The following is a 57,671-nucleotide window of genomic DNA, read 5'->3' as shown; positions in this document are numbered from 1 at the left end:
CAACGTCAAGCTGAACGCTTGGAATGATAATTGTCAAATTTTGCTGGGCGATCGCGTTGCTATAGATCGAGGTGCTGATATTACTTGTGCGGGAGATAACTGCACGATTGAAATTGGTGATGGCACGTTCGTCGGTCCCTACTCCTGTATCGCTGGTCCAGGGAATGTCAGAATTGGCAAGGACTGCATGATTGCTGCTCACAGTGGCATAGTGGCTAACAATCATATTTTTGCAGACCCCTTACAAAGGATTCGCGATCAAGGAGTGACGAAAAAGGGAATTGAAATTGGCGACGATTGCTGGTTGGGTTATGGCGTGAAAGTTTTAGATGGGGTCACGATCGGTAAGGGTAGCGTTATCGGTGCTGGTGCGGTTGTAACCAAAGATCTCCCCCCTTACTCGGTTGCCGTGGGCGTACCAGCTAAAGCAATTGCCAACCGCCTGCAAGTTCAAGAAAAAGTGACTCACCAACACGAATACAACCCGGTCGCTCAAGGCGATCGCGTTTCAACAAATCCATCCCGCGATCGCGCTGCAAGCAAAAACGAACTTGCCCATAGACCACTAGAAAATTTACTCCAAGCAACCTTGGAATGCATTCGCCACATCCTAGAAGTTGATACTGTCGCAGTCTTATTACAAACAGAAAACGGAGAACAGCTAGCAGTTCATGCAACTTTGGGCTTGGAAGAAGAAATCGAAACTGGAGTCAGAATTCCAGTCGGACAGGGGTTCGCGGGTAAAATTGCAGCTCAACCGGAGTTAACAATTGTTGACGATCTATCGACAATAGAAGTCTACAGTCCCGTACTGCGGCAAAAGGGACTGCATTCTATGCTAGGCGTTCCTTTATTTGCTAGCAATCGAGTCGTTGGTGTATTCCATATTGGCAGCTTGCACCCGCGACACTTCACCAACAAAGAAGCACAAACAGTACGCTACGTTGCCGATCGCATTGGAGAAGCGATCGAACCAGTCTTGCGTTTGTGGCAGATGCCTGATTATGTTAATGGTTAATGGCTAATAGTTAATTGTTAATATTGGCGATCGATCCGATTAACTATTAACAATCGACAACACGCTAATCTTCGCCAGATCCGTAGCGCCAAGCGTCAATCCAGCGGTGGTATTTGTATTGTTGTGGTGTGGGTAGGTTTTTTAGCCAAGGTTGGATAATGGGACTGAATTTAGATAAGACTGAATAGATTCCAAGGTTAGTGTAATGGATCGTCCAATCTATTAAAGCCCCTAAGCCAACGTGAGGGATAATTTGGGCGATTAACAAAGGATGAGCGATCGCAGTTTTGAACAAAGTTTGTGTCAGGGGCAAAAACTGTACTACGTCTTGGAGAAACGGTCTGAGAACGCGATCGCCCAACTGTTGCATGGTGAGAAATACAACTGCTAGCAACCGATTAATGCGATCGGGCGGAATAGTTTCCCTAACATCAGCCCTCATCGCTTTTTGAAACAACCACGTAACGCTGAGATTTGGTTGATAGGGAGCTAGTAACGACAGAGACGATGCCGATAACTGCTCGCTAGAAAGTGCTGCATGAATGCCAAGCGTTAGACGTTCTAAATGGCGTACCATTGCTCCAAACCCCCCAAAGCTTAGCGGTGATTGATTGCCACTACTATCTCCTACCGGTAAAATCCGATTCCAAGGAGTGCGTAAAGGACTTTGGCGATAGGCAGGAAAAAAGCCAAATAAGGCTCGTTGAAAATGCAGCTTATCTAAATTTACAGCCTGATACTGTGGCAGCAATCGCAAATATTCTTCAAATAACGCTTCTAAACCCAAATGGTCTGGACTAGCATCCATGTAGGTAAATAAATACGTCGTTCTACCATCTCTAGCTGGAAAAGCCTCCCAGAAATACTGACAGCGATTTTGAATCGGTGTGAAAGTGGCAATCAAATCGCCAGTTTGGTTCTGAGGAAACCCTTGAGCGCAACTACCAACGACTAAACAAATACTATCGGGTTTTTGTCCCTGACGTGCTTGTTGTGTCATCGGGGACAAATGCCCCATTGCATCGATGAGGAGGCGAGTTGTAATTGGTAATTGGTAATTGGTAATTGGTAATTGGTAATTGGTAATTGGTAATTGCTCCTCAGCTTTCTTCTCTCCTGCTTCCTGCACCGAAGCGCTCCCTGCTCCCGTTTCCACAAGCACGCCATTAGGATGAACGATCGCACTCACAAAGGGAGTATTTTCCAATAACACGCCACCTGCTGCTAGAAATTTTTGCTTTAAGGTTTCTAGCAAATAAATTGGATTTACACCCAGATTGAGTACGTCTTTAACCCAGATTTCGCCGCCCCAATTTTCGCCACTATTATGAAAGCTAACGCGGGCGGGGTTATACTCAGTAGCGATCGCTTGTTCTAATTCCGCTTCAGTTAATAAATTCAGCCGCAAAAAAACTGACAATTCTTGCCGAGAAATATTCCACTCTTGCTGTCTACCTCTTAAAATTCCGCGTTCGAGCAAAGCGACTCGCCATCCCCGCTGTACCAAAGCGCTGCCAATTAAAATTCCTAGCGTACCACCGCAAATCACGACATCCCAGTCAACGGTTTCCAAAAGAGTTTCGCTTTGAGTCACGACTGTCGGTACGGCTGTCGTATCCGTTCTCATCGACGCGAGCAAGCGATCTGCTTGTCGTAAGCCACTCAAAACATCGCCTGGTAATTGAGTCAGAATATCTTCTGTTAAACTCACGATCTCACTACTCTTTATTTAACTAATTGCGATCGAATATACCCAATCTTGATATTTTGGTTCTCTACCTTCGGTAATAGCAATCAGTTTTTCTTGCAGCTTTCGTGTAATTGTATTTTGCGGCGATAATTGATAATTTTCTAATCTTTTTACTGGAACAATTTTAGCTGCTGTACCGCATAAAAAGACTTCATCAGCAATCAAAAGTTCGGTTCGATCCACTGGTCTTTCTATTGTTTCAATTCCTAGATCTTTGGCAATCTTAATGACGCTATCTCTAGTAATGCCTTCTAAAATATCTTGGTCGAAACCTGGAGTAATCAGTCTTTCGTTTCTGACAATGAATATATTCATTCCCGAAGCTTCGCTCACTTTGCCTTGAGAATTCAATAAAATTGCCTCATCAAAACCCGATTCAGCTGCTTCTGTTTTTGCTAAAGCAGAAGTGATGTAAGCAGCACTTATTTTACCCCGTAGTGGCATACTGCGATCTTCTTGTCGATACCAAGAGCTGATACGACAGCTAACACCTTCAGCAGATAAATAGTCTTGTAACTCTAATCCGTAAACAAAAAGATCCTTTTCGATCGAATGCAATCGCGGTGCGATTCCTAAGCCAGAGGTGTAAACAAAAGGACGAATGTAGAAAGATGCTGTGGGCTGATTGCGTTTGACAAATTCAACGATGACGCTTTGAATTTTGTCCGCTGGTAAATCGTAATGCAAAAATCTAGCACTATGACTCAATCTCTGGCAGTGGCGATCGAGCCGAAACAGCAAAATTCTCTGGGAATCCTGCGGGTGGGGAATTCCGCGTAAACCACCTAAGGCTCCCGTTCCGTAGTGTAAGGCATGGGTAGCAATGGAGATCTTAGCCTCGCCAAACGGAACAAACTGATTTTGAAAGTAGGCGATCGGTAGGAAGCTTTGCACGGGCAAACTTAAACAGAGGTGAGATATTTCACTATAGACGATTTTACAGCTCTAATCCCAGTACGATTTGAACTAAATTCAAATAGAACAGATGAATTTGGAAAATTTAATATATTATCATCAAGCATAGTAAAATCAAAAGTACTAAGCTGACAGCCAGTAAGTCGAATTAGGCTTGTTGGAGCTTTAGCTAATTGAGTTGGCGATCGCGATCGCTCTCTACAACTCAAGCTTAAAGCGAGTATAAATAAAAATTAAGATTCAGTTCTGCCTGTGGAAAACTTCGGGTTTTCTGTGGAAAACCCGGGGACAATTTGTGGAAAACTATTGATTTTACGTGGAAAATTTACAGTAAGTATAAATACCCTGTGGAAAACTTAAGGCTTTTTTCCACAAGTTTTCCACAAGTTTTAATCTCTAGGATCGCCACAGAAACAGCAAGAGCCATTTTTTTTCACAGTTTCCACAGCACCTACTACTACTAATAAAAAAAATATATCTTTAAGTCGGATCTATTCGCACAGAAGTTTATTGGTTCATCCTGACAACAACCTTGACAAGAGTGATACTATGTCTATTCTGGAGCAAATCTGTCCTAGCCCAGTGCCATCTGTTAGCCGTCCATGAAACTCGTCTGTACTCAAAACGACCTTAGTACAAACCTTTCTCTTGTCAGTCGCGCCGTCCCCTCGCGTCCGACTCATCCGGTTTTGGCTAACGTATTGCTGCAAGCCGACGCAGATACGCAGCAGGTAAGCTTGACAGCTTTCGATCTCGAACTGGGAATCCGCACCACGTTTGCTGCTACAGTGATATCAAGCGGTGCGATGACTTTGCCTGCTAAGTTGTTAAATGATATTGTGGCAAGGCTTCCAGAAGGAGAAATTACGCTGGAAGAAGAGGAAGGAGAAGTCCCATTTATTGCGGCGATCGCCTCTCAGCATGGACGCTACCAAATACGCGGTATGGGTGTGGAAGAATTTCCAGAATTACCCGTTTTGGAGAAGGGTGAATTCGTGCATTTACCAGCAGACGCTTTGATGGAGGGGTTGAAGGGTTCGTTATTTGCGACGAGTGCTGATGAAAGCAAGCAGATTTTGAAGGGACTGCATTTAACCGTCCAACAAGACACGCTAGAATTTGCGGCAACAGACGGTCATCGCTTGGCAGTCGTGCAAACTGCCAATGACACTTCAGACGGAGAAGAGACAAGACAGCTTGAAGTTACCGTACCTGCTAAAGCGTTTCGAGAACTGGAACGGATGCTGGGTAAGCTACAAGCCAGCGAACCAATTGCCTTAAATTGCGATCGCGGTCAAATCGTGTTTGAATGGTCGGAGCAGCGACTGACGTGTCGCACCTTAGAAGGTCAGTATCCCGCCTATCGTCAGTTAATTCCACGTCAATTCGAGCGCCAAATTGCGATCGATCGCAAACAATTACTGGGTGCATTAGAACGAATTGCGATTATTGCCGACCAGAAAAATAATATTGTCAAGTTTCATATTGATACTGACAAACAAGAATTAGCCTTATCAGTTGATGCGCAAGATGTAGGTAGCGGAAAAGAATTTTTGCCTGCTGAAATTTCTGGTGGGGGCAATCTTGATATTGCTTTTAATATTGCTTATTTGATGGATGGAGTCAAAGCATTACCTTCAGGGGAAATCGAAATGCATCTCAATACGGCAGTCACTCCAGTGGTTTTGACTCCCATTGGTGGGTTGCAGATGACTTATTTGATTATGCCCGTACAGATCAGAAATTAGTAGGGGCGCACAGCTGTGCGCCCCTACGTTAATGAAATGTACTAAACCTTAGCAATATCGGCAAAACGAATTTTGAGATAATCCTCGTCCATCTTTGCTCCAGATGGTTGTAATGCAGCTAAAGCTTGCGGTAAAACCAAATTACGGCGATGGTTGCCGATGGTGATGTTCAATTCATCCCCTGTTTTACTCAACTGAATTTTATCTTTGGGAATCCCCGGCAAATACAGTTCTAAACTGTACTGATTTTGCTCTTGTACGACTTTGAGCGTAGTTTCTTTGTAATAAACTTGAGCAGGATCTTCTTCTTGATATAATGTTTCTTTCAGTCTTTCTAAAGCTGCTAAACCGCACATTTCCTCGGAATATAGTGGCACTTCCTTGACGGGTAAAGGACGAAAGTTTTCGTGAATTTCCTGACGATATTGCTGTTGATTTTCTTTCCACTTTTGGAAGAAAGGATCGGTTACTTGTTCGGGAATGATTCGGTTGGCAACGACTAAATCTGTAGAAACATTATATAAACTGAGATAGGCATGAGCGCGAAGAGATTCTTTAATCACCATTTTTTCAGGATTAGTGACTAGGCGCACGGAAGTTTTCGTGTTGTCAGTTAAAACTTTTTCCAATGCCTCAATTTGCTCGTAAAATTCATAGGGAGCATCCATCACTTCTTTATCTGGAAGCGAAAAACCTGCAATAGGTTTAAATAAAGGCTCTACCAAAGGTCTAAGCGCTACAGACATTTTTTGTAATGGCTTGTAAAAGCGGCGCATATACCATCCACTGACTTCAGGTAAGCTAAGCAACCTTAAAGCCGTACCCGTAGGCGCAGAATCGATAATTAAGACATCGTATTCGCCTTCATCGTAGTGGCGTTTCATCCGCACCAGACCGAAAATTTCATCCATGCCTGGTAGAATAGCTAATTCTTCAGCTTGGACTCCATCTAATCCTCTTGCTTGTAAGACTTGGGTGATATAGCGTTTGACTGCACCCCAGTTTCCTTCTAATTCCAGCAGCGCGTCTAATTCTGCACCCCAGAGATTTTGGCGCACTAGGCGAGGTTCGTGTCCTAATTCTAAGTCAAAGCTATCTGCTAGGGAGTGTGCGGGGTCAGTGCTGAGAACCAGCGTGCGATAGCCGAGTTCGGCGCAGCGCAGTCCAGTAGCCGCCGCCACAGAGGTTTTCCCAACTCCTCCTTTACCAGTCATGAGGATTAGACGCATGAATATTGTCCTATCTGAGAAATGTTTATATTTGTTTATAATCTATCAGCTGTTGAATTATCGGTGGGGAAATAGGTTCAATGGTAGTTGGTAATGGGTAATGGGTAATGGGTAGTTAGTAGTTGGTAGTTGGTTATTATTCTCCCCTGTCCCCCTTGTCTCCCCTGTCCCCCTTGTCTCCCCTGTCCCCCTTGTCTCCCTTGTCCCCCTTGTCCCCCTTGTCCCCCTTGTCTCCCTTGTCTCCCCTGTCCCCCTTGTCCCTAATTCCCAATCCCTACAATGCAGACAAATCTCTGGACTAATGCTGACCACGTTTTATGGTATCTCGCGAAAGCAGACAAAATTCCCCATCGGACTGAGGGAGAAGGCGTTTTGTTAGAACAAGTGCCAAAAACGGTAGAGCGAATTCTCGATTTGGGGACGGGGGATGGTCGTTTGCTGGGTTTGTTAAAAATAGATCGTCCGCAAGTTCAAAGCGTGGCGATCGATTTTTCTCCGACGATGCTAGAAGCGGTTCGTCAGCGTTTTGCTGAAGATGAAACAGTAGAGATAATAGCTCACAATTTAGACGATCCTCTACCATCTTTGGGTCATTTTGATGCTGTTGTTTCTAGCTTTGCGATTCATCATTTAACGCACGATCGCAAGCGTTCTCTCTACGAAGAAATTTTTAATTTTCTAGTACCAGGCGGAGTTTTTTGCAACTTGGAGCATGTTGCTTCGCCGACTCAAAATTTACACGATCGCTTTCGTCAAGCAATAGGAATTGCAGATGAGCCAGACGATCCATCAAATATATTATTAGATGTAGAAACTCAACTTAAATGGTTGCGAGAAATTGGTTTTACAGATGTTGATTGTTATTGGAAATGGCTAGAGTTGGCTTTATTAGTAGGGCGCGTTAAATAATGTACCCTGCTGGCGCGATCGCCGCCAACGTCTGTGCAGAAAGATAGAATGGGCGAGAGGAACACGTCACGGAATCTTAAGTGATGGAAACAAAACAACTAGGGAATACTGGTGTCACCATCAGCGCTATCGGTCTAGGTGGAATGCCAATGTCATTGAGTAGCAGACCACCGGAAGCACAAGCGATTGAGACTATTCATCGCGCTCTCGATTTAGGTGTAACTTTGATTGACACAGCTGATTCTTATTGCAAAGACGAGTCAGATAAACACCACAACGAGCGTTTAATTCATCAAGCGTTGCAACAATATCAGGGTGATGCGAGTAACGTAGTTGTTGCTACCAAAGGCGGTTTAATGCGTCCTGGCGGAAGTTGGACGCGCAATGGTAATCCAGACCACTTGCGGGAGACGATTCGGATTAGTTTTGACGCTTTCGGAGGAGAAAAACCGATCGATCTGTGGCAATATCACGCTCCAGATCCAAACTATACAATCGAGGAATCTCTCACTCCTGCCAAAGAAGCCGTTGCAGCGGGAACGATCCGGTATGTTGGTGTTTCTAATTTCTCTGTAGAACAGATTAAACGCGCCCGCGACGTAGTTGATATCGTCTCCGTTCAAAACCAATATAATCCCTGGCAGCGACAACCAGAGACAGATGGAGTATTAGAATATTGCGAACGTGAAGGTTTGACTTTCTTGCCTTGGAGTCCTTTAGGGGGTAGCCGTCGCGTTGCTAGCTTGCCAGACATTCCCGCGATCGCTCAATTAGCCAAAACGAAGGGTGTCTCTGTCTACGCGATCGTCTTAGCATGGCTGCGGGCAAAATCCCCTTGTGTAGTGCCTATTCCTGGTGCGAGTAAAGCTAGTAGTATCGAAGATTCTGTCAAATCTGCCCAAATTCAACTATCTTCAGATGAAGTAGAGCAAATCGATCGCGCTACAAGTTAACTTACAAAGTATGAAAGACATTCAGCGTCGGCAAGCAACGCAAGCAGATTATGATTTTTTGCATGACTTGCACCAGCAGACTTTTCGGCTGTATGTCGAACAAACCTGGGGCTGGGACGACCAACAGCAAGTAGAGTTGTTTCGTCAGTCCCACCAAAACCTAGACGAGTCGCCTTTTGAAATTTTGTGTCTTGAGGAAAAAGAAATTGGTTGTATTGCGATCGAGGATAAAGGCAATTTTCTCTTGCTTGACTACATTGCCATATTACCTGATTATCAAAATAGAGGGTTGGGTACTCAATTAATTGGCGAACTTTTAGAATTAGGTAAAAGTAGAGGAATTCAGGTGCGCCTTAACGTTATTAAAGTAAATCCCGCCAGAAAGCTTTACGAGCGATTGGGATTTCAGGTTGTCGGTAGCGACGAATATCGCTACTATATGACAGCTTGAGACGTTCCGTAGAACGCCTCTACAACTACACATCGTAAATCAGACATTCAAGCGATTCTGGATACTCTATACAGTAGAGATCGAGACTATTTCTTTGTTGAGCCGCTTCACGATGGCTTCTTTCTGCTTGTAATTCTTCCACAATGTCCCACGCTACCGCGCATTCGCTAGAACTGTCACCTGAAGTTTGGCACGCAGCACGCGCTTCTTCTAAAGCTTGCACGATCGCTTTTTCTAAAGAATTGCTAATTTCGTTTCCCGCGATCGCAGTAGCCATTGTAGTGACTTGGGAGGGACGATCTGTTGCCTGAGTCATAAAAATCTCCTGTTTAGCTTTTCAGCCTTGATTCCGCTGTGCTTGTCTTTCTCGCTCCCTCAAAGTTGGTAACTCTGAAGTATTTCCTTTTCTAATTTAGGCATGAGAAGACCAGCTGCCAGTGAGTAAAACCGTAATTTTAAGCATCGGTTTTTACTGCCTATATCCTAGATCGATTTTTCTAGATGCTGTGGTTATGCTTATAATTTTTTAGTTTATTTTTTCGTACATTAATCTTAGACTTCTAATATTTTAAACATTTAATTAAATATTCTTATAACTTAAAAAAATGTTTACAACTTTTGTTGAATTATAGTATTTGCTTTAGAAAATATCGAAATTAATAGAACTGTCAGCGTACTTATTTTGTAGCTAGCATAACACTAATAGTAAATAAATCGTTTGAAATACATTCGTAGGGGCGCACAGATGTGCGCCCCTAAAGATCTATATCTAATTTATAAAGATAGAATAATCTAAAGTAGATACGCAAACAGTAACTCCAAATAAAAAGTATAATTCATAATATCAAGCCGCTCAGAATACAATCGCATTCTAAGCGGCTGAATGATTAACATATAGTTAGATATAAAAGACAACTCTAAACGTGAACTACCTCAGACCGTTCTGATGGAGGGTTTCGCCTCCCCTTGGTAGTAACGAAGTGGAGGAAGCGATAAAAACTCCACACCGTTTAGAACTGATATTAACACTGTCCATTTGCCTGACATCGCTCTCCTTCAGCTAATGGCTCTGGGTCACAACGGCGTAACCCCCATCCAGTGCGTTCTTTTATTATCTACAGTTATTAGAATAGCGATTCCAGAAACGGTAGCGATCGCACCATAGTAAGAGTTTCTACTCATTAATAAGTTAGAGTCTACTCATTCACTTTTTTCTATCCAGAAGCAGTTGTCAGGGAGCAGGGAGGAAGAGAGCTGCTCTTGAGCTGAGGAAGCGCAAGGTTGCTGAGGGAGCAAAAATACCACTTACTACACCCCACTTACTACACCCTACACCCCTGCTCCTGAGCGCAACGCAACACGCACCACGCACCACCCAACTACCAATCACAACATAATCAACCCTTGTCTTGCTCCTAAAGTCACGGCTTCTGTACGGCTGCTGGCGTTGAGTTTGCTAAAGATAGAGGAAACATGAAACTTAACCGTATGCTCCGAGATTCCTAAACGCTTGGCGATCGCCTTATTGCCCAACCCCTCAGCTAGCATTCCCAAAACTTCAATTTCGCGGGAAGTTAATGCTTGTAGTGGTGTCGTTGCTTCTACAACTCTTTCGCTCATTGGTAAAAGAGTAAGGAGAAGATCGATCGCATCGGCGTGCAATACAACTAATCCACTTGCAACAGCTTCTACAGCTTGTAAAATCTCTTCTGCGGATGCCGATCGCGGTAAGATGGCTTTGACACCAGAACGAAGCAGTTCGGGTAGGCGATCTCGATCCTCAGTGTCGATAAGAATGGCGATTGGTAATTCTCCTACTTCTGATAATGCAACTAATTTTTCACTGACAGGCTCTCCTTCTGGTAAACTCAGCTCGATCAGAACTACATCAGGGTTATGAGTTGCGATCGCCGCAGCTAAGGTAACTGGATCGGCAGAACTACCAATTGTCAATAAATCGGGATTTGTCCGCACGATACTCTCTAAACCCGCACGGACAATCGGATTAGTGGCAGCAACCAGAACCCGCATCACGCCGCTACTGCTCCCGACTTATCTGGAATTTGGATTTGCGCGATCGCCGATTTGCCAGCACGAATCAAATTGAGTTGCAGTAAATCTCCTGGGGAAAACTGCCAAAGAACTTCGGCTAAATCTGAAATGTCAGTGAAACCTCGTCCGGCTACTCCTGTTAATACATCGCCAGTTAATAATCCAGCAGATTCAGCTAAACTATCTGCTTGTACTGCCAAAATTAATAAACCTAACCTGCGCCTGTATCTCCGTCCGATTGCCACAGGCTGGAGAGTCACTCCTAGATAAGGTTTAACTGTACCACGCCGTAAGAAACGCTCTACTATATTGCTAGGTATAGCTAAGCCTAAACCACCTGCGATCGCGGTGTTGATCCCGATAACTTTACCTTGAGTATCGGCAAGAGCGCCACCAGAATTCCCAGAACGCAAGCGAATATCTGCTTGTATCCAGGTTCCAGTTTGATTTTTGCCAGTTTGATTTTTGCCAGTTTGATTTTTGGAACTGACTGTGTGAATAATTCCAGTTGTTAAAGCATTTGTTATACCTAGTGGATTACCAACTGCGAACACCATCTGACCGACTCGCAGCGTGTCAGAATCTCCAATCGGAGCAGCTGGTAGATCGGTAGCATCAACCTTCAATACAGCTAAATCTTGTAGGCGATCGCGGTTAGTACATACAGCGTCGAGTACCCGATTGTCTGCAAGTTTGACTGTAGGGCGATCGCTCCTAATGACGTGAGCATTCGTAATAATGACACCATCAGCTTGCCAAATTACACCAGAGCCGCCGCCAAATCTTCGGTCTTGTATCTGTACCGTAGAACGGCTCAAAGCTGCGGCAACACTTGCTAGTTCGTCATTTAGTGTAGTCATATCAACGTTCTCCAATCGCGATCGGTACTGTTAATAACGCGCCGCCTCGAATCACTTGTGCGTTGAGGGTTTTACCTACAGACTCCGAGCCGAGCATTGCTTGCACGTCTCCGGTGTCGGCGATCGCTCTACCATCAAGGGAAATGAGTACGTCGCCAATGAATACGCCAGCGCGATCGGCGGGACCATCGGATTCGATATTGACGACGATTACGCCCCCGTTACTGGATAAGTTCAACGCATTTTTCAGATTGTCGGGTAGTAACACGGGCTGCATTCCCAAACCCAAATAACCCCTGGCAATTTTGCCTTTTTCCAATAAGGTGTCAATAACGCGGTTAACAGTCGCAACAGGTATAGCTAGCACCATATTACGAGGACCAACAGTATTGATACCGACAACACTACCTTTCGCATCTACTAATGGACTGCCAGAAAAACCAGGATAAAGTGATAAATCTAATTTGAGCAATCCTTCAGTCTGTTTGCCACACCAATCTCGTTGTGTAACACCAATACCTTTGGCGCTAACAACTCCCCAGCTAGCACTTAAACCGCTCTCACCAGGACGTGCTACAGCTAACACTAAGTTTCCAACTTGCAAAGTACCGCTATCGCCAATTTCTGCTGTAGGTAATTGGACATCTGGTATTCTGAGTACAGCTAAATCCGTGCTGGAATCTCGACCGATTAAAGTTGCAGCTACCGTGCGATCGTCTGGTAGCCTGACAGCAATTTCCTCATCCCGCCTTACCGTATGTTCGGCAGTAACGATGATACCATTGCGCCAGTGAACGCCAGTGGAAGGAATACGGTGACGTGCATTTACAGCAACAACGGCACGACCTGCCCGTTCGACTGCATCAGCTAAATTATTGGAAAGTGCTAGCAAAGTATTACTCTCAATTGATGGCGACTCCATATCATTTTTCCTTTTAGCAAGTGGTCATTTGTCATTTGCCATTTGTCGCTGCTCCCTACTCCCTGCTCCCTTTCTTCTCAACAACTGATTACTCATCATCATGCCGAACTGATACTATAGATGACATCAGAAAAATGGGGAGAGGAAGACCTAGAAAAATGGCTAGGAACTATATCTGTAAATAAAAAAGCTGCCGTTAGTACGGACAGCTCTTGGTTACTTATTCAAATTCGGTCAGCGTTTCTCAGTAGGTTAAATAGTTCTATTCTGTAGTTAAGACTTAAAAAATCTAGTGAAATAGCTGGCAAATAGCAATTAATTTTTCAGCTTAAGCTTATTTTGAAATACGTTGTTAGCTGACGTATTTGAAGTAGCTTCCACCAATATTAACTGATTCTGGTGTGGTTCCGTGCAAAATAGCGATAAGTTCTTGCGTGCCAGGATTGTTAGCAAATTCAGCATAAATTCCCGTTCCTTGTAGGAGTAAATCGCTTGGTGCTGCACCTAAGCTGTAGGTGACTTGTGTTTGCATAAATGATGGTCCAGATGTGTCAATACTTCTTAAAACGATCGTATCTTCAAGAGGATTGAAGTCTGTAATGAGAGCGTAATCGTTATTGCCAGCAAATCTGTAAGATGTACCTGCGCCATCACGCCCAGCACCACCTTCAAGCCTGAAGGTATCTGCTCCTGCACCTCCCGTCAAGACATCTATTTCATTAGCACCGCGACTAACTGAACTACCAATGTATGCACCTCCTCCAGCACCATCAATGATGTCGTTTCCTTCTCCTCCATCTAAAACATCGTTGCCAAATCCACCAATTAAGTTATCGTTGTTTCCATCTCCAAACAAAACATCGTTACCGTTGAAACCGTATAGAGTATCGTTACCTGTTCCACCATATACAGTGTCGTCTCCGTAACCGCCATCTAGTAAGTCATTGCCCGATCCGCCTTTCAATCTATCGTTACCGTTGCCTCCCCATAGAGAGTCATCTCCATCTCTACCGTAAAGTTTATCGTTGCCATCGTAGCCGTAAATAAAATCGCTCTCAGCAGTATCGAGACTGCCGGAAAGTTTGTCATCGGAAAATGTTCCTTCAATAGTTGCCATGTTCTTTGCTCCTCTTACCAGGTTTGTTTGATTATTTGTAGATTGGTTGAAAAATTTTCTCTGTCAGACTGACTAGCAGAAGACAGAGAAGTTCAATCCAATAATTACAACCTAACTTTGCAGCTTGCCGCTGTCTTGAGAAGGATTACCGCACAACTTGGTAAAAAAAGTTACTTTGAAGCTCTCGTAGCGATCGCCATCGGCAATGGTGCTTATTGCAACTATTTTCATTAAAAATTTGTCACCCAAACAGCTCGTAGCTTTGCTAGAGCTTAGATTTGGGTAGCGAAACCACTTGAATATAATTTCATTTAAAAAGTTTATTTAGCTGTATTTGCTATCGTTATAATTAATTTTCTTACCTAAATAATATTAAAAATATATTATTAATAATTTTTTAATAATTTTTTTATATTTGAGCAAATCGCCAACGAATGGTATTATCTTACCGTCTCTCTTTGTTTTTGTCTATCTCTTTATAAAGCAGAGAAAAACTTAGCTGCACTTCATTTATTATTATGCCGCAATTGTGCAGATTTAGTGCAGTTTTATTGCAGTTTTATTGCAGCTATTTTTGCGAAAAGTACAATCTTCTAGGTAGAAGCAACCTTTATCAGAAATTCATAGTTTTATCTCAAGAACTATAGCAGAAATACTCAAGACTCGCTCTGAAACAGAAAGAATGAAACGTCGCCTGCGTTACTCAACGCGATAACAACAGTACAGCTATACCACTTAGGGCTACAAAAACCCCTAAAATCGCTCTAAGACTGATTCTTTCTCCCAAGCAAACAGCTATAGGAATGACAAATAAAGGACTGGTATTGCTCAGCGTGAGGGCAACTCCTACAACTGCAAACTTGACTGCTACCTGTTGCAGCCAGATTCCTAAGTAAGTGCCAGCAAAAGCAGCAATGCAAATTGCTACCATAATCTTTGCATTTATGCTTTTGAACTCAAAGCGCCTGTGGTGCTGCCTCTGCCATCCCCAGGGTAACAAAACCAATACGCCGCCACACAATCGCAATAAAGCTGCCCATAAAGGACTAATATTGCTGGTAGTTAGTACGATCCGAGAAATGACAGCACCACTAGCAAGGGCGATCGCGGCTAAAATCCCAAAACCAACACCTCGTTGTATGCGTGTATGCCTTTCTCCTAAATTTGGTACTCGTTCTGTAACTACCCAAGCCACACCTAGAATAGTTAGTAGAATGCCGCACCACGCACTCATGCTGAGCTGTTCTTGCAGAAAAATCAATGCCAAAATTGCTGCAAGAGGAGGTGATAAAGTCTCCATTAACAAGGCGCGTCTAGCACCTAAGTAATTTAAAGCAAAGAAGAACGCTGTATCTCCAATCCCAATTCCTAAAACCCCACTGAGTAGAAGTAAGCCTAAAGTAGTAGGAGTAACATCTGAAAATGTTGATTTTTGTAACAATAGCGTACAAACAAGTAAGGCGATCGCGATCGCGCCTTTGAGAATATTTAATTCTAGTGGTGGAATACGTTGTCCGATGCGTCCGTAGATAACTGAAGATATTGCCCACAAACAAGCAGCTGTTAGCGCCGCCAGCTCACCTAAAAAATCTGTCTGCAAGATTGCAAAAAAGTTATTAAAAATACTGAACAACTCTTTTTAATGTTTTAGATAAAATACTATAACGCCTTTTTCAGGTTAGCACTCAAAGTACTTTAGTGCTAATTTTTGTCCGTTACTTTTTAGCACTCAAGAGCCAACAGTGCTAATTTCTTAACTTAATATTTCTCATGATATAGCTCATTCTCCGCCTTTTTTCGGATGTCAACTCACCTTAATTACAGCTATAACAATTGCTAATAATAAGGACTATTAAGTGGCTAGTGGCTGGTGACTAGAAAAGAGCTTAGCTACCGAGCGCTGACAACTAACAACTGATAACTGATATTAGGAGATCGAGATGGAATATACATTTGAAATTGTAGGGGTGTCGCCGATTCTCTACTTTTTTCAACATCAACAGCAAGTCGTACAAGTTCCTCAGTGTCGAGGAGTAGAGTATTTAGGAGCATACAAATGTACCTTGGATGCTTTTTTAAAATCGATAGAAACTATTCCCTACAAACAAGATTGGAATTTAGAGCAAGTCATCGATACCGTCGTTAGTTTTTGGATGCGTAACTCAGACACGGTTCAGTATTGGAAATCTCGTTTTGACGATGCTGGGGGTAAAGATAATTTATTAGTAGCAAGAGTAGCAGATGTCAATGGTTTAAAGGCAGAGTTTGAAGCGTTATTAAGTGACGGATAATCGATATTACCAACAACCAAAAACTAACTACTTACTACTTACTTTCCCAGCGCAATAGTCTTGGTAGTTGGGATAAATCGAGAGCGTAGTTCAAAGCCCACAACACAATATTGACAAGTAATAAATTCTTTATCCAAAGCAGTTCATCAGTTGGGCTTAGTAGTGTCATGCCTTCATACAGCTGCCAGATACGATAAGGCAAGTAAAGATAAGGAACCATGACCCACACAACAGTATGAAAATATCTCAGGGTGACAATTTCGGAAAGAATTTGCAGACCCAGCATGACTAAGTATGGTATCAGTACAGTTAAAATGCTGGAGTAGCCCTGCCAAATTCCCCACACCAAAGCAGCTATTGGTAGCAATAATCCGATAATCTGTACCGTACCAAACCATATTTTGAACCACTCAGGCAGTGGTTCGGGAAGATAAAAAGGTTTTGAGTGTCTCCACGCCCAGCCAACGAGGGCAAAAAAGGACGTGGCGATCGCAAAAAACAGCAGGTTCTCGAACAGGAGGTAAACTTCTGTAGACATCTGCAAGCTAGAGAATAAACAACGAGCGATCGCGCTTGTTTGTACTTTCTTGTTTGTATTTTAGCGGATAGTATCTCTAGCAAGAATGCGATCGCTCGCGACACAGAACTGCAAACGACGATTTTGTCAGCAATCAGCCGATTGACAGCTCCATGACACAACTGTTACCGACTAAGCTTAACGTGCGATCGCCAACTTGTGCTTGCTCCAAGCAATTCTTGAGTTTAGAAGCTAATACTTGCACGTTTGGTTCGTCCAACAAACCCAAATGCGTACCAGGTATTTCATGGATCTCGACTCCTGGCTCGACAAAGCTATTCCAACCGCGATCGGGTGTAGAGTAACACCATCTCAAAACTTCTTTACTCGTAAACAGAGCCACTCGACCGGAGTAACTTTGCGGAACGTAATCTACCATTGTTGCCTGCTTTAGCGCCTCAATTAGCACCATATCGTAAGGGTTGGCATTTTCAGATAAAGCGTAGTTGTTCCACAGGTCATATTTACTGCTTTGTTTGCCAGTCAACAGCGAGTGTATCCAATCTAACTTTTGCAGAAAATAAGTTTGTTTTTCTGGTAGCGGCAACCGGCAAAGAGTATGCAAGTAAGTATAAATTGTGCGAAATAGCGAGGGATTGTGAATAAATAAACGGGGGCTGTAAGTATCGAACATGGCGAGTAAAGCCACTTCCTCACCCTGCGCTTGTAACTGTCGCGCCATCTCAAAAGCTACCGTACCTCCACTGGAAAAGCCGCATAACAGATAGGGACCATTGGGCTGAACCGTCCGCATTTCTTGAATATAATCGGCTGCCATGTCTTCAACTTTGGTGTGAGGGTTTTGTTTACCATCTAACCCCCGTGCTTGCAATCCATAAACAGGTTGTTCCGAACCTAAATGACGAACTAACTTTTGGTAGCCGAGAACGTTTCCCCCCAGCGCGTGGATGCAGAATAAAGGAGATCGATCTCCGTGAGGCTGAATTGCCACTAATGAAGACCAAGAAACTAACTGTTGCGGTTGACCGAGTATATTGGCTAGTTGCTCGATTGTTGGTGCTTGAAACAAAGTTGCTAAGGGAAGTTTTATGCCAAACTTACTTTCGATTTGGGTAAATAGCTGTACGGCTAACAGCGAATGTCCTCCTAGCTCGAAGAAATTATCGCTGACTCCAATTGATTGAATACCTAGAACTTCCGACCAAATTTGGGTTAACTGGAGTTCCACGGCGTTGCTAGGAGCAGCAAAAGCCTTTTCTAGGTCGGGTCGATCGCGATCGGGAATTGGCAAAGCGCGACGGTCTACTTTACCGTTAGGAGTGAGTGGGATTTCGGCGATCGCCACGAAAGCAGCAGGAACCATGTACTCTGGTAATCTTTCCTGAAGGAAACGCCGCAGTTCGCTTGTAGCAGGTGCAGGCTGATGTCCTACGACATACGCCACTAATCGCTTATTTCCTGGCTCGTCTTCCCGTACCAGGATGACAGTTTCTCTCACTTGTGGATGTTGTGCCAGTACGGTTTCAATTTCTCCCAACTCGATGCGAAAACCGCGAATTTTAACTTGATGGTCGATGCGACCGAGAAATTCAATGTTGCCGTCTGGGAGATAGCGGGCTAAGTCTCCCGTCTTGTAGAGTCGTGCTGTTGGATCGTCGCTAAAGGGGTCGGGAATGAATCTTTGTGCAGTGAGTTCGGGCTGATTTAAATAGCCAGAGGCAAGACATTTGCCACCAATATGTAACTCTCCAGCCACGCCAACCGGACAGGGATTGAGATAAGAGTCGAGAATGTGGTAGCGGGCATTTTGAATTGGTTTGCCGTAGGGAATGCTCACCCAATGCGGCTCGACTGTTTGAATTGGATAAGAATTAGACCAGACTGTGGCTTCGGTTGCTCCGCCGAGACTAATGACTTTAACTCCTGGGAATGTAGCTTTGAGTGTGTCTGGTAACTTTACTGGTATCCAATCACCACTCATAAATACTAACCGCAGTTGGGGATAGCGATCGCCCCATTCAATCTTGGGGAAAAAAGTAGCGAGTTGTTGCAGTGCAGGTGGTGCAGAGTCCCAGAACGTAATTGGTTCGTCACGCAATATGCGCAACAAAGCTTCTGGATCTTGTACGTCACGGTTAGATACGACTCGAATCGATCCACCTGCGGCTAAAAGCCCGAAAATGTCATAAACTGACAGGTCGAAGCACAAAGATGTGACGAATAAAACTCTATCGGAAGAGTTGACGGCAAAAGTTTTGTTTACCCACTGAATCAAGTTGATGACGGGTTGATGGCGAACTACAACTCCTTTCGGCGTTCCGGTGGAACCAGAGGTAAAGATTACGTAGGCGACATCATCTGAGCTAGCGGACAGGGGTAAGTTGTCGGTAGGGAGTCGATCCAGATCTGCACGCAGCCAAATTTGGCGATCGAATATTTTCTTTGTATCTTTTGTAGGGGCGCACGGCTGTGCGCCCCTACCAATGTCACGTTTTTCAGCATCCAAACAAATTAAGTGTTGTAGCGCCGGAAGTTGAGATTGAATCTCGTCAAGATTTGGTAGCAGTGAAGTTTGCGTTACCAGACAATCGATCGCCAGTGAAGAAAGCAGTAGTTGAATGCGTGCTTTGGGAAAGCTGGGTTCAAGCGGTACGTATGCACCCCCCGCTTTCAAAATCCCCATGACTGCTACGACTGTCTCTAGCGATCGCTCTAAATATACCGCAACTAGTACTCCTGGCTTCACGCCTAATTGCTGTAAGTGTCGTGCTAATTGATTGGCTCTCCAGTTCAGTTCTCTGTAAGTGAGCTGTCGATCTTCAAAAACGACAGCAACGGCTTCGGGTGTCAGTTCTACCTGTGCTTCAAATAGCTGATGAATGCAAAGATCTTGGGAAAAGTCTGTCTCGGTGTCGTTCCATTCCCGCACGATGCGATCGCGTTCTGCTGTTGTCAACAGGGGCAATGCTCCAATGCACTGCTCGGGGTTTGTTGCTATGCTCGACAGCAAAGTTTGCAAATGTCCTAGCATTCGCTCAATTGTTGCATCGTCAAATATTTGCCGATCGTACTTAAGTTTGAGTAAAAGTTCTGGTGCGGCGCAGCTAACTAAGGTGAGCGGATAATTTGTTTGTTCTTCTAATCGGAATTCTAGATTTTGCCATCGACTACCTTGAGCGCGTAAAGCCGAATTCAATTCGTAGTTTTCAAATACCAAAAGGCTGTTAAATAGAGGCGTACCACTTGGAACGTCGCTCCAACCTTGAATCTTGACTAAAGGAGTATGTTCGTAGTCGCGCAAAGTCACCCACTGCGATCGCAATTCCTGCAACCACGGTAAAAGCTGTTGCTCTGGCGAGACATTGACCCGCACTGGTAGGGTATTAATCAGCAGTCCTACCATAGACTCAGCTCCGGCTACAGAGGAGTGACGGCAAGCTCTCGTGGCTCCAAAGACAATATCGGTTTCGCGACTGTAGCGACTCAGTAGTATAGCCCAAGCTCCCTGTACCAAAGTGTTAAGCGTGAGCTGGTGTTGTTGTGCCAAAGATTTTATTATCGCTGTCGTTTGCTCTGACAGTCGCAGTTCGCGATCGCCAAAACTGCGATCGACGATCTCTAAGTCTGTATTTAAGGTTTTAGCTAATGTTGAGTTAGCTATTAATGGAGTTGGTGCAGTAAAGCCTTTGAGTCGTTGTTGCCAAAAGTTGGCGGTTTTTGACCAATCTTGCTGTAACCATTGGATGTAATCTTGATAAGGACGAGGTTGTGGTATTTCTAAGTCCTCTCCCAGGCAGAAAGCATTGTAAAAAGTAAAAACTTCTTTGAGAACTATATGCAAAGACCGACCGTCTAATATGGCATGATGAAAAGTCCAAATCAAGCGGTAGTCACGATCGCCGAGCTGCACCAGAGCTAAACGCATTAATGGCAAGCGATCCATCTGAAAGCCAAGGGCGCGATCGCGCTGAAGATATACTTGCAACTGTTGTTCTTGTTCCATCGCTGACAAGCTACGCCAATCTTCTCGTTCTATCTCAATAGCGGGTTGTAGGTGGACGCATTGTAATGGTTGACGATCGCTTTTCCAATCAAAGCTCGTTCTTAAAACTGGGTGGCGTTCCACAACTCGTTGCCATGCTTGAATAAAAGCAGAAATATTGAGGCGATCGCGGATCGAACAAATTACCTGCTCGATATCAACTCCAGATTGTTGAGCGTGGAGGCTATGAAACAGCATTCCCTGCTGCATTGGTGAAAGTGGGTACGCGGTTTCTATAGTTGTTACTTTCATTTGCTTTTAATTCTTAACTCTTAATTCTTAATAGTTAATCGTGAAATTGATTGCTCGTATAGAAACGTTATATGTAACGTCTCTATACGAGAAACTGCTATAGCAGTTCTAAATGATTTGTGCTTCTAGCCAGCCGCAGGCTAGAAGCCTGCTCCACGTTCATGAATCAAATTAGATTGCTATAAAATCAAATAAGTTAAATTAGAAATTTTCTCCTTTTGAAAGCAAGCTAAAAAGATTGAAATACAAAATTTAAGTACGAAACTTATGCAGGATTAAGTATTTGAATCATATGAATATGCAAAATAATATATCTGGCATAAAAAATTGCCAGAAGATTGTAGCGATCGCAATAGTTTCAGATAAAGATTGATACAGGGATTACTGATAATAATACTGAAAAACGGTGAATGTAATATGTAGTTTTCATATTTTTTTGATTAAGACTAGTAGCAGACGGATAGTAGGCATTGAATCGCTCCATATTAGGCAGATTCGGGTAACCTCCTCATCAGAAATAGAAAAACTGAGCGATCGCCTGCAAAAATCTAGCCAGAATGAGAGCGATCTTGAGTCAGTACTAGCGCTAAATTAAGAAAATGTATTTTAGATGACCGATCGTCCATTAAAGGTTGCAGCATGACGACATCAGCGCCCGTATCCCAACCCGTCAGAAATCGCCGCCGCCAGAATGATTGGCGATTGTTCCTAAGATTAATTCCTTACGGTCGCCGTCACGGTAGGTTATTGTTGATTTCCACGGTTTTGCTAGTTCCAGTAGCGATCGCCAATGCCGTTCAACCAATTTTGATCGGTCAAGCAATCTCCCTCATTCGTAAAGAACCAAATACCTACGATTTTCTCAAAAATCTACCTCTGGGGCAGGGTTTACAAATTCTGGAAGGTTTGTTGCTGTTAACAGTGATAGTTCGTCTCATCTTTTCAGGCGTGCAAGGCTACTTAGTGCAAAAAGTCGGACAACAAATGACAGCAGATATTCGCAACGATCTCTTTGCACACGTTACATCTTTAGCAGTTCGCTTTTTTGATCGCACCCCTGTGGGAAAATTAATTACTCGCTTAACAAGCGATGTGGAAGCATTAGGAGATGTCTTCACAACTGGAGCAATAGGTATTATCAGCGATCTATTCTCCATGTTAGTAATTTTAGCTCTCATGTTTCAGCAACAGTGGCAACTCGCTTTAATGCTGTTGTTGATGCTATTTCCAGTCACGGGATTAATTATTTTCTTTCAGCAGCAATATCGGAAAGCCAATTATAAAGCTAGAGAAGAACTATCTTTACTCAATTCCACCTTACAAGAGAATATTTCTGGGATTAACGTCGTACAGATGTTTCGCCGCGAACAATTCAACGCCGAACTATTTCGCGCCACGAATTTAAACTATATTCGTGAGGTAGATAGAACGATCTTTCACGATTCAGCAGTCTCGGCAACTTTAGAATGGGTAGCTTTAGTAGCAGTTGCAGGGGTACTCTGGTTGGGTGGTATTTTTGTCCTGCAAGAAAGATTAGAATTTGGCGTTCTTGCTGCATTTATTCTATTTGCTCAACGATTATTCGATCCTTTACGCCAGTTTGCGGAAAAATTTACTGCAATTCAAGCCGGATTTACAGCTGTTGAGCGCATCAGCGATATTTTAGACGAACCAATTGAGATTCGCGATCCGGTTGAGAATTCGGAATTCGGAATTCGGAATTCGGAATTCAAGATACACCAACAACCAACTACCAACAACCAACAACCAACTACCCATGTCGGAGAAATCCGTTTTGAACATGTCTGGTTTGCTTATAAAAATGACGATTATGTGATTAAAGATTTAGATTTTACGATTCGTCCAGGAGAAAAAATTGCTTTAGTTGGTCCTACGGGGGCGGGAAAAAGTTCGATTATTCGGCTGCTGTGTCGTCTCTACGAACCGACACGAGGACGAATATTAGTGGATGGAGTTGATATTCGAGATATTCCGCAGGCAGAATTGCGCTGTCGGATGGGTGTGATTCTGCAAGAAGGTTTTATTTTCGCGGGAGATGTGAAAAGTAATATCACACTGGGGGATACTTATTCTTTTGAAGAGATCCGCGCCGCCGCAGAGAATACGAATGTGGCACAGTTTATCGAGCAGTTACCCCAAGGATACGATACTCAGTTGCGAGAGCGCGGTACGAATCTTTCTAGCGGACAAAAGCAATTGTTGGCGTTTGCGCGTGCGGCAATTCGTAACCCTCATATCCTCGTACTGGATGAAGCTACGGCTAGTTTGGATGTGGGTACGGAAGCTTCGATTCAAGATGCCTTGGAACGCTTGCTAGAGGGGCGAACGGCAATTATTATTGCTCACCGTCTTTCCACAATTCGCAATGTAGACCGAATTTTTGTCTTGAAGCGGGGTGAATTAGTCGAGTCTGGAACTCATGAGGAGTTGATACAGCTTGGTGGGTTGTACGCAGGTTTGCACCAGTTGCAGATGTTGGGTACATAACCAAATAAAAAGGCAGAGGAATACTGAAAGCGTCCCCTGCTCTGTTTCCTTGTCAATTATTAAGAATTGTAACACGTGCGATCGCACTTGCTGCTCTATCTGAGGGGGAATTTGCGTTTTACTATGGATACAATCGATCGCCAGTAGTTGGTTCAAAGACAAATAAACAATCTAAATCTAGTTGCAGAAATAAGCGATCGCCTACACGTAAATTGACATTAGGACTCACTTGTGCGTTTAATAATACGCTCGTTCCTGGTACGTTGCCTTTAATTAAAATCTCTCTTCCCAATGGTTCTACTACTTTTAAGTGAGTCGTGAGTAGCGAGTCGCGTGTCTTGTTTTGGCTGCTGAGTGGTTCATTGACATAAATACACTCAGGACGAATTCCTAAATCTACAGGTTTTCCTGGTGCTAAATTCAATTTCTGTTGTATTTCTATCGGACAAAAAATGTGTTGTTCCCCTATCTGAAAACCTTGATTTGTATAAATAGCAGGCATAATATTCATTGGAGGGTTGCCCAAAAAAGTTGCTATCATCTGATTAGCTGGATGGGCATAAACTTCCTGTGGTGCGCCGATTTGTTGAATCTTGCCGCGATTTAATACGACAATTTTATCGGCTAATGTCATCGCTTCAACTTGATCGTGAGTGACATACACAGTTGTTACACCTAATTGTGCGTGTAACTGTTTTAATTCTGCCCGCGTATCGTCTCGTAATTGAGCATCTAAATTCGATAGGGGTTCATCTAATAAAAATACTTGTGGCTGACGCGCGATCGCTCTACCTAATGCTACCCGTTGTTGCTGTCCCCCGATAGTTGTTTGGGTTTGCGATCGAGTAGATTTTCTAAAGAAAGCGATCGCGCTACTGTCTCTACTCGTTCTCTGATAATTTTGCGATCGACTTGCCGCATTTGCAATCCGAAGGCGATATTTTCTGCTACCGTCATGTGAGGGTAGAGGGCGTAATTTTGAAATACCATCGCGACATCGCGCTGTCTGGCGGGGATATCATTCATCAGCGTGTCCCCAATATAGAGTTTGCCAGATGTAGCTGTTTCTAATCCCGCGATCGTCCTCAAAATCGTGGACTTACCGCATCCCGAAGGTCCCACCAGTACCCAAAATTCTCCATCAGGAACTTCAAATGTAATATCTTCGATCGCAGTGACATTATTAAATCGGCGCTTAATATCTTCTAGACGGACGTTTGCCATAAGCAGAGGTAATGGGTAATGGGTAATAGGTAATAGGTGATTCGCAACTACCAAATACCAACTACCAATTACCTATTATCATCCTTCACTAGTTGTTCTAATTCTGCAACGACTCGTTCTAATTCTTTAATTAAAGGTGTCTTTTCTCTAGCGATAAAAGCTTCGATAACGGCGCGATAGTACCATAGCGTACCGTCTTTACCACCTTTAAATCGTTCCCATACGGTTTCGCCTAAAGTGCGATAGTCTTTTAAGATCGACCTGGCGTTGTGTAGTTTGTCGGCAGCTGAGACTAAAATTATCGATGGGGATGCTTGAGGAATAGTGGCGATATAAGCTTCCTTGCGCTGTCTCCAAGGTGGTTTGGGGATTGTTTCTGCGTCGGTGCAACCGTCTACAATCGCGGTAACTGTATCGCCAAAACGACGGCGAATTTCTTCTCTTGTCGCCGCACCCCCTTGGTCTTCAATTGCATCATGGAGTAAAGCTGCGATCGCTTCATCTTCGTTTGCTCCATATTCTAAAGCAATACTGGTTACGCCTAGCAGGTGAGAAATATAAGGCACGCCGGAACTTTTACGCACTTGCTTTGCATGGAGTTCTGTAGCGTAAGTCAGTGCTTCGATAAAGCGGCTGGAAAGCATTTTCTTCAAAGCAGGTCTATCAACTCTTCTCTTGTCATCTTGGCATCACGTAAGATTTTACGTAGTAGACCTCTGCCGACATTTTTACCAGCATGAACGGGAATCGTCACTACTCTTCCGTCTTCATGCTGCATTCTGACATAAATGCCCTTTTGTCGAACTACTTGAAAGCCCACTTTCTCAAGAGCATGAATAACTTCACTGCCTGTAACAGCAGGTACTTTTGGTATTATTTTACTACCTTTTGGATACCTACAAACTCCGGTAAGTTTTCGTACTCCTCTTCTTCCAAACAAAGTTCGATGACTTCTTTAATATTTGCTATTAGCTCGTCAATAGTTTCGCTTTGGCTGTAACAGGCTTTAAGCTGAGGAACTTCTCCTACATAATATCCATCTTCATCCCGTTCAATGATAACGTAAAATTCTTTAGTATTATTCATAACAATGTATTTTTGATAGATTCAAATTGTATCCTTTAAATCTATCTGCAAATGTATGTACTGCATATCGAGCAATGTAATTGCGGTAGTTGAGTCATTCACTATAGGTAATTCGATTTTGCAGTCAGTTAAGATTAACGATCGCCTATTCTTTTACGACTTCTAGTAAGTCTTCGATGATCACGTCAAAAGTCTGTGCTAACTTCCGCAATGCGTTAATATCTGCCATTGCCATTCCAGGAGAAGCAGCATAAGTTTTCACTGTACCGTAAGCTACTCCCGATCGGTCGGAAACTTCTTTTAACGTCCACCCTTCTTTTGCAGCAAATTCTCTAATTTTTAATCGTACTAATCCGTTTGTTGACATGCCGTTGACTTGTCAGCTGAAGCGTTCTATAATACTTAAATCTATTAAAAGCGATCGCCCTGGTCTGGCAAACTGTGACGACCGCTTTGTCAAAATACAACCCACAAAGTAGAAAATCGCTACCAGGAGTAGAGATTTTTCACTACAAAGTGAGAATTCATTAATATGATAGCAACAGAAAACACGCAAGCAAAGTATATTCATCCTTTAGCGCGATTTGTTACCACAGAAGCGATCGCTCTTTGCCTTAACTTGCAACCAGAGCAAATCTACAAAATCGACTGCTGGCGCTACGTCATCCACGTTGTCGGTAAAGGCGTGAGTACGTTTGTCAGCTATGCCGATTTACCTCCGATCCTCGGAGTCGAACCGCCAACAAACAAAGATTTTTTTCGCTGGCGCAAGCGGTTTGCCAAGCACAAAAAACAAGCCCCCCAATTTTGGGAAGCATTCTACCAGCAAAAATTGCAGCAAGCAGCTTCCCAGACTGAGTTAGACCAATGGAAGCAAATCTTGCAGGTAATCGAACAAATCCTTCCCTCGGATTCTGTAGCAGCATTACGCACTGTATTTGAGGAAACGCGATCGACAATCCGATCGTACCGACTCCCGACTCCCCTCATAAGCTACAATTATTAAGGCATATTTACAGAATTGCTATTATTGACTCAATTCTGCTAAAGGCTGCTAACACTGTATCAGCTTAATTATCCTATACAAAACTCTGGAACGCCCTTATGACGCTCCCCATTCGCAACGTCGCCATTATCGCCCACGTCGATCACGGCAAAACTACTCTCGTTGATGCCCTCCTGAGACAATCTGGCATCTTCCGCGAAGGGGAAGACGTACCTGATTGCGTGATGGACTCAAATGCCTTGGAACGAGAGCGAGGCATTACCATCTTGTCAAAAAATACAGCGGTGCGCTACAAAGAAACGCTGATCAACATTGTCGATACTCCCGGTCACGCTGACTTTGGCGGCGAAGTCGAACGAGTTTTGGGCATGGTTGACGGTTGTATCTTGATTGTAGATGCCAACGAAGGACCGATGCCGCAAACGCGCTTCGTGCTGAAAAAAGCCCTAGAAAAGGGACTGCGCCCGATTGTTGTGGTTAATAAAATTGACCGACCCCAGGCAGATCCTCACGGTGCAGTTGATAAAGTTTTGGATCTGTTTTTGGAACTGGGTGCAGACGATGACCAGTGCGATTTCCCTTATTTATTTGCTTCTGGTTTAAGCGGCTATGCCAAAGAAGATTTAGAAGCAGAAGGGGTAGACATGCAGCCCCTATTTGATGCGATTTTACGTCACGTTCCACCACCTGTAGGCGATCCGGCAAAGCCATTGCAGTTGCAGGTCACGACTCTAGATTACTCGGAGTATGTAGGACGAATTGCGATTGGTAAAATCCATAATGGTACGATCCGCGTCGGACAGCAAGCCGCTTTGATCCGCGACACGGGGGAAATTGTTAAAGGCAAAGTCACAAAATTGATGGGCTTTGAGGGTTTAAAACGGATCGACCAAGAAGAAGCATCTGCGGGTAACATTATTGCGATCGCCGGATTTGCCGATGCTAATATTGGCGAAACGATTACCTGTCCTAACGAACCCCAGGCATTACCACTGATTAAAGTGGACGAGCCGACCTTACAAATGACATTTTCCGTCAACGACTCGCCCTTTGCCGGACAAGAAGGAAATTTTGTGACTTCCAGACAGGTACGCGATCGCTTGATGCGAGAATTGGAAACTAACGTCGCTCTGCGCGTGGAAGAAACCGACTCCCCCGATAAATTCTTAGTTTCGGGACGCGGCGAACTCCACTTGGGAATCTTAATTGAAACCATGCGACGTGAAGGTTACGAATTCCAAGTTTCTCAGCCACAGGTAATCTATCGCGAAGTCAGTGGACAACCCTGCGAACCGTTTGAATATCTGGTGTTAGACGTACCGGAAGAAGCCGTAGGTAGTTGTATCGAACGCCTGGGACAGCGTCGGGGTGAAATGCAAGATATGCAAGTTGGGGGTAACGGACGCACTCAACTCGATTTCGTCATTCCCGCCCGTGGATTAGTTGGCTTCCGAGGTGAGTTTATGCGGATGACTCGTGGTGAAGGAATTATGAACCACAGCTTCCTCGAATACCGTGCTATTTCTGGGGAAATTGAAGCCCGTCGCAACGGCGTACTGATTTCTTTTGAAGAGGGAGTAGCCACCTTCTACGCCATGAAGAATGCTGAAGACAGAGGCGTATTCTTTATCACTCCAGGTACTAAAGTCTACAAAGGTATGATTGTGGGCGAACATAACCGCCCGCAAGACTTAGAACTGAATGTTTGCAAAACCAAACAGCTAACCAACCACCGTGCTGCTAGCGGTGATGAACTAGTCCAGTTGCAAGCACCCGTAGACATGAGCCTAGAACGCGCTCTAGAGTACATTGGACCCGACGAGTTAGTAGAAGTGACCCCTAAATCGATTCGGCTGCGGAAGCTATCGAAAAAGCTGGCTAAACGATAATCCTTGTAGAGGCGTTGTTGTAGAGACGTTACATGTAACGTCTCTACATTGGGTGAAATATATAACTTGTAGGGGCGCACAGCTGTGCGCCCCTACGTGTATACGAAATCAATTCTGTGCTGGCTTTTCAATAATTCCACCACCCAGGACAACATCACCGTCGTACCAAACAGCAGCTTGTCCGGGGGTAATGCTAAATTGGGGTTCGTCAAATACCAACTTGACGCGAGAATTTGCCAAAGGAACCACTGTTACATCTACCGCAGTCGAACGATATCGCACTTGAACTTGAGCGCGAATCGGTGCATTGGGTTCGGAGATAGAAACCCAGTTTACCCGCCCAACGGTACATTCTAACTGGTTAGCAGTCGTGCGATCGCCCACAATCACTCGATTCATTACCGGATCTAAGCCAATCACGTACAGGGGTTCGGCTGCGGCAATTCCCAAACCCTTGCGCTGCCCAATCGTATAATGATGCACGCCATCGTGTTGTCCGAGTACCTTACCAGTAGCATCGATAATTTCGCCTTTTTTGGGAGCAATGTATCTATCCAAAAACTCCCGCATAGAACCGTGACTTTCAATCAAGCACAAGTCTTGGCTTTCTGGCTTGTCGGCTGTTTTCAAATTGTATTCGGAGGCGATTTGGCGCGTTTCAGCTTTTAGTTTTTCGCCTAATGGAAATACGACACCTGCTAAAACATCTTGGGTCAAATCGTATAAAAAGTACGACTGATCCTTATTACGATCTACAGCTCGTCGCAATTGATAACGTCCCGATGTTGGGTCGTGAGTAATTCGAGCGTAGTGTCCCGTCGCAATTTTGTCTACACCCAATTTTTCCCTAGCATACTGCAACATAGGGCTGAATTTTACCGTTTTGTTGCACTGCGAACAGGGTAGTGGGGTAATACCGTCGCTATATCCAGAGACTAAGTAGTCGATGATGTGGGTTTGAAAAACTTCCCGCATATCGACAATGTGATGTGGAATACCCAATTGTTCGCAGATATACGCAGCATCTACCATTCCCTCCGAACAGCATTGTCCTTTGCCTTTCATCAGCCAAAGGGTCAGACCAACGACATCATATCTTTGGTTATGTAGAATGGCGGCGGCGGTGGAACTGTCAACTCCACCAGAAAGACCGACGACGATTTTATTCATGGTTCTGGGAAAATGGCAAGATACTGATACTAATTTAGATCTTCTTGGCGATCGCCTGCTGGAAGAGTCGCGAGGACAAGGGGGACAAGGAAGCAATTCTGGTTCCACTAGCCACTAGCCACCAGCCACCCACTACTGCGAACCATCCAATTTTAGTACAGCCATAAATGCTTCTTGGGGTACGTCTACCGTACCGACGGCTTTCATTCGCTTTTTACCTTTAGCTTGCTTTTGCAAGAGTTTTTTCTTGCGGCTGATGTCACCACCGTAGCATTTGGCGAGTACGTCTTTACGCAGTGCGGGAATGTGTTCGCTGGCGATAACTTTGCTGCCAATGGCGGCTTGGATGGGGACTTTAAATTGATGGCGGGGGATCAGTTCTTTCAATTTTTCTGCCATCGCGCGTCCGACACCATAGGCTTTGTCACGATGGACGATCATTGCTAAAGAGTCTACCGGATCGCCGTTGATCATCAGATCTAGGCGGACTAAGGGATTTTCGCGGTAGCCAATCAGATGATATTCCATGCTGGCATATCCGCGCGATCGCGACTTCATTTGATCGAAAAAGTCTGTGACTACCTCTGCCAAAGGCAATTCATAAGTTAATGTCGTCCGCCCCTGGGTAAGATATTTCATATCTTTGAAGATTCCCCGCCGATTTTGACACAACTCCATCAACGTGCCAACAAAAGATTCTGGCGTAATCATTTCTACTTGAGCGTAGGGTTCAGCAATGCTTTCCCGTTCGTTGGGTGCTGGTAACTTGCTGGGATTATCAACATAAATTTCTTCGCCGTTGTTGGTAACTACTTTGTAAACTACCGATGGAGCTGTAATTACCAAATCTAAATCGTATTCGCGTTCTAAACGTTCTTGGACGATTTCCATGTGTAACAATCCCAAGAAACCGCAGCGGAAACCAAACCCCATCGCGCTTGAGGTTTCCGGTTCGTATTGCAAGGCTGCATCGTTAAGCCTCAGCTTTTCCAGAGCATCGCGCAGATTTTCAAACTCGTCTGAGTCAGTGGGAAACATCCCGCAAAATACCATCGGCTTTGCTTCGGTGTAACCTGGTAAAGCCTGAGTTGCTGGTTTTGCTGCTAGGGTAATTGTATCGCCCACCCGCGCATCGGCTACAGCTTTAATGGCGGCGGCGAGATAACCGACTTCTCCGGCGTGCAGTTCTTCGACTTGCTTTTGATTTGGAGAGAGGACACCTAATTCGTCAATTTCGTATTCTTTTTTCGATGCCATCAAACGGACGCGATCGCCTTTTTTCACCGTACCATCCATGACGCGAAAATAGACGATTACGCCTCGGTAACTATCGTAGTAGCTATCAAAAATTAACGCCCGTAAGGGATCGTTAATCGTATTACGTGGAGGTGGTACGCGCTGGACGATCGCCTCTAAAATCTCGTCAATGCCGATTCCCTCTTTTGCCGATGCTAAAATTGCATTGCTGCAATCTAAGCCAATAATTTGTTCGATCTCCTCAATCACCCGTTCTGGTTCTGCCCCTGGCAAGTCAATTTTATTCAATACGGGAATGATTTCTAAGTCATGCTCCAAGGCTAAGTAGACATTTGCTAGAGTTTGCGCCTCTACTCCTTGGGAAGCATCGACAACTAATAATGCTCCCTCACACGCTGCTAAAGAGCGAGACACTTCATAAGAAAAGTCAACGTGTCCTGGGGTATCAATTAAATTCAGGACGTAAGCTTCTCCGTCCTTTGCTTGATAGTTCATCCGAGCCGCTTGTAACTTAATCGTAATGCCGCGCTCTCGTTCTAACTCCATATTGTCGAGAAACTGCTGCTTCATCACCCGTTCCGCAACCGTACCAGTTGTCAGCAACAAGCGATCGGCTAGTGTTGATTTCCCATGATCGATGTGAGCGATAATAGAAAAATTACGAATGCGTTCGGCGGAAACATCTGTCATATTTTTTACGATTTAGCAGCAAGCAAATAGCGATCGTACTTAACGCATTTTAATCTTTTATTGAGGGAGTAGGAAGTGGCTAGTGGCTGGCGGCTAGTTGGATTGACACATGACGTTAGCCAAACTCGACCCTCTGCCCAAAAGCATTTGACAAGCATCATCTTGAACTAACCTTGTGTGTCGTTGCAGCTAGTAGTAGGATTCTTCATCTAGTCACTAGTCACCAGCCACTAGTCACTGCTAACTGGTCGCCGATCGCGCTTACAATAGACCTATTCGGACGCGATCGCCATTGAGTAGCGCCGCAAAAGTCCTGTTCTAGTTTAGATAGCTGCGCAGGAAGAGCTGCAAGCCAAGCATGGCAAAAGTTACGTTTGCTAAATCAATTACCGTTTAGCGCTTATGAATGACAACATCGATACATCAGACGCAAACCTCGACAAGGTAAAACTCTCTATTCATTTAGATTCGGAACTCGTCGATCAAATTCAGCATTTAACTAACGATCCGAGTAAAGTGATTGAAGTCGCGATCCGTCAATGGTTACGCGGTGAAACGCAGCGAGATGATGAACTAACCCGTACGATTCCTCGTACACCCGTACCACCGCGCGGTGAGTGGAACGATTAACAGTTTTCATCTAACTTGGTAACGCTCTCTTGACTAGAGTGCTTGGTAGATTGCTGGCGACACCAAGCAAAATTCCCAATCTATCAGCTTTTGTGCCAAACTCGAAGCAAATGTTTGTCGAGTCATTCGACTTGCGCTGTGTCGAACTATCTTTAGTAATGAGTGCTAATACAGATTCCCATCAGCCAGCTTTCACATCTTCATTCGAGTCATTTGGTATGAATTCCAGCGGCTCTCTATCATCTCTAGGAGCTGAATTAGCCTACGTACAGGATAGCTCGGGTTGCTATCTTTATTTCTCATGGCAACAAGCCGATAGTGTAGGTTTGCAGCAAGAGCGGATTGTAGGACAATCTTTAGAACAGACATTTGGACCTTTAGATCCAACTCCCTACTTAAGACGGGTGCAAAGGATTTTGGAAAGTCTTGTTCCCGAACGCTGTCACTGTGTATTTCGCTACGGACAAAAATTGTTTGGATTTGAGTTGGCAATTAGCCCAATTTTACCCGCAACGGGATCGGCTACTTCTGTTTTAGTCATAGGGCGACACTTAGAAGAAATAGACAACGAAGTAGTAGCCGATGTCTATTCGGAATTGGCGACTACGGCAATGGGATCGCTCGGTTCAGTTTCGTCTAAAAAGCTTCTCAGTCAAATTGCGCGTAACATCCGCCGCACGTTAGATCTAAATACAATTTGGCAGCAAACTGTAGAAAGTTTGGGTCAAGCCTTGGGTGTCAGTCATTGTATTATCTGCTCGTATAGACCGGAAGATCTCCATTTACAAGTGGTAGCTGAGTATCGCCAAATGGCAGTGCGATCGATGCTGGGTCAATCAATTGATATCATGCACGAACCAGGTTACTGTCAGGCTTTAGAGACTCTTGCACCTGTGGCGATCGAAAAGACAGAAAATCCCCAGTTTCAACAATCAATCTTACTATTAGCAACGGTCGATCGCGATAAGCCTAACGGCTTAATTTGCTTGCAGCATTGCGAACGCAGCCTTCAACCACAGACTCACAGTAATTCGATGTTGCATCCGATCCCTCGCTTACGCCAGTGGACGACGGAAGAAATCGAGTTAGTCCGAGATTTAGCCGATCAAATTGGTACGGCGATCGCCCATGCTACTCTCTACAAGCAGCTAGAAGAAGCTCGCCAACAAGCAGAAGAAGCCTCTCGCCTTAAAAGCGAATTTCTCGCTAACACTTCCCACGAACTCCGCACGCCGCTCAATGGAATGCTGGGATTTTTAAAGTTAGTGCTGGAGGGGATGGCAGACGATCCTGAAGAACAGGAAGAATTTATCCAAGAAGCCTATCGCTCTGGCTTGCACCTGCTCAATATCATTAACGACATTCTAGATATTGCCAAAATTGAAGCAGGCAAAATGGATTTGGAGTTAGGTCAAGTTAGACTCAACGAGCTATTTAGCGATCTCGAAGACTTTACCAGAACCCAAGCCGAGCAGAAAAATTTAAGTTTGCAGATCCAATTACCACCTACGGCAGATGAAATTATTGTCTTAGGTAATTACCAAAGGCTATTGCAAGTGATGCTAAATTTGGTCGGGAACGCGATCAAATTTACCCATGAAGGCGGAGTCACCATTAGTGCGGATATCACTCGGAAAAAAACCATTTTTCAAAATCAAGTCCTACCGGGAATGGTGAAAGTTCGTGTTGCCGATACGGGCATTGGTGTTTCTTTAGATAAGCAAGATAAACTATTTCAATCCTTTAGCCAAGTAGACGGCTCTCGCACGCGGCAGTATGGTGGTACTGGTTTGGGATTAACAATATCCCAAAAGCTAGTTGAAGCTATGGGGGGAACGGTCAATTTTTACAGTATGGGTGAGGGACTCGGTTCCACAGTTACCTTTACAGTCCCTTTGTATCAAGAGCCGTTGATGGTATTAGGACTGGGAGATGGGGAGTGAGGGGTGAGGAGCGAGGAGTGAGGAGTTAGGGAGAAAGAAATTTACAATCTCCACACCCTACACCCTTTTATCACGCACCACACCACACACCACGCACTACTCTCTTTCCCTCGCTCCTCACTCCTCATTCGGACTACACTGTAAAAGGTGAAGTCACAACAATGCCATGACAGAGCAAACAAGTGCGCGAGACTTATTCAAGACGGCTTATGAAAACCGCTATACCTGGGATGAAAACTTTCCTGGTTACAGCGCAGACGTGCAATTGACGCAAGGTAATGAAGTCTACACGGGTAGAATTCGGATAAATCGCGATTTGAGCGTAGAAGTTACAGGCATAGAAGACGAAAAAGTACAAGAAAGCGTTTATACGCAGCTACGAGATATTGTTACTCACCGCAAGCGATCGCAATTCGAGCAGTCTCACGGCAAAAATGAGTTTAGCCTCGGTAAACTCGATGACAGTGGCGCAGTAGAAATCCTGGTCAAAGGCGATGCTATGGGTTCTAACTATAAAGTGCGCGGTACGGAGATTTGCCAAGTCAGCCGCGTTATGGGTCGCATGGCTTTTGTCATCGATACTCACGATAGCTTAGATACAGGCGGAGGGTACGTAGCTAGTCGCTACGATGCGGTGTTCCGCAATCCCCAAACTAACGAAGTCATCAAGGTATTAAAGTTTCAAGACTTTTACGAAAAATTTGGTGACTATTACGTCATGACCAAGCAAACCGTAGAAGACTATCAGCAACAAGAACGAATTAAAACTGAGTTTAACTTCTCTAATGTCAAACTACTAGAGGCTGTTGCTGTTTAGTTGGTAGTTGGTAGTTGGTAGTTGGTAATTGGTAATTGGTAATTGGTTACTGTTCCCTGTTACCTTTCTTCTGTGACAACTGATAACTGACAACTGACTAGAGCTAGGATCGTTTTAGCAAGTTTGTTAAACAAAGGTCTAATTCTATGGAACTTACAACAGATAATGTAGAAACAGTTTTGGATGAAATGCGCCCCTATCTGATGTCAGATGGTGGCAACGTAGAACTCGTCGAACTCGACGGTCCAATCGTGCGGTTGCGGTTACAAGGAGCTTGTGGTTCTTGCCCTAGTTCTACCATGACTCTGAGAATGGGAATCGAGCGCCGTTTGCGGGAAATGATCCCCGAAATCGCTGAAGTCGAACAAGTAATCTAGCGATGAGGTAATGGGTAATGGGTAATGGGTAATGGGTTAATGGTTGACAGTTCGCGGTTGACGGTTGACTGTCTTCACTCCGTGTAGCGTCTACCACCGATTACCAATTACCAATTACCAACTACCAACTACCAACTACCGATCGATACCTATGCCCCATCCTTTATACGTTGCATTCGTCTGGCATCAGCACCAACCACTGTATAAAAGTCGCGATCGCAGTTCTGCTTCTACATCCAATCAGTATCGCTTGCCGTGGGTCAGGTTGCACGGAACAAAAGACTATCTGGATTTGGTGTTAATTCTAGAGCGTTATCCTAAGTTACATCAAACGGTTAACCTCGTTCCTTCTCTGATTCTGCAACTAGAAGATTACATTGCTGGGACTGCTTTCGATCCATATCTGACAGTTAGCTTGACACCTACAGAGCAACTGCAAAGGGAGCAGCAACAATTTATTATTGCTAACTTTTTTGATGCCAACCATCATACCCTGATCGATCCCCACCCCCGTTATGCAGAGTTGTACCATCAACGGCAGGAACGCGGTGCAGCTTGGTGTTTAGACAATTGGCAGAAGGAAGATTACGGCGATCTACTGGCTTGGCATAATTTAGTTTGGATCGATCCAATTTTTTGGGACGACCCCGAAATTGCTCAATGGTTGCAGCAAGGTCGGGGTTTTACTTTAAGCGATCGCCAGCGGATTTATTCTAAACAAAGGGAAATTATCAGTCGGATTGTCCCCCAACATCGCCACATGCAAAAAACGGGGCAATTAGAAGTTACTACCTCGCCTTATACTCATCCAATTCTGCCTTTACTTGCCGATACTAACTCCGGTCGGGTTGCCGTACCGAATATGAATCTGCCTAACTACCGCTTTCAGTGGGCAGAAGATATTCCGCGTCACTTGCAAAAAGCATGGGAGTTATACGAAGACCGCTTTGGACAAGTACCCAGGGGTTTGTGGCCCTCCGAACAGTCTGTCAGCCCTGAAATTCTCCCCTATATTATCAAGCAAGGATTTAATTGGATCGTCTCTGATGAAGCCGTTTTAGGGTGGACGCTCAAGCACTTTTTCCACCGTGACGGGGCGGGAAATGTCATCGAACCAGAATTGTTATACCGTCCCTATCGCTTGCAGACAGCAGCGGGAGATTTATCTATTGTCTTTCGCGATCATCGACTGTCTGATTTAATTGGTTTTACATATGGGTCGATGCCACCTAAACGCGCCGCAGCAGATTTGGTGGGACATTTAGAGTCGATCGCCCATCAGCTCAAACATCACCAAGAAGGCGAACGGACTAGCTTAGAACAACCTTGGCTGGTCACGATTGCATTAGATGGAGAAAACTGCTGGGAATACTATCCTCAAGATGGCAAACCCTTCTTAGAAAACTTATATCAAACTCTCAGCAACCATCCTCATATCAAACTCGTCACCGTCTCGGAATTTATCGATGCTTTTCCCCCAACTGCAACAATTCCAGGTGAGAAATTACACAGCGGTTCCTGGGTAGATGGCAGCTTTACCACTTGGATTGGCGACCCGGCAAAAAATCGAGCTTGGGACTTGCTAGCAGCAGCGAGAGAGGTATTGGCACAGCATCCAGAGGCGACAGAAGAGAATAACCCCGAAGTTTGGGAAGCTTTGTACGCTGCTGAGGGTTCCGATTGGTTTTGGTGGTTTGGTGAAGGTCATTCCTCCAATCACGATGCTATCTTCGACCAGTTATTTCGAGAGCATTTGTGTGGCATTTATCAAGCCTTAAATCAACCCGTTCCTCCAGTGCTGTTGCGTCCGGTGGAAATTCATGCTGCTCCTGCCGACCATCGCCCTCAAAGCTTTATTCACCCTAATATTGATGGCATGGGCGACGAGCAAGACTGGGACAAAGCCGGACGCTTAGAAGTTGGGGGAGCGCGGGGAACGATGCATCAAAGCAGCACGGTTCAGCGCATTTGGTATGGGGTAGATCACCTAAATTTCTATCTCAGATTAGATTTCAAAACAGGGGCAAAGCCGGGTCAGGACTTGCCACCAGAACTCAATTTACTCTGGTTCTATCCCGATCGCACCATGCATAACAGCCCCGCACCTTTGGTAGACTTGCCAGAGCAATCGCCAATGAACTATATGTTTCACCATCGCTTGGAAGTTAACTTACTGACACAATCGGTTCACTTTCAAGAGGCGGGAGAACACTATCAATGGCATCCCCGCGCCAGTCGCGCTCAAGTAGCGTTGGAGCGTTGTTTAGAAGTCGCAGTTCCTTGGGCAGATCTGCAAATGCCACCTGATTACCCTTTACGCTTAGTTTTAGTATTGGCGGACGAGGGTAGATTCCAGCAGTATTTACCTGAGAATGCTTTGATTCCGATTGAAGTACCCTAGAGAAGAGAGCTGGGGAAGCTGAGGGAGCCCAGGGGGCTGAGGGGGCAATTACCAATCGGCTCCTGACTCTTGTACGGGCGGGTTTAGCAAAAGATTTACGGCTGACGGCAAGAAATCTTCGATCGAAACCCGCCCTTGACGATATCTGATACCCGATCGTACCCTTGCGTTTTTGTATGCCCCAAATAAATTTTTGTAAAGCCATGCGTAACCTCTATACTGCTGGATGAAGTGGTGAGTATAGGTTGCTAATTAAAGCTTAGCAATACAACTTAAAAATTTAGAATTTGGAATTGGCAATTCAGAATAAGTTGAATGCTTTCAAACCCATACAAGGCGTGAAAAATTAGATTTTTCTATTTTCAGCCCCGTAGATTTGTCTGTGGGGTTTGTCATTCATAATTCTACGACTAGAATTCTAAATTCTTTTGATAAGAGTTTGCTGAGTTATTGCTGCAACCTGAATTAACCAATCGGAGGTAAATAAAATCTATGTCTGATATGAACTCACGGAATTTAAATTCACCAATTCCTTTTTTCGCCCACTTTCTAGAAGGACAATTTGGAGCAGAACTTTCAGAAGCAGAAATGGCATCTGTGAGTGGTGGTAGCGAATATGCTGCAACAACGCTAGCGTATCCATCTGACGTTGACGTTGATGGTGGGAATAAAGGTTATGAATTCCCCTCAATCGATGTATTTAAGATGCCATCTATGCCTGAGTTTCCAAAGTTCCCATCAATCTCTGATTATTACAAGAAATAATTTGTAATTCGTAATTCGTAATTCGTAATTTATTAACTCTGGGTACAAGCTCCTAGCTTGGTGATGAAAAATAATTTTATAGCAATAATGTGGAGAATAATGGCTACGAATTACGAGTTGGCGATCGCAAATTGGAGTATAACAATATGACAGTTTTGATCGTGACTCATAGTCGAGATCATGAGGGTATTTCCTTAGTTATGGATGCGATCGCAGCTCAAGGTGGAAAGACATTTCGCTTTGATACCGATCGCTTTCCGACGCAGACGCAGTTAGAGGTTTATTTCGGACTGGGAACGGAACGGTTTGTGCTGATTGATGGCGCAAATCAACTCAATTTACAAGATGTGTCCGCAGTTTGGTATCGGCGCATTCGCATGGGTGCAAGGATTCCGACAACAATGGATGCGCAACTACGCCAAGCCTCAGTTCAAGAGTCGCAAGCTACGATTCTAGGGGCGATCGCTAGCCTCAAGATTTTTCACCTTGACTCCGTGTCCCATATTCGCCGTGCAGAACACAAGCAATTACAATTACAAATTGCGCGATCGCTTGGTTTAGAAACTCCGCGTACTCTGATTACAAACAATCCCCAAGCAGTGTTGGAATTTGCACGAGAGTGCAGTTCGGGTATGGTGACAAAAATGCTCACTACCTTTGCAATCTACGATCGAGGACAAGAGCAAGTTGTTTTCACTAATCCAGTCAAGCCAGAGGATTTAGATAACCTAGAGGGACTGCGTTTCTGTCCGATGTGCTTTCAAGAAAACATTCCTAAAGCATTAGAACTAAGGACAACAATTGTCGGACAGCACGTATTTACAGCTGCTATTGATTCTCAAGTTTCTCCTGAAGCGCGTCATGACTGGCGGCGACAAGGATTGACTTTGATTGATGCTTGGCAACCTTACACTCTTCCTCAAGAACTTGCTGTAAGATTGCGACAGATGATGACATATTTTCAGTTAAACTATGGAGCATTCGATCTCATTTTGACTCCAGACGGGCGTTATATATTTTTAGAAATTAATCCCGTAGGAGAGTTCTATTGGTTGGAAAAACATGCTGGTTTACCAATTTCGCAAGCGATCGCAGATATCCTCATACCATTTTGATCTGACTGCGCCACGGAAGATCCCCCAACCCCCCTTACAAGGGGGGCTATGAGCGACCGATTTAGTGCAAGGATAAATAGAATTGGTATCACAAAAAGCTCCCCTTTTTAAGGCAATTGATGTTTACATAAAAAGCCCCCTTTTGAAGGGGGGTTGGGGGATCTTCTTGCTAGGAATGAAGTGCGATCGCTTCCTCAATCTCATGACAAACTCCCTCTATATTGTTCAATACTTCGTTATTGGTAAATCTAATTACCTTCAGTCCATAGCCTTCTAGTTTGGCACTTCTTTCTAAATCATAAATTTTGCCATCATCTGTAAAATGGCTATCTCCATCAACTTCGATAACTAATTTTAATTCTGCACAGTAGAAATCAACAATGAAATTATCTATAGGTCTTTGTCTTAAAACTCGATATTTGAACTTTCTTAGATAATGATTCCAGAGGAGCTTTTCTGCTGGAGTCATGTTTTTGCGTAATTCTTTTGCTCTTTCTACGAGTTGTGGATTGTAGGGTAGGTGGAAGTCTGTGTTGAGTAGGTTTTCGCGATTCATTCTGAGTCCTCGGAGATCCCCCCAACCCCCTTAAAAAGGGGGGAACTAGAGTGCATTAATAGCTATAGTACTGTTGAATAGCATTAGCAATCGCCAAAGCGGTAGAGCGATTCCAAATAGTTTCCAGTTTTTGATTGTTGTAGTAATAATTAATGATAATGAGATCGTTTTCTGCTTCAACTATTAACGTTTGCAAAGCATCATTTCTAGCATTGACAAGTTTTAATATTTCTGTCTTATTAGATGACTTGACTGAAAAATCATATTCTTCTGGTTCGTTCCATTCTATTTCATCCCATTCATTAGTATCGAAATCGTCTTTTAATGTTTTTGAAATCTTTTGAAATTTCATAAACTCGGGATATTGCATTAAAAACTCTCTATCAATAAAGTCTAAATTTTGTTTAATAACTCCTAATCCTCTTTTGGTTATCTTTACATATCCCCTTTTAGGTGATTCAACAAGTCCTGCTTTTTTTAAGTAAGTTTTAGCCCAACCCACTCGATTATCAAAAATTGGTTGCTGACCGCTTGGTAATAGTTTTGATTTTTCAGAACTAGTTAAATTGTATTCCCATGCTAAAGTTTCAATAATATCACGGATAAAATAATCTTGCTCGTCTTCTAAAATCTTCAACAAGGGTAACATTAAACTTTGAAAATCCGGAATAGACATTTATTTGGAGTTTGCTTGATAAGAAAAGACGATCTGGCTTTAGAACAGCTTTTTTCAATCATAAAATATGAACGGTCGTATTTGTTTCAGAGTAATTACTGAAAAATCTTGAAGATCGTACCCTTACTTTTGTTAAAAATTTGCCTATTATCAAAAAGCCCCCTTTTGAAGGGGGTTGGGGGATCTTCTTCACTTGGTAAGCAGGATCGTGAGAATAAAAAAGCCCCCTTAAAAAGGGGGGTTGGGGGATCTTCTATCGATAATCCGCAGACTGAATTTGCCGCAAACGTGCCGCATCTCTCATACCAAATTCTGGACGACAGAAGCGATTAATTTGCTTTTCAAAAAACTCTCGATTTGCTTGCAAATGTCTTGGATTTGGATCGTCTAACGGATACAACAATGCAGTTCTCAACGCTTGAATAACTGCCGAAGTTACGCAGTACATCGATCGCTGGAACGTAATACCCAATTGCACTAAAATATCATCTTCGCCGCGACAGTGCTGCTGGTAATAATCTCGAAGATATTGAGGCAAGAAATGATACATATCTTGTGCTAACAACGTAGGTGGAATACCAGCCGTACCTACAGGGAATTTATCTGCATATAAAACACCATAGTGAAAATCTTTTTGTTCAGTAGGAATTTGTCCGGCTTGGGCATTATATGATTTCGTTCCACGGAAAGGAGAGGTGCGGTAGAAAACAGCTTCAACATAAGGTAACGCCGCTTCGTAAAGCCAGGTAAACCCTTTTGATTTAGGAATAATTTCGTAGCGTTCGCCGCGAATGTAAACGTGGTGGTAAATTGGACGACCCGCGATCGCAAAAATTCCATTCACCAAGAAATTCATCGCGTCGGGGACTCCCTTAAATCCGCCTTCATCGTAAATATCAGACATCTCGAAGAAGACTGGAGCCATCACCTCCCAGAATAAGCCCAGGTTGGCGTAATAAGAAGCCTGACGGCACTGTTCTAAGAACATTTCTGGAAATAACTTATACAGCCCCAGCATGGCTGGATTGTACTTGAAATAAGCTTTAATGGCGCGATCGGCATTTGCCTTATATTCATCTGAATCGAGATAGGCATCGAATTTGCCATAACCCATATCTCTACCGTGCCACAGCATTGCCCGCATACATTCTTCGGCAAATTCCATGTTGATGCGATCGTGGAACCAGTGATGCAGCAATCTAGGCATCTTGCGGGTTTCACCTTTTTCCATAAAGGCAAGTAGTTCGGGATGCGCTGTGGCTGGTCCCCGCCAAATTCGCAAATCAGCATCGTCGCCTGCATAATGATTGTGCAGGTCTAAATACTCTTGAGGAATGAAGTATTTAAAGAAAGGTAGCGGATCGAGAAAGACTCGTTCGCCAATATAAAGCAAGTCGCGCCAGTAGAAATCCATCGGTACGGCATAAGCCTTGTAAATACCGATAATTTGCATCAGGTTTTCTGGTGTATCTGGTAGCATCGCCCCACCTGCTTCTAAGCGATGGATGATATCGGCAAATTCATGCTTGGATGGGGGCAGTTTCGCTGTAGCTTTTTCTTGAGCAAGTACCATGATGGGAGTGAGTAGTGAGTAGTGGGGATTTGCAGGGGCGGGTTCACCAAGATACTTCACTCATAACAGAGATGTCCGGTGAACCCGCCCGTACAGAAGTTGTAGGGAATCGTAGGGGCGCATAGCCGTGCGCCTAGCTAATTTTTAATCGCAATTTGCTGTGTAGTGTTGACGCGGACGGAAGCAACCATAGCAGTGGTAGTGGTTTCACTCCAACGTACTAACCAAGTAGGTTGAATGCCCAAAAATAGGATCAAGACTGTGAGAACGAGGGCAGGAATTTTTTCCGACCAGGTGACGACGGGATAGTAAGCTGTTTTGTTGTCTAGCTTGCCGAAGCAAGTCCGGTTGAGCAAAATCACAAAATATACCGCTGTTAACCCCGTACAGATGACGCAAACGAGGGTAGGTAAGGGAAATCTAGCGTAGCTGCCTTGCAGGACTAAAAATTCGGCAATAAAACCAGTCATGCCCGGAATTCCCGCACTTGCCATACCTCCCATCACTAGAAGGGCGCTAATGTATGGTAATCCGCGAATTGGACTCATCAATCCATTCAAGACATCAAGTTCGCGAGTCCCGACTTTAGTTTCAATAACACCAATCAAGTTAAATAGAATTGCCAAAATTAGACCGTGGGCAACCATTTGCGCTACTGCGCCGACCGTACTCAACTCAGTAGCAGCAGCCGCAGCCAGCATGACATAACCCATGTGTCCGATCGAACTATAGGCAACCATGCGCTTGATGTCTTTTTGAGCGATCGCCGTTACCGCACCGTAAACCGCGCTAATTGCCCCGATAATCGCTAAACCAGGCGCAACGATCGCCCAAGTTTCGGGAAATAATCCTAAACCAAATCGGATAATTCCATAAGTTCCTAACTTTGCCAGGATTCCCCCCAACATAATTGCTACGGGTGGAGAAGCCTCCGTGTAAGCATCGGGTAGCCAAGTATGTAGGGGAACCAAAGGAATCTTGATGCCAAATCCAACTAACAGGATGGTGAGGAGGATCAGTTGCGCTTGTAGGGGTAATCCTTGAGTGGCGATCGCGTTGTAATCGAAACTAGAAGATCCTGTCAGCCAAGTAATACCCAAAAAGCCAGCCAGAATCAAAATTCCTGAAACTGCCGTGTAGATCAAAAACTTCATCGCAGCGTAGCCGCGCTTTGCCGTTCCACCCCAGATTGCAATCAGCAGATAGAAAGGAATTAGCTCGACTTCGTAAAATAGAACGAACAGCAGCAAGTTTTGCGCCAGGAATCCACCCACCACCCCAGCATAGATCAGCAGTAACAAAGCGTAGTACAGCCGAGGACGGGTAATATTTTCGCTGCTACTATAAATTGCAATCCAAGTCAATACCCCCGCTAAGGCGACTAGAGGGATAGACAAACCATCTGCCCCTAAGCTGTAGCTCAACCCCAAGGTATCAATCCAAGGCAACAGTTCGGAAAATTGCATCCCAGCTAAGGAGATGTCAAATTGACTCAGCAGTACCAGCGTCCAAATAATGATACCAGTCGCGATCGCCAAAGCTAGCGATCGCGCCCGATCTCCTTTCATTGGTATAAATCCAATGCAAGCAGCACCGACGACAGGTATCCAGATCAAAGCACTCAGCATAACGATTTTGAAATTGGTAGTTGGTAGTTGGTAGTTGGTGAGTGGCTAGTAGCTAGTGAATAGATAAAGAATCAAGCCACTAGCCACTAGTCACTAGTCACTTTTCAGAATGAAAAACTGAGTTCCATGTGGGATAGGAGGGGCCAGCCGACGATCGTGCCTAGCAAACAAACGCCTAGCAAGATGGTTAAGGCGTAGAATTGCGATTGTCCAGAAGTGCTATATTTTAGGGTTTCGCCTCCAAAAATCGAGACTAAGCCAACTAAATTTACAATCCCATCAACTAAGTAGCGATCGATCAGAGCAATGAGGCGAGAAACTACGGCTACTCCAAATACAATCGTTACCCGATACAAGTTAGCTGTATAGAGGTCGTAGGCGAAAAAGTCTTGCAGTGGTTTCCAAGGTAGCGTGACTGGTTTTGGAACCAAGGGTGAGAGGTAAACGACAGCTGAGATACTGCACCCAAAAATCGTAGACCAAATTAATAACAAAGCTACATCTTTGTTGATGTATGCCCATTCTGGCAGTAACGATAAGCTTTGCAATACTAACGGAGCGTGCATGACAAAACCCATTAAGATTGTCATTGGCAACATCATAGGCCAATGAACTTCAGGCGATCGCACGGTCATTGGCTTGGGTTTATTGCCAAACATGAGACAAAATACCCTAGTGACGCTGAAAGCTGTCAGCGCATTCGTGACTAAAATTACTCCGACTAGCAAAGGCTGAGTTGTCCACAATCCATCTGCGATTTGCAGCAATGCCCAAAATCCGCCCAAGGGTGGAAAAGCTACTAATCCGGCTGCACCAACAATAAAGGCAATAGCTGAAATCGGTCGGCGCGACCACAAACCTCCATAAAGGCGGAGATCCTGAGTAATACTATTCCAGACCACACCACCCGTACTCATGACGAGCAGTGAAATTGCTACGGCATGGGTGAACACTAACAGTAGTGCGGCTTGAGTTTGTCCCGTACCTACAGCCACAAATACCAAACCCATGTAGGCACTGACAGAATATGACAAAGCGCGCTTGACATCAACTTGAGCGATGACAATCAAAGAAGCACCTACGGCTGTCACCGCACCGATGAATGTGGCAAAAGATAGGGCGAAAGGCGAAAGTGCCAGGACTGGCTGAAGTTTCACGAGTACCCAAGCACCTGTTGCTACAACTACGGAATTACGCAAAATCGTTGCTGGTACGGGACCTTCCATTGCCTCGTCCAGCCATAAGTGCAGTGGAAATACGGCGCATTTACCCATTGGACCGGCAATCAGAGCCAAGCACACTAACGCGATCGCTGTGGGGTTGACGTTAGCTGTTTGCGCCCATCGTGCAAGTTCTGAGAAATCCCAAGTTCCAGCGAGGGGATATAGGGCAAGTACCCCCATCAATAGAAACAAATCGCCTACCCGTTTGGTCAAAAAAGCGTCTCTTGCTCCGGTGACTACCAATGGCTGACTGAACCAGAAGCCTAGTAACAAATAAGTACACAGGGTGAGAATTTCTAGAATAAAGTAGCTGAAGAACAGGGAGTTACATAGTACTAAGGCGCACATCCCGGCTTCAAACAGCGCCATCATGACGTGGAAACGCGCCCACCCCCAGTCCATTTCTAAATAGCCGATCGCAAAGACGATCGCCAGCACGTTTAAGCCTGTAACTAAAGCGATCGCACCTACCGTAAGTGAAGAAACTTCTACGGCGATCGTAAAGTCAAAATTGGCTACGTGCAACCAGGAAAAATATAAGTATTGAGCTGGTTTGTTCCAAGATGCGCTCAGGGCAATTAAAGCATGGGTGAAAGCAATAGCAGTCGTTACCAAGTTAATATATGCTGCTGGGCGGGGTCCCGTGCGTCGAATAATTCCCGGTGACCAAGGAATAGTCGAAATTGCCCCTATCAGGGCATAAATGGGAACTAACCAGATGGTTTGGAGGAAGGTGTCAGCCATCGGTATAAATACTCACTGCGTAAAACGACTCAAACTCTGAATACATTGAATCTGCCTGGAAAAGCCACGGGTGTAGCTGAGAATATGTAAACCAAGCAGATTTATGATGTTTTAATTTTTCAATTAATCAAAGCTTACACTTATATGGATTACAAAGAACTTATTTATCTAATAAACTATGCGATAAGTTAGATAAATTTTTCTTATAAAGGGAAAATCATTGAGAATAGCTATGCTTAAAATTGATTCCCGTTGATGGTTTGAAAGCGTACATTGGAACTGCTAATGGTTAGTATCGAGATCTACCGATTAGCAGAACGAGTGAGATCGCTTGCAGGCGAAATACAGAAGACAAGAATTAGAAATTCAGAAATAAAAGTATTTTTACCTAAATAAAAGTATTTTTACCTAATATCATTTTGCTCTGACTGCGCCACGGAAGATCCCCCAACCCCGCTTAACAAGGGGGCTATGAGCGACCGATTTAGTGCAAGGATAAATAGAATTGGTATAAATAAACATCCCAAATAAAAAACCTCCAAAATAAAAACCTCAAGTGTTGTGAACTTGAGGGAAATTGAAAAGTATTATCAAGGATACAGAATTTACAGACGGAGACACATGATACACATTCTCGTTAAAGCGTGTAACGGTAATGTTTTGATTTGCTTGTTGGCGATAGCTATAGTTGTCAGTCTTGTCAGGCTGTTCTAAGTGGATGGTTTCACATCCCTCTAAAGACTGCAAAGCAGGGGAAACGATAAAAACCCTACACCAATACCAGCACTACCAACAATTAAGTTGTACGGTCAATTAAACACTCGCGAGTTTGGGGCAACCATTTTCTACCCTGACATCGTTCTCCTTCGGGCGAAAATTAGCAGACTAAACAGCAAAATTTCTGCTCTGGTTGAACAACATTAGCGGTTTGTTCGCTAATAGTTTGTACTTTTAATTATGGACGATGCCAGAAAATTCTGTATAGCTTGAAACAATTTTTTAAGATTTTATTTCCGAATTCCGACTTCCGTAGTTTGTTTCCCCGTAGGGGTATGCCGAATTCTTTGCTGGTGTTGCTGGCGGTTAAACTGCTGCTGTGCGGAAGTCAGTAGTGCATATTCAATTGGCGATCGCATATCCCACTGTAATTGAGCTAGCAGTAGTAAACTACAACTCATGACCGCACCAGTTGTGAGAAACTGCCAACCGCCGACGTAAGATAAGAAACCAACGCTCAAAAAGTGAAGACATCCAGCCAAGCATAAAGCACGCGATCGCAAACCAATGCCCGTAAACAAATAACCAATTGCACTCAAACTCAACCACATCGGGCATAAGTGGATTAAAATCTCACCCCAACCGAGAAATATCCCCAAATCGGTGAAAACCACACCCGTTAGTACCAAAATTGCCCAACCACAGACGACCCAACGCAGACGTTCCACTCCTGCCCAAAACCAAGTTAGACTCATCATGGCGATCGCACCAACTATAGTCAAGCTCGACCACCAAATCGCTTGGATTGTCCAATTAATCGGTAAAAACTGCGCTGTGGCAAACATAACGCCAACAATAACAGCCCAAATAATAAACACTTGGTCTACTCGCGTGTAAATTCCTGAGTACAGTGTAATGCGATCGATTTTCCAATTAATTCGCCATAAACCTTGTAAATCTTGAATATCTAACTCTTCTTGCTTTTCTTTGAGCAATGGCTGCGCTAAGCTACTCAGATTCATTTATATTTTGCTGCTAGTTATTTTTACAATTTGTAACTCCCTCTATTGATAGATTATTTCATAAATTTTACAAAATGACACAAATCGTAAGAAGCACGATGGATAGCGAACTGAGTGATGTCAAGCAACCTAAAGTTATTTTTCTCGATGCTGTCGGGACAATGTTTGGAGTTAAAGGCAGTGTTGGTGAAGTGTACGCTCAGATCGCACAACCATTTGGCGTTACCGTAGCAGCAGATCGTGTCAACACTGCTTTCTATCAAAGTTTCAAAACTGCACCACCACCTGTATTTCCTGGCAAGCAGCCAGAGGAAATTCCTCAATGCGAATTTGAATGGTGGGAAGCGATCGCGCGAAATACTTTTCAAAAAGCTGAATGTTTAGATAGTTTTACCGATTTTTCTGGCTATTTCAGCCAACTGTACGTACATTTTTCCACAGCAAAACCGTGGGTACTTTATCCCGACGTGCTACAAGCATTGCAATCTTGGCAGAAATTAGGCATTGAGTTAGGGGTGCTATCTAATTTCGATTCACGCTTGCATTCGGTTTTACAAGCTTTGGATTTATCCAAGTTTTTCACTTCCGTAACAATTTCTACCGAAGTTGGTGCGGCTAAACCCGATCCACAAATTTTTGCTGCTGCTTTAGACAAACATCAATGTTCGGCAAATTTGGCTTGGCACGTAGGCGACAGCTTACAAGAAGATTATCATGGTGCGAAAGCTGCTGGACTGCGGGCAGTTTGGTTGCAAAGACGATCGGTTATCGGTTATCAGAAGGAGTCGTAGGGGCGGGTTCACCAAAGATCTCTGACTCCGACGAAGATTTCGGGTGAACCCGCCCGTACAGGAGTCAGAAGAATTAAATGAAATTCTTGTCACGCACCACGCATTACTCACTAACTCTCAACGAATAGTGATAAAACTCTTCATCTCTGGTATATCCGAGTGATTCATACAAAGCTTGTGCTGAGAGATTAGAAATTTGTGTGGCGAGAGTCATTCTGATTGCTCCAGTTTCTTGAGCATACTGCTTTGCTCCTGCCAGCAATAATTTGGCAATCCCTTGTCTACGATGCGTTGCGACGACGAATAGATCGTTCAAAATCCAAATTCGTTGCATCGATACTGAAGAAAAACTGGGGTAAAGCTGAGTAAATCCGACGATTTGTCCATCGCTTGCAACAAAGATGACAGAATCGTGTTTTTGCAATCGTTCTTGCAGAAAAATCTTTGCAGTTACCAAGTCCGATGCTTGTCCATAAAAAACGCGATATTGGTCAAATAGTATAGCTATCGGTTCAAGATGCTCGATTTTAGCCTGAAAAACTTCCATAGCCTGCTTGAAATTTGCTCTATTCCCAGATTACCAGGCTAGGTTGGTAATAGAGGAGGTATAGAAATCAGGTTTAAGTACATGTGTACTATAATAGTAGGCGAGGTATATTTTCACTTACAGCTCGAACGGAGTCGATCGCCTCTGAATCCAGCTTGAGGTAACACCACCAAGGATAGCGTTATGAGCGAAACATTAACTAGCGCCACAGCAACCAGCGAAACAGCGACTCATACTAAAAGTCAGCTATATAAAAAGATTTTAGCCGTACAAAAGAATTTGCAACCTCTAGAAAAAACTGGTTGGAACGACTTTCAGAAATATAGCTACACCACTGCTGGCGATGTTCTTCTACCAGTACACAAAGCCTGTAGCGAACAAGGATTAATTGCGATCGCCGATTGTATCGAATCTCACATCGAGCCGGGACGAGCTTCAGTCGTCGTCCGCCTAACGATTGTAGATACAGAAACAGGTGAGTCTTTAAGTGTCAGCGCGCCAGGTTACGCCGAAGACTATTCGTGGAAAGATAGTCGTCCTACTGGCGATAAAGCTGTATATAAAGCAATTACAGGAGCCACAAAATACGCCGTCCGTTCTTGCTTTTGTCTCCCATCAGATGACGATCCAGAAAGGACACCACAAAGGCTCAATTCCAGACAGCCGATGAATCGATATGTCGTCAATCCTAGCAAAGTAGACTCGGTATTGCTGGAACAAACCACAGCAGAATTAAAGCGTGTCGGTTGGTCGAGTACCCAAGGACGACTATACTTACAAGATAAATTTGGCAAATCCAGCCGTCAGCAGCTCAGCCAGCAGGAACTACAACAATTTCTCAATCACCTCCGTTCCTTACCGAAACCAGAAGCCCAACCGATTCTGCAAGAAAGCTGATAATTATTTGCTTATGATGAGAGGTAATTGGTAGTCAGTCATTAGTCATTTGTGTAGAGTTTTTGACTTTTGACTTTTGACTTGCACGAGCGTTACCAATTACCCATGACCAATTGAATTAGGACACTTGAAAGGTGACTCCATCTCATTCAGCCGAAAAAAATTCATCTGAAAATAACTTGCCCCAATCTAGATCGCGATCGCTCTTTAGTATTGGTGAAGATTTAGAGCGATTAAATGAAATCCTAGATGAAGCTGGAGACGACACCCAACAACAAGAACTCCTCAACGAATGGTTACAACAGCTAGGAACAGAACGCGATCGCAAGTTGGATGGATACGCGGCTTTGATCTCGGAAATGCAAGCGCGTGCTGAGGCGAGAAAAGCAGAAGCGCAACGTCTGATGGAGCTAGCTAGAGCGGACGAAAGGCGATCGCAACTCTTAAAAGAGCGATTGAAATGGTTTTTTGAGTCGCAGCAACTCAAGACGATTGAAACTACTCGTTATCGGCTGTCTTTATCCAAAAATGGCGGTAAAGCCCCCTTAATCCTTAAACCAGATCTCTCACCGCAGCAACTCCCCGAACGGTTCACAACCACTTCAATCGAACCAAACACAAGTGCCATTCGCGCTGCCTTAGAAGCAGGAGAGAGTTTAGATTTTGCTTCCCTGGGCGATCGCGGTACGAGTATAAGAATTAAGTGACTAGTGGCTAGTGGCTAGTGGCTAGATAAAGAATCTAAGCCACTCACCAACTACCAAAAAAATTCCCCCACAACAGCAGCTTTCACAGGGAGATAAGGCTGAGAATTGTTGCTGTGCAGGAGATCTTGAAAATTAATAGAGAGCGAGCTTTTGACTCGATCGCTGCAATTAGGGGGTAGCAGCAGGAGAAGGGGATTCAGCCGGAGAGGGGCTAGTACCAGTACCGCCACCACCACCAGCATCACCACAGGCTCCTAAAAAGCCGCCCAATAAGCTGAAAACTAAAGCTAAACCGATGAATTTTTTGTTCATAACTCCTCTTTCACCAAATGCGGTAAAAATGAACGAGCCGCTCTTGATCACGATACCGCATTTGTTGACTTTTTTTACACTACCGGAACTATAGCGGCTTAAGTTGACGGCTGATATACAGCTTGGACTGAGGGTTTTGACGATTGGTTGAATTTATTTACTTGCAGCACAGAGCTTCATATATAAAGCTTATACTTCAAGCATGGATGCCATACCCTCAAAATTAAAGTTTTATTTAAGTCGTTCCTGATGTCAAATATCTTCCCTCTCTGGACGTAACTTTGAGTGTGAGAAATTAATACAGTACTTTTATGACAGGAGACAGGAGACAGGAGACAGAATGTTCTCTGGCGACTTCTTCAGTGAATAAATTTCTTTAACAAAGTTGACGAGAGTATCTGTTAGAGAAAGTTGCCATTAGAATTGGGGTGTTCATCTGCCCAAAGTATGATGGCTAAGTATTATGGCTAAGGCTCCTAAAACTCGTGTTTCCAGTCGCCAGCGGCAAAAACCAGTGCCTGCTAATGCTAAGAGCGTCAGATCTTTGAGTAGTTCGCGCTCGGCTCCTGTATGGCTGACTAGTTTACGCCACTTACAAAATCGCTGTGCGGCTGTGACTGCTCTATTAGTGACTGCATTACTGGTAGCTTATGGCTGGTCGGCGTACTCCCAAAGCTCGTGGCAAGAAGCGCGCAGCCAACTAGAAGACTTAAAAAAACAAGAACGGCAATTGATGCAAAAAAATGAAGTGCTAAAAAATGATTTAGCAACGCAAGCACAGCAACCAGAAACGGGACTCGTGTATCCTAGCCCTGCTGAGGCGATCGCCCTAGAGCCAGCCAGCCAGACTAACAGAGCGCCAAAGCCAATTTCACCCGCAACTCAACCTCCTCGTTTGACTTCTTTGCCACTCGGTTATTAGACAGTTATCAGTTATCAGCGAACAGGGTGTGGGGTGTGGAGTGTAGGGTGTAGAGTTTATGTTATTCGCTCCCTCAGCTCTCTTATCCCGACTCCCTACGGGCAGGTTTCCAAACCCGCCCCTACCGACTCCCGACTCGTGCGCTCCCTGCTCCCTCACCACGCATTACTGAAAATGTCTATCTTTCCTTCTTCTGATGCCCGTCGTCAGCGTCGTACTGCTAAAAACCGCGATCGCAGCCAAGCAAACCGCCCTCAGCATCGCCAACGGCTGAAGCAACCTCGGACGGTAGAAAAGCCAGTTTCAAATCAGCAACAAAAGAGCAACCGCTTGCCCTTATTGCGGCTGCTACTTGTATGGAGTGTTCTGATGGGAACTTGCGTAGCAATGGGAATGAAATTGTATCGGCTGCAAGTCATACACGCACCAAAATTGTTTGCACAAGCACGCAAACAGCAGTTGACAAGTATGCCTGGGTTTGTCATCCGTCGCCCAGTTGTAGATTGCAATCAAAATGTACTGGCGATGGATCGGTTGGTCTATCACTTATATGCTCGTCCCGGTCAATTTAATGTATCCAAAGAAAAAATTGCCGACCGGCTAGCACCCCTACTCCAGAGTTCTCCTGCTCAGCTTGTCAAGCGGTTCAATCAACCTAGTAATTCAATTCGCTTGACTTCAGTTGTCCCTGAAGAAATGTTCCAGCAGATCGATAGCTTGACGATTGATGGTAAGAAAGTTAGAGGTCTTGAGCTAGTTCCACAATTTTCGCGCTTCTATCCGCAACACACTCTAGCAGCAGACATAGTGGGGTATGTGAATACGGATCGTGAAGGCAAGGCAGGGGTAGAAGCGAGTCACAATCAGCAACTAGAAAGCTTGGTCAAACCAATTCCATCGTTGTCCAGGGACGGAAATAATGAAATTATGAGTTATTCCGTTCCCGATAACTTTGCCGAGGTTGACGATACACGCTTGGAATTGACTGTAGATCTGCGCTTGCAGCGTGCAGCTCAAGCAGCTCTCAGTAAGCAGTTAAAGGCAGTGCAGGCGAAGCGGGGTAGCGTTATTGTCATGGATGCGCGAGACGGCAGCATTTTGGCAATGGTGGACGAACCATCTTACGATCCAAATGAATTTTACAAATTTGATTTTGAGTTATTTCGGAATTGGGCAATCTCAGATTTATACGAACCAGGATCGACATTTAAGCCATTGAATGTGGCGATCGCGCTGGAGCTAAAAGCAATTCATCCTAATGAAATCTTTCCCGATCCAGACACGATAAAAATAGGCGGAAGGATCATTAAAAATGCCGATCCAGAACCTTACAAAGAGCTTTCTGTCGCTGGCATCTTACAACATTCTAGTAATGTTGGAATGGTACAGATTGCACAACGAATTTCTCCAGCTACCTACTATGATTGGTTGAAAAAATTAGGGATAGGGCAATCTCTCGCTACAGATTTAGCTGCTGTCGCTCCTAGTCAAATCAAAAGTAAAAAGCAGTTTGTAACTTACCCAATTGAGCCAGCTACCGCTTCATTCGGTCAAGGTTTTGCTCTCACGCCGATTAAGCTCGTCCAGTTGCACGCTGCTTTAGCCAATGGTGGTAAACTCGTCACTCCTCATGTCGTTAGAGGGCGCTTCGATGCCAATGGTCATCCTCAATGGCAACCGACCTTACCAACACCGCAGCAAGTGTTTTCTCCTTCAGTTGCGAAAACAGTACTAGAAATGATGGAGACTGTGGTTACACAAGGATCGGGGAAAAGTGTTCGGATTCCCGGTTATCGAATTGCGGGTAAAACGGGTACGGCTCAAAAAGCCAGTGCCAGAGGTGGCTACGATAGTACAGCCAAAATTACTAGTTTTGTGAGTATTTTACCCGTAGATGCTCCGCGCTACGTTATTTTAGCAGTCATAGACGAACCGACCAAAGTACCTAAAGGTCAACTAATTCGCGGTTCCACCACAGCCGTTCCCGTAGTGAAATCTGTCATAGATGCCCTAATCTCTACGGAACGAATTCCACCAAATCAACCCACTCAAAGAATTCAAAATTCGGACGGAATTCGGAATTAATATAGATTGCTTCCTACTCCCTGCTCGTGCGCTCCCTGCTCTCTACTCCCTACTCCCTAATGACTGTTGAGTTGCTCTGCATTCTTGCCTAGAATAAAGCCAATCCAAGAATTACCTTGGCTAGCCTTTTTAGCTTCGTAGGAGTCACCATGAGCAATCGTCCAATCGTGCTAGGTATTGTTGGTGATAGTGCCGCTGGCAAAACAACTTTAACTAAAGGAATTGCTCAGGTACTAGGTGAAGAAAATGTCACGGTAATTTGTACCGATGATTACCATCGCTACGATCGCGTCCAACGTAAAGAGCTAGGAATTACGGCATTACATCCCGACTGCAACTATCTGGATATTATGCAACAACACCTGTCTCTCTTGCGAACGGGACAGCCAATTCTCAAACCAGTCTACAGTCACAACACAGGTACGTTTGAGCCACCACAGTATATTAAGCCGGATAAATTTGTGATCGTCGAAGGCTTGCTCGGTTATTCTACCCGGGGTGCGAGAGATAGCTATGATGTCAAAGTTTACCTTGCGCCACCCGAATCGCTGCGGGCAACTTGGAAAGTTAAGCGCGACACCATGAAGCGCGGTTATACTCCAGAACAAGTCATGGGAGAATTACAAAAGCGCGAACCCGATTCTGAAGCTTTTATCCGTCCCCAGCGCCAGTGGTCTGATATTGTAGTCAGTTTTTACCCACCGCGCGAAGATGCAGAAGAGAGCAACAGTCAACAGAATTTGAACGTCAGACTAGTTCTGCGTCCGACCATTCCCCATCCAGGTTTTACCGAAATCATTCAGTCTAATCGAGCTAACTATACCTCACCAATTCGCCTAGAACTCGATCGCGATATGGGTAAGCCAGTCGATGTCCTCGAAATTGACGGTCATGCCACCAAGGAAGACGTAATTCACTTAGAACGAATGTTGTGTAGCGAAATTCCTTCCTTAATCCCATTTTGCAGTACGGATAGCAATCCCGATCTGGGTAAGTTAGTGGGAACAACCGGAGAAATACTGCAAAGTTATCCACTCGCCTTAACTCAACTCCTAATTTCCTATCACATGCTCAAAGCCGCTCGGATTGTTTAGTGGTAATTGGTAATTGGTAGTTGGTAGTTGGTAATTGGTTGACGGTTAACTGATAACTAGACCTCCTGCATGAATCAAAAAATCATGGATGTCATTCTGTGGGCGAAGCCTTTCCGAAGGGTACGCAACGCAGTGTAGTGAAGAATCTCCCAGATGTTTCGCTTCGCGTGTGGATGACAATTCAAGTATTCACGCAGGAGATCTACTGATTTCAATCGTGATTTTTTTAACTAATTGGGGATAAATAAAAAGTATAGCGATTGGTAGTTGACAAAAAGCTATCAATATGAAGTTTTATCCTTTGCGATCGCCCGAGCGATCGTTTTCTTTATGACCTATTGCCTCAGAATTGCCGATTTACCAACTACAGAACGCCCCCGTGAGAGGCTAATAACTCATGGAGCGCAAATTTTAGCCACAGCCGAGTTAATTGCTATTTTGCTCGGTACGGGGCAAGGAGCAGGAAAACTTTCCGCGGTTGGATTAGGGCAATATATCTTACAAGAATTGAGTAAAAATCAACGCGAACCTTTAGCAGTGTTGCGAGAAGTCAGCATTCAAGAACTGATGCAAATTGATGGTATTGGTCCTGCTAAAGCAACAACCATTTTGGCAGCAGTTGAGTTGGGTAAGCGGGTGTTTCAGTCTCGTCCTTTAGACCGTCAACTAATAGAAAGTCCCGCAGTAGCGGCGGCGGTGTTGAGTCAAGATTTAATGTGGCAACCGCAGGAGCGTTTTGCCGTCTTACTTTTAGATGTAAAAAATCGTCTGATTGGGACGAAGGTGATAACAATTGGTACGGCAACAGAAACTCTTGCTTCTCCCCGCGAAATTTTCCGCGAGGTAATTCGTCAAGGAGCAACGCGAGTCATTGTGGCTCACAATCACCCTTCAGGCAATGTCGAACCGAGTTCGCAAGATATTGAATTGACTCGCCAGTTATTAGCGGGAGCGCAATTATTAGGTATTCCCATACTCGATCATCTAATTTTAGGTAATGGCAACCATCAAAGCTTGCGAGAGCTAACCGATCTATGGCAGGAGTATCCACAAGGAGATTGAGCGCCAGGAAGAGGAGCGGTCGTGCGGGTCAAGTATACAAATAGGGACGCACATCAGTACGCCCCTACTATTGTCTTTCAATACTACTGTCTTTCAATTGGTTGTCTTTCAATCGGCTGTCTACCAATCAGCGTGACGACGATGTTTATAGGGTTCTCCTGTAAAAGGCTGCGTACCGATAGCTGGATATGCATCATCGCTAGGACCAAAAATCCGTGTCATGGCTTCAATAATATATTGAGCAGCGCTGTCTAGCATTTTGGAAATATTCATATAGTTCATCTCCAGAAGTGAGGATGAATGAGATAGCTGTATGAATTCTTATTTTATGTTTGTTATCGGCTAATTATGAGCGTTACTCAATCTATTGCAATCGATCGCAATACTTATTTGTTGATGTTTGTAATTCGTTATACAGCCGACTCAAATAGTTTATTATGACTGTCATTAGTCATTGGCTAGATATTGTAACAAGTCTTTTGCGATCGTGCGATCGCCATCGATCGCTAACTTATCAGTATTCTTGTTTTATATGAATAAAACTCTCTACAATTACTTTTTCTACAGTTGGATTTCTTCTGAAATCACCATTAAGAAAGGTATATATTTAGTCAGTTGTCAGTTAACCGTCAACCATCAACCAGCTACCAACTACCAACTACCAATTACCAATTACCAATTACCAATTACGTAACGACTGATTACCTAACGACTGACAACTAAATAACTGCCCAAAAAGACTTGACATATTTTTGGTAGAAATTACTATAATTAAAACAACGCTGCCATGAGAGAACGATGAGATGACGAGTTCACGCTGGAACGTTGCGGAAAACACCATACTCCAAGAACGAGAAGATCGAGCCTTGACGCTGACAGAGGTTGATTACAGCCTGCTGACCGATCTTTATCAGCTAACAATGGCAGCTTGCTATGTTGGTGAAGGGTTGGAACAATCTCAGGCGAGTTTTGAATTGACAGTGCGTCGCTTACCCCAAGGATTTGGTTACTTAATCGCGATGGGTTTGGCGCAAGCATTGGAATATCTGGAAAAACTGAGGTTTAGCCCCGAACAGATTGCAGCTTTGCAGGCTACGGGACTGTTTCACCACGCACCAAAACAATTTTGGACGCTGCTAGCTGAGGCTGAGTTTACGGGTGATGTATGGGCTGTACCAGAGGGAACAGCA

General features: G+C 44.3%; 54 protein-coding genes and 1 pseudogene (2 of these 55 cut by a window edge). 25 read left to right on the top strand and 30 right to left on the bottom strand.

Annotated elements, in window-relative coordinates:
* Positions 1 to 1,018, top strand: partial view of a GAF domain-containing protein gene (locus M5J74_RS33070; protein ID WP_199755474.1) — the 3' portion only. It extends 149 nt beyond the left edge of the window; only the last 1,018 of its 1,167 coding nucleotides appear in the window; its start codon lies off the left edge, out of view; the stop codon is at positions 1,016 to 1,018.
* A gap of 64 nt (positions 1,019 to 1,082) precedes the next feature.
* Here M5J74_RS33070 and M5J74_RS00520 read toward each other — a convergent pair whose 3' ends face one another.
* Positions 1,083 to 2,729 (bottom strand): FAD-dependent oxidoreductase, encoded by a 1,647-nt coding sequence (locus M5J74_RS00520; RefSeq protein ID WP_106218560.1) that lies wholly within the window; start codon positions 2,727 to 2,729, stop codon positions 1,083 to 1,085.
* An 18-nt stretch (positions 2,730 to 2,747) separates the two neighbouring features.
* Entirely contained in the window at positions 2,748 to 3,662 is a 915-nt protein-coding gene (locus M5J74_RS00515) for a branched-chain amino acid transaminase (protein WP_106166172.1), read from the bottom strand.
* Positions 3,663 to 4,285: 623 nt separating this feature from the next.
* On the opposite strand from M5J74_RS00515, the gene dnaN reads away from it, so the two are divergent.
* Positions 4,286 to 5,431, top strand: a complete 1,146-nt coding sequence (dnaN, locus tag M5J74_RS00510) for a DNA polymerase III subunit beta (RefSeq protein ID WP_106166171.1) — start codon at positions 4,286 to 4,288, stop codon at positions 5,429 to 5,431.
* Positions 5,432 to 5,472: 41 nt separating this feature from the next.
* On the opposite strand, the gene M5J74_RS00505 is transcribed toward dnaN, so the two are convergent.
* Entirely contained in the window at positions 5,473 to 6,660 is a 1,188-nt protein-coding gene (locus tag M5J74_RS00505) for a TRC40/GET3/ArsA family transport-energizing ATPase (protein ID WP_015152200.1), read from the bottom strand.
* A 57-nt stretch (positions 6,661 to 6,717) separates the two neighbouring features.
* Entirely contained in the window at positions 6,718 to 6,972 is a 255-nt protein-coding gene (locus tag M5J74_RS00500; RefSeq protein WP_250014899.1) for a hypothetical protein, read from the bottom strand.
* Here M5J74_RS00500 and M5J74_RS00495 point away from each other — a divergent pair.
* The 3 genes from M5J74_RS00495 (at position 6,940) to M5J74_RS00485 (ending at position 8,973) form a co-directional block, all read left to right on the top strand.
* Positions 6,940 to 7,569 (top strand): class I SAM-dependent methyltransferase, encoded by a 630-nt coding sequence (locus M5J74_RS00495; protein ID WP_250014897.1) that lies wholly within the window; start codon positions 6,940 to 6,942, stop codon positions 7,567 to 7,569. The genes M5J74_RS00500 and M5J74_RS00495 overlap by 33 nt on opposite strands.
* An 83-nt stretch (positions 7,570 to 7,652) precedes the next feature.
* Entirely contained in the window at positions 7,653 to 8,522 is an 870-nt protein-coding gene (locus M5J74_RS00490; protein ID WP_250014896.1) for an aldo/keto reductase, read from the top strand.
* A gap of 10 nt (positions 8,523 to 8,532) precedes the next feature.
* The gene (locus M5J74_RS00485; RefSeq protein WP_250014894.1) at positions 8,533 to 8,973 is read left to right on the top strand and encodes a GNAT family N-acetyltransferase; all 441 of its coding nucleotides are present in this window, start codon (positions 8,533 to 8,535) and stop codon (positions 8,971 to 8,973) included.
* A 25-nt stretch (positions 8,974 to 8,998) separates the two neighbouring features.
* On the opposite strand, the gene M5J74_RS00480 is transcribed toward M5J74_RS00485, so the two are convergent.
* The 6 genes from M5J74_RS00480 to M5J74_RS00455 form a co-directional block, all read right to left on the bottom strand.
* The gene (locus tag M5J74_RS00480) at positions 8,999 to 9,289 is read right to left on the bottom strand and encodes a Calvin cycle protein CP12 (protein ID WP_015152195.1); all 291 of its coding nucleotides are present in this window, start codon (positions 9,287 to 9,289) and stop codon (positions 8,999 to 9,001) included.
* Between the two features lie 1,070 nt (positions 9,290 to 10,359).
* On the bottom strand, positions 10,360 to 11,004 hold the full coding sequence (locus M5J74_RS00475; RefSeq protein WP_015152194.1) for a LuxR C-terminal-related transcriptional regulator: 645 nt from the start codon (positions 11,002 to 11,004) through the stop codon (positions 10,360 to 10,362).
* Entirely contained in the window at positions 11,004 to 11,885 is an 882-nt protein-coding gene (locus M5J74_RS00470) for a S1C family serine protease (RefSeq protein ID WP_250014892.1), read from the bottom strand. The genes M5J74_RS00475 and M5J74_RS00470 overlap by 1 nt, the downstream gene beginning before the upstream one ends.
* A 1-nt stretch (position 11,886) precedes the next feature.
* Entirely contained in the window at positions 11,887 to 12,807 is a 921-nt protein-coding gene (locus tag M5J74_RS00465) for a S1C family serine protease (protein ID WP_106216803.1), read from the bottom strand.
* Positions 12,808 to 13,159: 352 nt separating this feature from the next.
* Complete coding sequence (locus M5J74_RS00460) at positions 13,160 to 13,924, bottom strand: calcium-binding protein (RefSeq protein WP_015152191.1); 765 nt, start codon at positions 13,922 to 13,924, stop codon at positions 13,160 to 13,162.
* Between the two features lie 703 nt (positions 13,925 to 14,627).
* A complete protein-coding gene (locus M5J74_RS00455; protein ID WP_250014891.1) occupies positions 14,628 to 15,524 on the bottom strand; it encodes a DMT family transporter in 897 nt (298 codons plus the stop codon).
* A gap of 340 nt (positions 15,525 to 15,864) precedes the next feature.
* Between M5J74_RS00455 and M5J74_RS00450 the strand changes: the two genes are divergently transcribed.
* Positions 15,865 to 16,215 (top strand): hypothetical protein, encoded by a 351-nt coding sequence (locus tag M5J74_RS00450; RefSeq protein ID WP_106216805.1) that lies wholly within the window; start codon positions 15,865 to 15,867, stop codon positions 16,213 to 16,215.
* Positions 16,216 to 16,249: 34 nt separating this feature from the next.
* Here the strand turns inward: M5J74_RS00450 and M5J74_RS00445 are convergent, their stop codons facing one another.
* Together M5J74_RS00445 and M5J74_RS00440 are read right to left on the bottom strand one after the other, a co-directional pair.
* Positions 16,250 to 16,753 carry a hypothetical protein gene (locus tag M5J74_RS00445; protein ID WP_250014889.1) on the bottom strand — a complete coding sequence of 168 codons (504 nt, stop codon included), beginning with the start codon at positions 16,751 to 16,753 and terminating at the stop codon, positions 16,250 to 16,252.
* A gap of 133 nt (positions 16,754 to 16,886) precedes the next feature.
* The gene (locus tag M5J74_RS00440; RefSeq protein ID WP_250014887.1) at positions 16,887 to 21,047 is read right to left on the bottom strand and encodes an amino acid adenylation domain-containing protein; all 4,161 of its coding nucleotides are present in this window, start codon (positions 21,045 to 21,047) and stop codon (positions 16,887 to 16,889) included.
* Between the two features lie 639 nt (positions 21,048 to 21,686).
* On the opposite strand from M5J74_RS00440, the gene M5J74_RS00435 reads away from it, so the two are divergent.
* The gene (locus tag M5J74_RS00435) at positions 21,687 to 23,555 is read left to right on the top strand and encodes an ABC transporter ATP-binding protein (protein ID WP_015152186.1); all 1,869 of its coding nucleotides are present in this window, start codon (positions 21,687 to 21,689) and stop codon (positions 23,553 to 23,555) included.
* Positions 23,556 to 23,676: 121 nt separating this feature from the next.
* Here M5J74_RS00435 and M5J74_RS00430 read toward each other — a convergent pair whose 3' ends face one another.
* The 6 genes and pseudogenes from M5J74_RS00430 to M5J74_RS00405 form a co-directional block, all read right to left on the bottom strand.
* Positions 23,677 to 24,219 carry a TOBE domain-containing protein gene (locus M5J74_RS00430; protein ID WP_250017186.1) on the bottom strand — a complete coding sequence of 181 codons (543 nt, stop codon included), beginning with the start codon at positions 24,217 to 24,219 and terminating at the stop codon, positions 23,677 to 23,679.
* 138 nt (positions 24,220 to 24,357) lie between these two features.
* A pseudogene (locus tag M5J74_RS00425) lies at positions 24,358 to 24,779 on the bottom strand (ABC transporter ATP-binding protein); the annotation flags it as partial.
* A gap of 68 nt (positions 24,780 to 24,847) precedes the next feature.
* On the bottom strand, positions 24,848 to 25,423 hold the full coding sequence (locus M5J74_RS00420; RefSeq protein ID WP_250017185.1) for an HD domain-containing protein: 576 nt from the start codon (positions 25,421 to 25,423) through the stop codon (positions 24,848 to 24,850).
* A 5-nt stretch (positions 25,424 to 25,428) separates the two neighbouring features.
* A complete protein-coding gene (locus tag M5J74_RS00415; protein ID WP_371934100.1) occupies positions 25,429 to 25,653 on the bottom strand; it encodes a type II toxin-antitoxin system HicA family toxin in 225 nt (74 codons plus the stop codon).
* The gene (locus tag M5J74_RS00410; protein ID WP_015152182.1) at positions 25,653 to 25,865 is read right to left on the bottom strand and encodes a type II toxin-antitoxin system HicB family antitoxin; all 213 of its coding nucleotides are present in this window, start codon (positions 25,863 to 25,865) and stop codon (positions 25,653 to 25,655) included. Before M5J74_RS00410 ends, M5J74_RS00415 begins: the two co-directional genes overlap by 1 nt.
* A gap of 145 nt (positions 25,866 to 26,010) precedes the next feature.
* Complete coding sequence (locus M5J74_RS00405) at positions 26,011 to 26,232, bottom strand: helix-turn-helix transcriptional regulator (protein WP_015152181.1); 222 nt, start codon at positions 26,230 to 26,232, stop codon at positions 26,011 to 26,013.
* Between the two features lie 165 nt (positions 26,233 to 26,397).
* Between M5J74_RS00405 and M5J74_RS00400 the strand changes: the two genes are divergently transcribed.
* Entirely contained in the window at positions 26,398 to 26,871 is a 474-nt protein-coding gene (locus tag M5J74_RS00400; RefSeq protein WP_015152180.1) for a hypothetical protein, read from the top strand.
* Positions 26,872 to 26,969: 98 nt separating this feature from the next.
* Positions 26,970 to 28,760 carry a translational GTPase TypA gene (gene typA / locus M5J74_RS00395; protein WP_015152179.1) on the top strand — a complete coding sequence of 597 codons (1,791 nt, stop codon included), beginning with the start codon at positions 26,970 to 26,972 and terminating at the stop codon, positions 28,758 to 28,760.
* 108 nt (positions 28,761 to 28,868) lie between these two features.
* Here typA and mnmA read toward each other — a convergent pair whose 3' ends face one another.
* From mnmA to M5J74_RS00380, 3 genes are all read right to left on the bottom strand, one after another.
* Positions 28,869 to 29,930, bottom strand: coding sequence for a tRNA 2-thiouridine(34) synthase MnmA (gene mnmA, locus M5J74_RS00390; protein ID WP_250014886.1), 1,062 nt, complete (start codon positions 29,928 to 29,930; stop codon positions 28,869 to 28,871).
* A gap of 132 nt (positions 29,931 to 30,062) precedes the next feature.
* Positions 30,063 to 31,877 (bottom strand): translation elongation factor 4, encoded by a 1,815-nt coding sequence (gene lepA, locus M5J74_RS00385; RefSeq protein ID WP_015152177.1) that lies wholly within the window; start codon positions 31,875 to 31,877, stop codon positions 30,063 to 30,065.
* A gap of 5 nt (positions 31,878 to 31,882) precedes the next feature.
* Positions 31,883 to 32,038, bottom strand: coding sequence for a hypothetical protein (locus tag M5J74_RS00380; protein WP_158631853.1), 156 nt, complete (start codon positions 32,036 to 32,038; stop codon positions 31,883 to 31,885).
* A gap of 241 nt (positions 32,039 to 32,279) precedes the next feature.
* Between M5J74_RS00380 and M5J74_RS00375 the strand changes: the two genes are divergently transcribed.
* From M5J74_RS00375 to M5J74_RS00345, 7 genes are all read left to right on the top strand, one after another.
* Positions 32,280 to 32,507 (top strand): ribbon-helix-helix domain-containing protein, encoded by a 228-nt coding sequence (locus M5J74_RS00375; protein ID WP_015152176.1) that lies wholly within the window; start codon positions 32,280 to 32,282, stop codon positions 32,505 to 32,507.
* 110 nt (positions 32,508 to 32,617) lie between these two features.
* The gene (locus tag M5J74_RS00370; protein ID WP_015152175.1) at positions 32,618 to 34,450 is read left to right on the top strand and encodes an ATP-binding protein; all 1,833 of its coding nucleotides are present in this window, start codon (positions 32,618 to 32,620) and stop codon (positions 34,448 to 34,450) included.
* Between the two features lie 166 nt (positions 34,451 to 34,616).
* Positions 34,617 to 35,267: a DUF3386 domain-containing protein gene (locus M5J74_RS00365; RefSeq protein WP_250014884.1), complete on the top strand. Its 651-nt coding sequence runs from the start codon at positions 34,617 to 34,619 to the stop codon at positions 35,265 to 35,267.
* A 146-nt stretch (positions 35,268 to 35,413) separates the two neighbouring features.
* Positions 35,414 to 35,644, top strand: coding sequence for a NifU family protein (locus tag M5J74_RS00360; RefSeq protein ID WP_015152173.1), 231 nt, complete (start codon positions 35,414 to 35,416; stop codon positions 35,642 to 35,644).
* Positions 35,645 to 35,795: 151 nt separating this feature from the next.
* Complete coding sequence (locus M5J74_RS00355; RefSeq protein ID WP_371934099.1) at positions 35,796 to 38,045, top strand: glycoside hydrolase; 2,250 nt, start codon at positions 35,796 to 35,798, stop codon at positions 38,043 to 38,045.
* Positions 38,046 to 38,537: 492 nt separating this feature from the next.
* A complete protein-coding gene (locus M5J74_RS00350; RefSeq protein ID WP_106168960.1) occupies positions 38,538 to 38,810 on the top strand; it encodes a microviridin/marinostatin family tricyclic proteinase inhibitor in 273 nt (90 codons plus the stop codon).
* Positions 38,811 to 38,956: 146 nt separating this feature from the next.
* Positions 38,957 to 39,925: an MvdD family ATP-grasp ribosomal peptide maturase gene (locus tag M5J74_RS00345; protein ID WP_371934098.1), complete on the top strand. Its 969-nt coding sequence runs from the start codon at positions 38,957 to 38,959 to the stop codon at positions 39,923 to 39,925.
* Between the two features lie 169 nt (positions 39,926 to 40,094).
* Here the strand turns inward: M5J74_RS00345 and M5J74_RS00340 are convergent, their stop codons facing one another.
* The 6 genes from M5J74_RS00340 to M5J74_RS00315 all read right to left on the bottom strand — a co-directional run bounded on the left by M5J74_RS00340 (position 40,095) and on the right by M5J74_RS00315 (position 48,064).
* Positions 40,095 to 40,481 (bottom strand): endonuclease domain-containing protein, encoded by a 387-nt coding sequence (locus tag M5J74_RS00340; protein ID WP_106167278.1) that lies wholly within the window; start codon positions 40,479 to 40,481, stop codon positions 40,095 to 40,097.
* 55 nt (positions 40,482 to 40,536) lie between these two features.
* On the bottom strand, positions 40,537 to 41,157 hold the full coding sequence (locus M5J74_RS00335) for a winged helix-turn-helix domain-containing protein (RefSeq protein ID WP_250014878.1): 621 nt from the start codon (positions 41,155 to 41,157) through the stop codon (positions 40,537 to 40,539).
* Positions 41,158 to 41,410: 253 nt separating this feature from the next.
* The gene (locus M5J74_RS00330) at positions 41,411 to 42,730 is read right to left on the bottom strand and encodes a CO2 hydration protein (RefSeq protein ID WP_106167280.1); all 1,320 of its coding nucleotides are present in this window, start codon (positions 42,728 to 42,730) and stop codon (positions 41,411 to 41,413) included.
* Between the two features lie 137 nt (positions 42,731 to 42,867).
* A complete protein-coding gene (locus M5J74_RS00325; protein ID WP_015152168.1) occupies positions 42,868 to 44,358 on the bottom strand; it encodes an NADH-quinone oxidoreductase subunit M in 1,491 nt (496 codons plus the stop codon).
* A gap of 104 nt (positions 44,359 to 44,462) precedes the next feature.
* The gene (locus M5J74_RS00320; RefSeq protein ID WP_015152167.1) at positions 44,463 to 46,325 is read right to left on the bottom strand and encodes an NAD(P)H-quinone oxidoreductase subunit F; all 1,863 of its coding nucleotides are present in this window, start codon (positions 46,323 to 46,325) and stop codon (positions 44,463 to 44,465) included.
* Positions 46,326 to 47,332: 1,007 nt separating this feature from the next.
* Positions 47,333 to 48,064: a hypothetical protein gene (locus M5J74_RS00315; protein WP_015152166.1), complete on the bottom strand. Its 732-nt coding sequence runs from the start codon at positions 48,062 to 48,064 to the stop codon at positions 47,333 to 47,335.
* Positions 48,065 to 48,138: 74 nt separating this feature from the next.
* Between M5J74_RS00315 and M5J74_RS00310 the strand changes: the two genes are divergently transcribed.
* On the top strand, positions 48,139 to 48,855 hold the full coding sequence (locus M5J74_RS00310) for an HAD family hydrolase (protein WP_219336048.1): 717 nt from the start codon (positions 48,139 to 48,141) through the stop codon (positions 48,853 to 48,855).
* A 103-nt stretch (positions 48,856 to 48,958) separates the two neighbouring features.
* Here M5J74_RS00310 and M5J74_RS00305 read toward each other — a convergent pair whose 3' ends face one another.
* On the bottom strand, positions 48,959 to 49,402 hold the full coding sequence (locus M5J74_RS00305; RefSeq protein ID WP_250014876.1) for an N-acetyltransferase: 444 nt from the start codon (positions 49,400 to 49,402) through the stop codon (positions 48,959 to 48,961).
* A gap of 183 nt (positions 49,403 to 49,585) precedes the next feature.
* Between M5J74_RS00305 and M5J74_RS00300 the strand changes: the two genes are divergently transcribed.
* Positions 49,586 to 50,299: an ERF family protein gene (locus M5J74_RS00300; protein WP_015152163.1), complete on the top strand. Its 714-nt coding sequence runs from the start codon at positions 49,586 to 49,588 to the stop codon at positions 50,297 to 50,299.
* 134 nt (positions 50,300 to 50,433) lie between these two features.
* Positions 50,434 to 51,006, top strand: coding sequence for a siphovirus Gp157 family protein (locus M5J74_RS00295; protein ID WP_015152162.1), 573 nt, complete (start codon positions 50,434 to 50,436; stop codon positions 51,004 to 51,006).
* A 168-nt stretch (positions 51,007 to 51,174) separates the two neighbouring features.
* Here the strand turns inward: M5J74_RS00295 and M5J74_RS00290 are convergent, their stop codons facing one another.
* Positions 51,175 to 51,318 carry a hypothetical protein gene (locus M5J74_RS00290; RefSeq protein ID WP_015152161.1) on the bottom strand — a complete coding sequence of 48 codons (144 nt, stop codon included), beginning with the start codon at positions 51,316 to 51,318 and terminating at the stop codon, positions 51,175 to 51,177.
* Between the two features lie 463 nt (positions 51,319 to 51,781).
* Between M5J74_RS00290 and M5J74_RS00285 the strand changes: the two genes are divergently transcribed.
* From M5J74_RS00285 to radC, 4 genes are all read left to right on the top strand, one after another.
* Positions 51,782 to 52,240, top strand: coding sequence for a hypothetical protein (locus tag M5J74_RS00285; protein WP_015152160.1), 459 nt, complete (start codon positions 51,782 to 51,784; stop codon positions 52,238 to 52,240).
* Positions 52,241 to 52,273: 33 nt separating this feature from the next.
* Positions 52,274 to 54,325, top strand: coding sequence for a penicillin-binding protein 2 (locus M5J74_RS00280; protein WP_250014874.1), 2,052 nt, complete (start codon positions 52,274 to 52,276; stop codon positions 54,323 to 54,325).
* A gap of 149 nt (positions 54,326 to 54,474) precedes the next feature.
* Positions 54,475 to 55,419: a phosphoribulokinase gene (locus M5J74_RS00275; protein WP_015152158.1), complete on the top strand. Its 945-nt coding sequence runs from the start codon at positions 54,475 to 54,477 to the stop codon at positions 55,417 to 55,419.
* Between the two features lie 330 nt (positions 55,420 to 55,749).
* On the top strand, positions 55,750 to 56,481 hold the full coding sequence (gene radC, locus M5J74_RS00270; protein WP_106168716.1) for a DNA repair protein RadC: 732 nt from the start codon (positions 55,750 to 55,752) through the stop codon (positions 56,479 to 56,481).
* A 120-nt stretch (positions 56,482 to 56,601) separates the two neighbouring features.
* On the opposite strand, the gene M5J74_RS00265 is transcribed toward radC, so the two are convergent.
* Positions 56,602 to 56,754 carry a hypothetical protein gene (locus M5J74_RS00265; RefSeq protein ID WP_015152156.1) on the bottom strand — a complete coding sequence of 51 codons (153 nt, stop codon included), beginning with the start codon at positions 56,752 to 56,754 and terminating at the stop codon, positions 56,602 to 56,604.
* A 181-nt stretch (positions 56,755 to 56,935) separates the two neighbouring features.
* Here M5J74_RS00265 and M5J74_RS00260 point away from each other — a divergent pair, with 181 nt between their 5' ends.
* Both M5J74_RS00260 and M5J74_RS00255 read left to right on the top strand, forming a co-directional pair.
* On the top strand, positions 56,936 to 57,175 hold the full coding sequence (locus tag M5J74_RS00260; RefSeq protein ID WP_250014871.1) for a hypothetical protein: 240 nt from the start codon (positions 56,936 to 56,938) through the stop codon (positions 57,173 to 57,175).
* 109 nt (positions 57,176 to 57,284) lie between these two features.
* On the top strand, positions 57,285 to 57,671 hold the beginning of the coding sequence (locus M5J74_RS00255) for a nicotinate phosphoribosyltransferase (RefSeq protein ID WP_250014869.1). 1,062 nt of this gene lie beyond the right edge of the window; the window shows 387 of its 1,449 coding nt (coding positions 1–387); it begins with the start codon at positions 57,285 to 57,287; its stop codon lies off the right edge, out of view.

The organism is Chroococcidiopsis sp. CCNUC1 (assembly GCF_023546805.1).
GTDB lineage: Bacteria > Cyanobacteriota > Cyanobacteriia > Cyanobacteriales > Chroococcidiopsidaceae > Chroococcidiopsis > Chroococcidiopsis thermalis.
The sequence above is the reverse complement of the archived record's forward strand: the minus strand, read 5'-3'. Positions and strand labels throughout refer to the sequence as shown.

Coding starts and splice junctions, on each gene's coding strand:
- dnaN (WP_106166171.1), top strand. CDS start 4,286: ATGAAACTCGTCTGTACTCAAAACGACCTTAGTACAAACCTTTCTCTT.
- M5J74_RS00505 (WP_015152200.1), bottom strand. CDS start 6,660: ATGCGTCTAATCCTCATGACTGGTAAAGGAGGAGTTGGGAAAACCTCT.
- M5J74_RS00495 (WP_250014897.1), top strand. CDS start 6,940: ATGCAGACAAATCTCTGGACTAATGCTGACCACGTTTTATGGTATCTC.
- M5J74_RS00490 (WP_250014896.1), top strand. CDS start 7,653: ATGGAAACAAAACAACTAGGGAATACTGGTGTCACCATCAGCGCTATC.
- M5J74_RS00485 (WP_250014894.1), top strand. CDS start 8,533: ATGAAAGACATTCAGCGTCGGCAAGCAACGCAAGCAGATTATGATTTT.
- M5J74_RS00480 (WP_015152195.1), bottom strand. CDS start 9,289: ATGACTCAGGCAACAGATCGTCCCTCCCAAGTCACTACAATGGCTACT.
- M5J74_RS00475 (WP_015152194.1), bottom strand. CDS start 11,004: ATGCGGGTTCTGGTTGCTGCCACTAATCCGATTGTCCGTGCGGGTTTA.
- M5J74_RS00470 (WP_250014892.1), bottom strand. CDS start 11,885: ATGACTACACTAAATGACGAACTAGCAAGTGTTGCCGCAGCTTTGAGC.
- M5J74_RS00465 (WP_106216803.1), bottom strand. CDS start 12,807: ATGGAGTCGCCATCAATTGAGAGTAATACTTTGCTAGCACTTTCCAAT.
- M5J74_RS00460 (WP_015152191.1), bottom strand. CDS start 13,924: ATGGCAACTATTGAAGGAACATTTTCCGATGACAAACTTTCCGGCAGT.
- M5J74_RS00450 (WP_106216805.1), top strand. CDS start 15,865: ATGGAATATACATTTGAAATTGTAGGGGTGTCGCCGATTCTCTACTTT.
- M5J74_RS00445 (WP_250014889.1), bottom strand. CDS start 16,753: ATGTCTACAGAAGTTTACCTCCTGTTCGAGAACCTGCTGTTTTTTGCG.
- M5J74_RS00440 (WP_250014887.1), bottom strand. CDS start 21,047: ATGAAAGTAACAACTATAGAAACCGCGTACCCACTTTCACCAATGCAG.
- M5J74_RS00435 (WP_015152186.1), top strand. CDS start 21,687: ATGACGACATCAGCGCCCGTATCCCAACCCGTCAGAAATCGCCGCCGC.
- M5J74_RS00420 (WP_250017185.1), bottom strand. CDS start 25,423: ATGCTTTCCAGCCGCTTTATCGAAGCACTGACTTACGCTACAGAACTC.
- M5J74_RS00410 (WP_015152182.1), bottom strand. CDS start 25,865: ATGAATAATACTAAAGAATTTTACGTTATCATTGAACGGGATGAAGAT.
- M5J74_RS00405 (WP_015152181.1), bottom strand. CDS start 26,232: ATGTCAACAAACGGATTAGTACGATTAAAAATTAGAGAATTTGCTGCA.
- M5J74_RS00400 (WP_015152180.1), top strand. CDS start 26,398: ATGATAGCAACAGAAAACACGCAAGCAAAGTATATTCATCCTTTAGCG.
- typA (WP_015152179.1), top strand. CDS start 26,970: ATGACGCTCCCCATTCGCAACGTCGCCATTATCGCCCACGTCGATCAC.
- mnmA (WP_250014886.1), bottom strand. CDS start 29,930: ATGAATAAAATCGTCGTCGGTCTTTCTGGTGGAGTTGACAGTTCCACC.
- lepA (WP_015152177.1), bottom strand. CDS start 31,877: ATGACAGATGTTTCCGCCGAACGCATTCGTAATTTTTCTATTATCGCT.
- M5J74_RS00380 (WP_158631853.1), bottom strand. CDS start 32,038: ATGATGCTTGTCAAATGCTTTTGGGCAGAGGGTCGAGTTTGGCTAACG.
- M5J74_RS00375 (WP_015152176.1), top strand. CDS start 32,280: ATGAATGACAACATCGATACATCAGACGCAAACCTCGACAAGGTAAAA.
- M5J74_RS00370 (WP_015152175.1), top strand. CDS start 32,618: ATGTTTGTCGAGTCATTCGACTTGCGCTGTGTCGAACTATCTTTAGTA.
- M5J74_RS00365 (WP_250014884.1), top strand. CDS start 34,617: ATGACAGAGCAAACAAGTGCGCGAGACTTATTCAAGACGGCTTATGAA.
- M5J74_RS00360 (WP_015152173.1), top strand. CDS start 35,414: ATGGAACTTACAACAGATAATGTAGAAACAGTTTTGGATGAAATGCGC.
- M5J74_RS00355 (WP_371934099.1), top strand. CDS start 35,796: ATGCCCCATCCTTTATACGTTGCATTCGTCTGGCATCAGCACCAACCA.
- M5J74_RS00350 (WP_106168960.1), top strand. CDS start 38,538: ATGTCTGATATGAACTCACGGAATTTAAATTCACCAATTCCTTTTTTC.
- M5J74_RS00345 (WP_371934098.1), top strand. CDS start 38,957: ATGACAGTTTTGATCGTGACTCATAGTCGAGATCATGAGGGTATTTCC.
- M5J74_RS00340 (WP_106167278.1), bottom strand. CDS start 40,481: ATGAATCGCGAAAACCTACTCAACACAGACTTCCACCTACCCTACAAT.
- M5J74_RS00335 (WP_250014878.1), bottom strand. CDS start 41,157: ATGTCTATTCCGGATTTTCAAAGTTTAATGTTACCCTTGTTGAAGATT.
- M5J74_RS00330 (WP_106167280.1), bottom strand. CDS start 42,730: ATGGTACTTGCTCAAGAAAAAGCTACAGCGAAACTGCCCCCATCCAAG.
- M5J74_RS00325 (WP_015152168.1), bottom strand. CDS start 44,358: ATGCTGAGTGCTTTGATCTGGATACCTGTCGTCGGTGCTGCTTGCATT.
- M5J74_RS00320 (WP_015152167.1), bottom strand. CDS start 46,325: ATGGCTGACACCTTCCTCCAAACCATCTGGTTAGTTCCCATTTATGCC.
- M5J74_RS00315 (WP_015152166.1), bottom strand. CDS start 48,064: ATGAATCTGAGTAGCTTAGCGCAGCCATTGCTCAAAGAAAAGCAAGAA.
- M5J74_RS00310 (WP_219336048.1), top strand. CDS start 48,139: ATGACACAAATCGTAAGAAGCACGATGGATAGCGAACTGAGTGATGTC.
- M5J74_RS00305 (WP_250014876.1), bottom strand. CDS start 49,402: ATGGAAGTTTTTCAGGCTAAAATCGAGCATCTTGAACCGATAGCTATA.
- M5J74_RS00300 (WP_015152163.1), top strand. CDS start 49,586: ATGAGCGAAACATTAACTAGCGCCACAGCAACCAGCGAAACAGCGACT.
- M5J74_RS00290 (WP_015152161.1), bottom strand. CDS start 51,318: ATGAACAAAAAATTCATCGGTTTAGCTTTAGTTTTCAGCTTATTGGGC.
- M5J74_RS00285 (WP_015152160.1), top strand. CDS start 51,782: ATGGCTAAGGCTCCTAAAACTCGTGTTTCCAGTCGCCAGCGGCAAAAA.
- M5J74_RS00275 (WP_015152158.1), top strand. CDS start 54,475: ATGAGCAATCGTCCAATCGTGCTAGGTATTGTTGGTGATAGTGCCGCT.
- radC (WP_106168716.1), top strand. CDS start 55,750: ATGACCTATTGCCTCAGAATTGCCGATTTACCAACTACAGAACGCCCC.
- M5J74_RS00265 (WP_015152156.1), bottom strand. CDS start 56,754: ATGAATATTTCCAAAATGCTAGACAGCGCTGCTCAATATATTATTGAA.